Below are 57671 nucleotides of genomic sequence, written 5' to 3'. Positions count from 1 at the left end.
AGCCAGCCGCGCAGTGCCTCACCATAGGCTTTCAGCCCAGCCTTGCTGGCGCTGTAGGCGGGTGTCACCGGCAAGCCGAAGTAAGCTGCCAGCGAACTGATCAGGGCGATCTGGCCGCGACCGCGCGCACGCATGGCCGGATAGACGGCATGTACGGCGACCATGGCGGACTTCAGGTTCACATCCAGCAGGGCCTCGACTTCGTCCCAGGGCTCGGCCTGACCGTCGGGACCCGTGCTGGTGTTGATCCCGGCATTGAGGATCAGCAGGTCGATGACCGGCAACCGCGACAGCGCATCACGCAGCGTGGCGAAATCGCGCAGGTCGAAGCTGAGCAACTCGACTTGCGCGCCCAGTGCGCGGGCGCCCTCTGCAACCTCCTCCAGGCGCAGCGCATTTCGCCCGTGTAGTACCAGCTGCACGCCCGGTCGCGCATAGGCCACCGCCAGAGCAGCGCCGATGGCGCTGGTGGCGCCGGTGATGACGATAGTACTTTGTATTTCTTCAGCCATGATCACGGCTCAACCTTTCCTTCCAGGACCAGTACAGCACCATCGCGAAGCCGACGCAGACGGTCACGTTCAGTGGTACCAGGCAAAAATTGTCTTCGTCCAGCGCAACCAGCACGGCCGCCAGCGAATAGAAAAACGTAAATATCTCTCCCAACAGCATGGCGGTGTTGGCGCGAGGCATCTTCGTACGATGTTCGTCGCCGGCCTTGGGGGTACGGTGGAACTCGCCATAGACGCCGAACAGGGCGCGGCAACCGCCGAAGAAGTAGTACCAGGCCATCGGCAGGAACAGCGCGATGTAGAGATAGGAATCCCAGACCATGCGTCCCAGGGAGCGTTTATCGTTGATCCACGCGCCCTTGCTGGCGCCGATGGCATTGTCGATACCCCAGACGCCGGCCAGAACGAAGAACAGCAAGGCGCCCCACTGGACACTGGCCGCCTCGAAGTTCAGGAGATAGTTCAACGGCAGACTCAACAGGACCAGCACGTGGATGGAAGCCAGCAGCAGCGAAGAAAACATGGTCGAGATGGCATGCAGTCTTCGCATCAGCGGCATGCGCTGGTGGAACATGGCCCCGGCATGCTTGAAGGCGCTGTGGATCAAGCCGCGCCCCCAACGCTCACGCTGCATGCGAAAGGCGCTGATGGTCTCAGGCAGGATCGACATCGACATCACATCGCGCAGGTAGGCGTACTTCCAGTGGCTGAACTGGGCACGGTAACCCAGGTCGACATCTTCGGTCACGGTGGCATCGCTCCAGCCACCCACGGCCTCGATGCAGCGCTTGCGCCAGACGCAGGAACTTCCGCTGAGGGAAGCCATGTCGCCATCTTCACTCAGTCCCACGGTCACATATTGCTGGTGGCCCATCTCCATGGCCTGGAACCGCGTCAGGAAGGAGTGGTCGCGGTTTTCATAGCCGATGCCGGTCTGCAGGAAGCCCAGTTCCGGGTCGCTGAAACAAGGCATCGTACGCAGCAGGAAATCCGCCGGTGGCAAAAAATCGGCATCGAAGATGGCAAAGAACTCGCCACGCGACTGTTCGATGCCATGGATCAGGTTGCCCGCCTTGAAGCCATTCCTGTCGGGGCGCCGCAGCACGCGGATATCGATACCGGCAGCCTGGTAGCGGCTGGCCGCCTGCTGCGCCAGCGCCGAGGTCTGATCGGTCGAATCGTCCAGCACCAGAATCTCGAGCTGGCCTGCCGGGTACTGCATCTGGCAGACGGCGTGGATCAGGCGTTCGATCACGGCAGATTCGTTACAGACCGGCAGCAGCACGGTGACCGGCGGATAGCCGGCGGGTGGCTGCACAGGCAGCGCCGGTGTCGCCGTCAACTGCGCCAGCTTGCGCCGCTCGGTCTTGCGCGAGATCAGCAAGGCACGCAGCTCCAGCCCCACGTACAGGAAGAAATAGCAGACTACCAGCCAGAAAATGGCCTGGGCGAGGAAGGAAAAAATGGAGACCAGCACGCTGCGCCCTTCAGAGACCAAGCACGGCGCAGACTTCCTGCAGCCGATGTGACCAGGTGTGATGGGCACGTACGTAACGGGCGCCTGCTTCGGCACGCTCCAGATCCAGAGACGACGGGCCATGCTTGAGACGACCGAAGACTTCCTGCATCTCTTCCCGATTGCGCACAACATGGCAAAAATCGGCGAAGTGCCGTTCCACCGAACGGCTCGGATTGGTCACCGCAATGCCGCCACAGGCCAGGATTTCCAGCAGGCGCCGAGAAAACATGGTGTCGGATGCGGTGACCGAATTCACATTGAGCGAGAGGACATGCCGCTTGTAGATCTCCGCCGTCTGGCGATGCGCAACGCCACGCTGTACGTTCAGGTGGCTGCCGCGGGGATAGCGGAATTCGATGTACCGGGAAAGCCGGTCGTGATTGCGATCGAAGACGTTGAGCGTCAGCGCGGTATCGGCGCATGTCTGGAAAGCGCTGTCCAGGAATTCCCGGCGCGCGCCCAGGATGCGACGATAGTAGCTCCCGGTGAAACAGGCTTCCTTGTGCGTGAAGCGAAAGCCATCAAAACGATGGAAAGCCGGCTGGTAGGGCATGATCAGCGTGTTGACCGCGCGCGCACCGGGGGCGGCTGCACGGTACCGGGGCACGCAGGTCTCGTCGGTGGTGAAGATGTAATCGAAATGCCTGGCCACGTCGATGAAGGGCTCGAAATAGGCGCCGTCGTCCTTGTTCCAGAAGACCGTCGGAATACCCTGGGCCTTGGCGAAATCGATCAGCCTGAAGATGGCCGTCGGTCGTGTCAGGCGCAGCAACCGGGGCTGGCGGGCCAGCTCGTAGCGCCAGCTGCCCCGTATGCCGTGGAAAGCCGATTCGACGAACACCAGATCGGGCTTCCACTCACCGATGACGCTGCGGTAGTTGGCAGGCGTGAGCGCCCGCACGCGACATTCTCCGGAAAGGCAGTCGGCGGTGAAATGGTCGGTGACCAACGCGATCTTGAGCTGACCGAAGGGACCGGCTGCCGGTTGGTCTTCCTGCAATTCGGGGAAGCGGTATATCAGCGAACCGACGGCGCGAATGACTCTACCGACCATGCGGTGCTCCCATATTGCCGGCGCTCGCCCGAGGGGTAGCACTCGGCACTGCCGCACCGACGAAACCCTGCCAGCGGCGTTGCCCTATCGCATAGGTACGCGCACGCTGGCCAATCACAGCCAGTTGCGCATGATCTTCCAGCGCCACCCTGAGTGTGCGAGCAAGATCTGCGGAGTCGCCTGCCTTGAAGAACCAGCCGGCAGGATCACTGCCCATCTCGTCGACGAACACCGGCAGATCAGGGACCACGACCGGACGCGCCATGGCCAGGGCTTCCACCAGCTTCAGCGGCGGCACGATCTTGCAAACCTCGAAGGGACGACGTGGAATGCAGATCACCGCGCAGCGGCCGATGATGGCGCGCGCCTGCACGGCGCTGACGCGGCCATGGAAACACACCACATCGTCGATGCCCAGTTGGCGCGCCTGCTCTTGCAGTGCCTGGCCTGCTTCGCCGTGGCCTGCCACGTGCAAGCGCACCGCCAGGCCTTCACGCTTGAGCCGGGCGACGGCCTCCAGCAAGGTATCCAGACCTTCGTAGACGATCAGCGAGCCGGCGTAACCGATGGTCAGTGGCACTGCCTGGGCAGGATCGGCCGCCGGAATGCGATCCGCATCGATGCAATTGGGTAACAGCGTCATACGTTCGGCAGGAATGCCCCAATGCTGCTGGATGTACTTACCCAACTGTTCCGAGATGACGAACAGGCGATCCGCCTGGGACGCCACCAGACGTTCCAGTGCCAGCCCCTGGCGGAAGGCCCAACTGCCCTCGAAGTCGGGCGAACGGGAGATACGGCTCAGTTCCCACAGGCCGCGCATCTCGTAGTGAAAGGGAATTCCCAGTCGACGCGCCGCCAGCAGGGCCGGCAAGGCATTGGTGTGGTTGGAAGCGGCGTGGATGGCAGCCACTTTGCGGCTGGCCGCCAGTTGCGCAATGGCAGGCGCGGCCTGCAGTGCAAACTGCAGCACCGGACGATGGTTGGAGGGGCTCCGGCTGTGGTGATAGAGGATGCCGTCGACCAGGGTGGCGTCAGGACCGGCATCGACGACGCGGTCCTTGCGATCCCAGGGATAGCCAGGGCGGGTCATCACGCTCACATCCGCGCCGACCGAGCGCAGCGCGACAATGATCTCCTGGGTCCGGTTGGTATAGCCGGAGACGTGATAAGGCAGGGCGCTGGCAGCCACATACAGCAGGCTACCCGGACGCGGGGTGTACTCCGGCGCCCTGCGTGCCTTGCGCTTGACCAGCCAACGCAAGGCGCAAACCGTCAGATGGCGATTGATCGCCATCGTCAAGGTCATTGACCGGAGCCGTTTCAAGAACAAGATAGTTACCTTTCTGGAGGTGCCGGCGGGCGAACCTTGTCGCGTTCGCCGTCCGGCCTGGCTTCATGCCCTGGAGATACCGACCACGTCGACCAGACGCTGGTGGGGCTTGAGTCTGGAACGCAGGTCGCGGAATTCCTTGTGCGCCACCAGCACGGCAATCACATTGGCCTCGGCCAGCGCGGTATCGAGCGCGACCAGGCGGGCCTCGGCCAGCTGGGCTGGAAGCGCCTCGATATTGGGCTCCACCAGTGACACCTGGCCCGCATAGCGGGACGAGAGCTCATGAGCGATATCCACCGCCGGACTCTCGCGCAGGTCGTCGATGTCCGGCTTGAAAGCCAGGCCCAGGCAGGCGATACGCACGTCCGCGCCGGTCATCCTGGCCTGCGCCATGGCTTCTTCCACCTTGCCGATGACCCACTTCGGCTTGAAGTCATTGACTTCACGTGCGGTACGGATCAGCTTGGCCTGTTCCGGATTGCTGTGCACGATGAACCAGGGGTCCACCGCAATGCAGTGACCGCCCACGCCAGCACCCGGCTGCAGGATGTTCACGCGTGGGTGGCGATTGGCCAGTGCGATCAGCTCGCGCACATCGATATCGAGCTGGTCACAGATTAACGACAGTTCGTTGGCAAATGCGATGTTGGTATCACGGAAGGAGTTTTCGGTGAGCTTGCACATCTCCGCAGTGCGCGCCGTGGTGATGACACACTCGCCTTCGACAAAGATCTTGTACAGGGCTGCAGCGGCAGCCGAGCACGCCGGAGTCATACCGCCGATGACGCGATCATTGGACACCAGCTCGCGCAGCACATGGCCCGGCAACACACGCTCCGGGCAGTGCGCCACGCGGATATCGGAGGCCTCGCCGGCATTCTGCGGGAAGCTCAGGTCAGGACGGGCCTCGCCCAGCCACTCGGCCATGCGTTCGGTGGCGCCAACCGGCGAGGTCGATTCCAGGATCACCAGATCGCCCTTCTTGAGCACCGGGGCGATGCCACGGGCCGCCGATTCAATATAGGACAGGTCCGGTTCGAAGCCCTCCTTGAAGGGCGTTGGCACCGCCACCAGGAAAGCATCCGCCGGCTCGGCCACGGTGGTGGCGCGCAGGGCGCCATCGGTGACGACCGCGCGCACCACGATGTCCAGATCCGGCTCCACGATATGGATCTCGCCACGATTGATGGTGTCGACGGCACGAGCATTGACGTCCACCCCGATCACCTTCACCCCGCGCGAGGCAAAGACCGCGGCCGTGGGCAGACCGATGTAACCCAGCCCGATCACCGAGATGGTCTTGAATTGCTGACTTGCTTGCATGACTTTTACCTTCGTTGGAAATGGAACTCGCGGAACCCGCCGCACGCGGCGCTCAGTTCAAGCTGGCCTTCCTTGCCAGCAGTGCTTCGACGATCCGCTGGCAGGCACGACCGTCGCCGTAGGGGTTATGGGCACGCGACATGGCCTGGTAGGCTGCGGCGTCGTCCATGAGCATGCTCACGCCATTGACGATCTCTTCGCGGCTGGTGCCGACCAGTCTGACGGTGCCGGCCGTGACCGCCTCGGGTCGCTCGGTGGTGTCGCGCATGACCAGCACCGGCTTGCCCAGCGACGGAGCCTCTTCCTGGATGCCGCCGGAGTCGGTCAGAATCAGGTGCGAGCGCTGCATCAGGTAGACGAAGGGCAGGTAATCCAGGGGCTCGATCAGATGGACATTGGCCAGGCCCTGCAGGATGCGGTTGACCGGCTCGCGCACATTGGGATTGAGGTGCACCGGATAGACGAAATCCGCCTGCGGATAGCGGTCGGCCAGTTCGGCGATTGCGCCGCACATGCGTTCGAAACCGGCGCCGAAGTTCTCGCGCCGATGGCCGGTGATCAGGATCACGCGGGCGTCCTGGCGAATGAACCCGAAGCGCTGCGAAAATTCCTGCTGCAGCAAGGCGTCGCTGTCGATCTTGTCTTTCACTGCCAGCAGGGCATCGATGACGGTATTGCCGGTGACGACGATGTTGCCTTCATCCACGTTCTCGACCAGCAGGTTCTGGCGCGACATGTCGGTGGGAGAGAAATGCAGCTTCGCCAGCGCGCCGGTGAGCTTGCGATTGGCTTCCTCAGGCCAGGGCGAATACAGGTCGCCGGTGCGCAGACCCGCCTCCACGTGACCTACCGTGATCTTGCGGTAGTACGCGGCCAGTGTCGTGGCAAAGGTCGTGGAGGTATCACCGTGTACCAGCACCACGTCGGGCTGGAATTCCTGCAGCACCGATTCGATGCGCGCCAGGATTTCACGGGTGATATCGGACAGGGTCTGGCCCGGCTTCATGATGTCAAGATCGAAGTCTGGCGTGATCTCAAACAGTTCGAGCACCTGATCCAGCATCTGCCGGTGCTGCGCCGTCACGCACACCTTGGCATCGATGCTAGGTGTTTCTTCCAGCAGCTTGACCAGCGGCGCCATCTTGATGGCTTCCGGCCGTGTTCCAAAAACAGTCAGTACTTTCATCTGGTTCCCCCCATAGGTCAATCAACGTGATCGCGTACGATGCTTTCGAGAAGCTTCAGGATGCCGGCCAGCATGAGTGCCACCAGCAAGGTGAAGAAGGCGTTATAGAGACGGCGCGGCTCCAGCGGATACTCGGGCAGGTTCGGCGTCTGCAGCACGGAAACCTTGTCGATCATCCGGGTAGCCTCCGAGCGTCCCCGCTCCAGCCCGGCCAGGGCGGCCTTGTAGATATCCTGGGCAAACACCGTTTCCATCTGCAGCCGCTGGTACTCTTCCATGGTGTAGTTCAGGGTCTTGCCTTCGGGCTGCGCGAGCTTGGCGCGCTCGCGGGCGATCTGGCGGTCTACCGCTGCCAGCGAGTTCTGCAGCATCACCACATTGGGATGATCGGCATTGAGGTTGCGAGGCAAGGCGGCCAGATTGGTCTGGATCTGGGAGCGCTGATCTTCCAGTTTGGACACGATGGCGTTGATGCCCTCGGCCGTGGTCTGAGGCGAGATCAATCCCTTGCTGTTCTGGAAGCGCAGCAGTGCCTGGTTGGTCTGTTGTACCCGCAGGCGTGCGGTATCGACCTGCCCGACCAGGAAATCGACCTGCGCCTGAGCCAGTTCATGGCCCAGCTGGTTCATGTAGCGCTCGCCTTCCTGGACCAGCGCACGCGCCAGATCCTGGGAAAACTTGGCGTCGTACGCCTGTACTGCGATACGCAGTACCCCGGCGTAGTCGTCATATTCCACGCTGACCCGCGACAGGTAATAGGCATGGAAATGCTCGATCGAATCGCGGCCCAGCCACATCCGCGAGAAGGGGTCATGCTCGCTGTCACTGTAGTGCTCGCGCAGGTGCAGTTTCTGGTCGAGCTTTTTGAGCATGTCCACCGACAGCAGGTATTCCCGCAGCAGGAACTGATCGGCCCGATTGATGCCCAGCATGCCCTTGGTGACGGCGGAAAGGTCGGTGGCCGCAGAGGCTGCGGAGTCGGTCTTGCGCAGGATCACGGTCGCTTCCGAGACATATCGGTCCGAGGCCACAAAGAGCCAATAGAGGCTGATCAGCACGGCCAGCACGGCGATGACACGGATCAGCTTCCCGAAAATGCGGATGGACAACCAGTCCTGTTTCAGGCGCGCCCAGCGCGAGCCCTTGACGGAGATTGGGGAATTTTCTGCTTGCATGTTACTCATGGGTTCAACGTCTCTTTGTATGCCTTCAGTGCATCTTCAATGTCGTCGAACCAGTCGGCTCGACCATCGTGGATCCATATGCCGGACTGGCAAAAATCGCGCAGCGTGCGCTCGTCGTGCGCCACCATGATCAGACCGGCCCGATTGGTCATGGACTTGAATGCCGCTGCCGCCTTGCGCCGAAAGGCAGCATCGCCAGCCGCAGTCACTTCGTCGGAGATATAGACGTCGAAGTCGAAGGCCAGCGAGAGTCCGAATTGCAGCCGCGAGCGCATGCCTGACGAATAGGTCTTGACCGGCTCATCAAAAGCCGGCCCGAGTTCGGCGAAGTCCTGGATGAACTGCAGACGTTCGGCCAGATCGCTGCGATGGCCATGCACACGGCAGACAAACTTCGCGTTCTGGCGTCCGGTGAGCGTGCCTTCCAGGCCGCCCTGCCCCATCGGCCAAGACACACGGCATTGACGCTGGACCGATCCCTTGCTGGGCTGGTCAGCGCCGCAGATGATGCGCAACAAGGTCGATTTACCGGCCCCGTTGGCGCCGATCAATGCAACGTTGCTCGCCGTAGGGATGCGCAGATTGATGCCGCGCAGTACCCAGCGTCCCACGCCATGCTCCGTCATGTAGCGCTTGTGAACGTCGTCGACCAGGATCATTGCATCACCAGCTTTCGTTCAAAGCGGCGGTACAGAACCAGTCCCAGGAACAGGCTGGACAAGGCCCACATCAACAGGTAGTCGAGACTGGTCTCGGCGACTGCGTGGTAGTTCTCCATGTATCCCAGACGGATCAGCTCCAGGCCGTTGGCGACCGGGTTGTACATCAGCCAGCCGCGATAAGGCTCGGGCACGGCCGACATCGGCAAGATGACGCCCGAGAGCAGATAGAGCGGCATCATCAGCAGCTTGAGGACATGTTCGCTCTCCGGCACCAGCGCCATGAGCACCGAAGCCACCAGGCCATAGCCCAGCGCGAACAGCCACAAGGCCACTGCCGACAGCAGTACCAGCAAGGGATCATCGACGGCCAGCGTGTCGTGTCCCAGCAGCGCCGCCCCCAACAGCAGCACGGCGCTGATGACCGCCATCAGGAAGGCCTCCAGCAGCGCGCGCATGAGCGCCGTGTCGAAAGGCTTGACCTGGCGATAGGCAAACAGCGGCAGGTTGGACTCGACCGCATAACTCACCTGCAGGGCGGTGCGACGGTAGAGGAAGAAGCCCAGCATGCCGATCATCGTCCACACCGCGAGGTCGGCACCACCAATGGTCTGGATGCGCAGCGAGCGCCAGATCAGCGCAATGAAGCCGATATGCACCACCGGCTCGGCGATGAGCCACAGCCAGGCCGCGCGCATGTCGAACAGGCGATCCAGCGCCTCGCGCAGGAAGATCGCATGCCAGACCGACAGCGTTACCGACAGTGCGCTGCGCTGCCGGGGAGCCAGTGAATTGTCAGAAGATTCGATCACTTAGTCTTTGATCAGATTGTTCAGGGTGACACTGGGGGCTGCCACGGAGACCACCAGACTGAGGAACTTGCGGAATTCGGCGGCCGGCGAATTGGCGACGTAGATCACGTCATGGTCCTGCACCGGGAAGTTCTGGGTGACGAACAGCGAAGCCGGGTCGCGCAGGTCCACCTGGTAGACCACCGGCACCTTGCCGTCCACGCCCACGGCCAGCGGCTGGGCGCTGCGCACCAGGGCGGGATCTTCGAAGCGGAAGATGAACACGCCGCGGGCATCGGCACGGCTATCGTTGAGTCCACCGGAGCGTGCCAGCGCCTGGGCCAGGGAAATACCGGCCGCCTCGAACGGAATTTCCTCGTTCTTGCCGGTCGCCCCCAGCACCGAGAAGGATTGCGACTGGAACAACGCGGTCACCACATCGCCGGGTTGCAAGGCAATGTTCTGACGCGGGTCGCGGATGATTGCGTCCAGCGGCATGGAGGCGGTCAGGTCGGCACGCGAAAGCTGGATGGCCATGCGATTGACCGGTTGCTTGACACCGCCACTGGCGGCCAGTGCGTCCAGCAGTCGTTCGCGACGCGGCGTCAGTGGCAGGAGCACACTGTTGCTGACCTCGCCCACCACGGTCACGTTGGATGAATTGTTCTTCCCCACGCGCACCATCACCTGAGGCCTGTTGGCCTTGCCGTTGAGGCGACGCACAATCTCGCGCTCGATCTCTTCGGTGGTCTTGTCATTGGCCACGATGCGACCCGCAAAGGGAATACCGATGGTGCCGTCCGAGGACACCATCTGCGAAGGAAAGGCGACCGGCTGCACCGTGGTCGCGCTGACATGGGCGTCCGCGGAGACGGTTCCGAACAGCACCGCGGGCGGGGTCTCCCACAGGGTGACGTCGACCACATCGCCGGAACGCACCAGGTAACGATCATCGGCCTTGCCGTCGAACAGTCTGGCGAATTGCTCGTGCTTGCGGCTGGCAGCCAGCCTGCGTGCCAGTGCATCATCCACATCGACCAGCTGGATACCCTCGATGCGACCCGAGGCAGGCTCTTCGATCACCTGCGCACGGCTGGCGCCGGAGGTAGGAATCCAGCCTGGCATGGTGGCGCAACCGGCCAGCAGCGCGATCAGGCTAAAGGGAAGGGCAAGACGCGCCCGGAGGGTCATTGAATGCATGGCTTGGGTATCTTCTTGGGTATCGCTATGGGCGGCCTGTCAGCCGACCAGTTTTCTGAGCAGCTCACAGGTGGTGGTGATCTGCTCTTCGCTGTGCATGGCGGAGAAGAAGAAACGCAGGCGCGCGGCCTTCTCTTCCACGGCGGGATAAATGATCGGCTGAGCATTGACGCCGGCCTGGAACATCTGCTCCGACAGCTTGCCGGCCTTGATCGAACTGCCCGTGATCACAGGCACCACGGCATAGCCCTGGGCATAGCCGGTGTTGATGCCGTACTCCTGCATCCTTTGCAGGAACTGTCCGGTGCGCGCGCGCAGCTGGTGCACCCGTTGCGGCTCGGCCAGCATGATGCGCAACGCTTCCAGCGAGGCCGCCGCCAACGGGGGCGAGATACCGACGCTGTAGACGAAACCGGGGGCGGCGTACTTCAGGTGCTCCACCAGTGCCCGCTCACCGGCGATATAGCCGCCGCAACTGGCCAGGGTCTTGGAGAGCGTGCCCATCCAGATATCGACATCCTTGCCAGCCACGCCAAAGTGCTCGCGCAGACCGCGTCCGCTCTGGCCGAGCACGCCCAGCGAATGCGCCTCGTCGACCATCAGGAAGGCAGCATGGCGGCGCTTGATGTCGATGAAGGCCGGCAGGTCGGGAATGTCACCGTCCATGCTGTAGAGACCTTCGATGACGATCAGCACCCGCTCGAAACGCGGGCGCACCTCGGCCAGGATGGCGTCCAGTGCCGCCGCGTCGTTATGCGGGAAGGAGCGTCGCGTGGCACCGGATAGCCGGGCACCTTCCAGGACGCTGTTGTGGATCAGGCTATCGTGCAGGATCAGGTCCTTGGGGCCGAACAGATAACCGATGGTGGTGACATTGGTCGCATGGCCACTGACGAAGACCACACAGTCCTCGACCTCATAGAGCGCGGCCAGCGCCTGTTCCAGTTCCTGCTGGACCGGTCGTTCACCCGCGACCAGGCGGCTGGCCGACGGCGTGGTGCCATAGCGCAGGATGGCGTCGCTGGCGGCCTGGTTGACCGACGGATGACCGTTCAGACCGAGGTAGTTGTAATTGGCGAAGTTGATCAGCTCACGTCCGCCGACGCGGGTAGTCGCACCGGCGACGCCTTCATGGACCTTGAAAAAGGGATTGGGTACGCCAAAGCGATCGGCGGCGACCTTCGGTACGAGGATCTTCTGGTAACCCGGATGATGGTCGAAGCGGGTGAACGCCTGCGACACCCTGGTCTGCGCCGGCTGCGCAGCGGCGCCGGCAGCGCGGCCGCCTTCGCTGGCGGCGCCGTTCTTGCCCAGGAAACGTGCGATCAGGTCCGACTTGGACCTTCCTTCCAATTTGCTCATGTTGTCAACCTCGCGCCTTGCGCCTTCATGCGTTGGGTCTCGGCGCTCATGCGGGCCCGATCTTCGGCGCTGACCTCTTCGCCGTGCTTGCGGATGAAATCCTCGACCAGCGTGTCGCTACCGGGCGCCTCTTCGGGGTCGTCCTCGCCGCCGAGGCGTGCGGTGATCTTGGCGGCGACCTTGGCAATGGTGGGTGCATCATTGAGCATCATGACCGGCAACTGCACACCGACCCGGCGCTCCAGTCCCATGGCAAGCTCCACCGCCATCAGGGAATCAAGACCGAGATCGTGCAGTGCTTGTTCATGGCCGATGCGTTCTTCGCTCACGCCCAGGATGGCCGACACCTCGCGCGCCACCTGCTGGCTGACCAGCTGATGAATTTCGGCGCCGGACTTGCCGGCCACCATGCTGCGGAAATCACTGTCGTTCTGGTCATCGGTGCTCATCACGCGCGCCGCGTCCAGTGCCGCGAAACGGGTGGCCGGCGCCAGCAGGCGCGCCAGCGTAGGCCATTCGAAATTGGCAGCGGCCAGGGTGTCGCCGGGGCCGCCTGCGGCCAGAATCCGTCCCAGCGTATCCAGGGCCTGACGGGTCGTTAGCGGAGGACGTCCCAGGCGCTGCTCCAGCGCGTCGCGCACTGCGGTATTGCGGGTCAGGTAACCGCTATCGGCGATGGGCCCCCAACCGATGGAAATCGCTGGCAACCCCTGTCGGCGACGCAGGCCGGCCAGGCTTTCCAGGCCGGCATTGGCCGCCACATAGTTGGCCTGGCCAGGATTGCCGATCGATGTGGTAATGGAGGAATACAGCACGAAGTGCTCCAGCGGCAGAGCGGCGGTCGCTTCATGCAGATGCCATGCCCCCTGCAGCTTGGGCCGCAGGACTGCCTCGATGGCCTCAGGATCCAGCTGGGGGATAAGGCGATCGTCGATCACCATGGCCGCATGCAGAACACCTTTCAGCGGTGGCAGGGTGTGGCTGATCTCGTCGATCAATGCCGTCAGCGCGCTGCGGTCGCTGATGTCGCAGGCAGCGGCATGGACCCGCGTGCCCTGCGCCTGCAGCTCGGCGATGGCTTCAACTGCGCCAGGGGTCGCCGCACCGCGTCGACTCACCAGCACCAGGCTGCGCACGCCCTGTTGCGCCAGCCACCGGGCCGAAGCCAGGCCGAAACCGGACAGGCCGCCCGTGACCAGCCAGGTGGCATCGGCCTGCAGCAGAGGCTGCGCGGCACCGCTGGCTTCCACGCGCGCGGGCGTCTGGTCCAGCGTGACGACCACCTTGCCGATGTGGCGCGCCTGTTGCATGGTGCGGAAGGCATCGACGATATGCGGCACGGCAAAACTGCGATATGGCAGCGGCGCCAGCACGCCTTCGTCGAACAGTGCCATGAGTTCGATGAACAGGCGTGCGGCCAGCCGTGGGCGACCGGTCAGCAACTGGTCGGCATCAATGCCGAAATAGCTGATGTTGTCCTTGAAGGGTCGCAGGCCGATGGGCGTGTTCTCGAAGAAATCGCGCTTGCCAAGTTCCAGGAAGCGGCCGAAGGGCTTGAGCACCGAGAAGTTGCGACGTACGGCCTCGCCTGCCAGCGAATTGAGGACCACGTCCACACCCTCGCCGCCGGTCGCGGCCATGATGTCGTCGACGAAGTCCAGGCTACGCGAATCAAACACATGGTCGGCACCGAGCAGGCGCACGAAGTCACGCTTTTCCTCGCTACCGGCGGTGGCAAAGACTTCCGCGCCAAGGTGGCGGGCCAACTGGATGGCCGCGATGCCGACCCCACCGGCACCGCCGTGGATCAGCACGCGTTCGCCTTCGGCCAGGTCGGCCAGGTGACACAGCGCGTAATAGACGGTGAAGAAGACGGTCGGCACCGTGGCCGCGGATTCGAAACTCCAGTGGGCAGGCTTGCGCGCCACTGCGTCGCGTCGGGTGACGATATGGCTGGCAAAGCAGGCGCTGCCAAAGCCCATGACCTCCTCACCGACCCGCAGATCGGTGACGGCCGCCCCGACCCGGGTAACAACACCGGCGAATTCCAGCCCCAGGCTGGCACCGGCAAAACCGTTCTCGACCGCTTCGTCGGGCAGCAGACCCATCAGGTACATGACATCGCGGAAGTTCAGGCCGGCGGCCAGGGTACGTACTTCGATCTGGTCATCGGCCAGTGGCTGCGGCGCCATCGCGAACCATTGCAGGTTGCGCAACTGGCCTGGCACCTTGAAGTCCAGACGGAAACGCGTCGGCTCCGAGGCCTGGGACGCTGCCGTAGCAAGCTGTTCGCAGGCTTGCCAGCGCAGAGCCAGGCGCGCCTGGCCGCTGAGCAGGATTTCGTTGACGCCATCCGGTGCTAGCAGCTCCTGGCCCAGACGCGCTGCGTCCTCCTGCCGGCCGGCGCCGCCGTCCATGTCCACCAGCGTGATCTGCAGATCCGGGAATTCGTTCATCGCCACGCGCATGGCCCCCCACAGCGCCGCTTGCGCGGGCTTGTGCTGGTAGTGCGCGGGCAGGTCCTGTGCCAGTGCGCCACCCTGGGTCACTACCCACAGGCGGGGGACGCGTGTCGAGCGCATCAGCGAGGGCAGTACATCCAGCAGTTCGCTCACGTAGAAGCCTGCGGCATCGACGCTTGCTGACGAGCCGCGCAGATAGACCACATGATCGCTACCGTTGTGCAGGACCTGCTCCAGGTCGGTGGTGCAATCGACTTCCTGGCCTTGGGCGATCAGGCAGGCGCGCAGATGCTCGGTCATCAGTGCCGATGCGTCGTCGAACCAGAGCGACCAGCGGCGTGTCGGGCCGGTCGGCAGCGGCGAGTGCTGTGCCTCGGCGGCATGGCGCGCCAGCAGCAGGTAGGCACCGCGTCCTGCGGCATCTGGTTCACTGAAACTATCGATGTCGGCAAAGCCGGCGCGGGTCAGGAAGATTTCCCAGTCGGCCGGCGAGGTCAGCGAAGACAGCGGCACATCTGCGGCCTCGTCCTGCTGTACCGGTGCATGCCACCAGTGTGGACGCAGCCCTTCGATGAAATCGGCACTCAGGTCGGCGTGGCGCTCGGCCACGACCAGCAGTCCGCCCGGTACGATCTGGCGGCGCAGCTTTTCCAGTACCTGTTGCGGCTGTGCGGCCAGGTTCAGGCAGTGGCGCAGCACAACGACATCGTAGGACTGCGGCAGCTCTGCATCGCTGTGCACATTCCAGTCGGCATCCAGCCGGGCCAGTGCCAGGCCGGGCAGACCCGCCAGTTCGGCCTGGTGACGCTGGACCATGGTTTCATCGGACAGCGCCAGGGTGTAATGCAGACTGCCCTCGGATTGCGACTGTACGAAACGGCGTGCCACATCGCTGTAGCCAACAGATATCTCCAGAATGCGCAGGCGCGACTGGATGGGCCAGACCCGGGCGAGATCGGAGAGCAGTTGCTCGATGCCGCGCGTGCTGCCGGTATAGACGGGGTCGCTGTCAAGCTGGGTTTCCACCGCGGGCATACGCGCCAACTGCATCCAGAAGCTCTCATGCAGCGACGGATCTGCCAGTAGTGCCGGCAGGTGCAGGCCCACGCGACCGGCCAGCAATAGTTGCGGCAGGCTTTGGGGGGACTGCGTGAGCAGGAGTTTCCAGATCTCTGCAGCCGGCGGCAGTGCGGAATCCGCATGCAGTTGCCAGTGCTGACCTGCACGGCTCAACAGGCCTTCGGCATGCAGCACATGGCGCACCCAGCGGCCATAGGCGCTGTGTTCCAGCAAGGCCGGGTCCAGTCCATCGCGCAAGGCTTCGTGCAGGAAGGCCATCACCAGGGCTTCCTGCAGCGGCAGGTTCTCGTTGAACCAGGATTGGCGCTGTGCGGCCATCTGAGACAGGGTCTGGCGAATGCTATCGACCATTGGAGCCAGCGCCAGCGCCTCTTGGTTGTGCAGGTGGCCAGCGCCGTCAGCGCGAGGTGCCAGGCGCGCGCTGGTCTGCCACAGGCTGACCGCACCACCGGCGCCTTGAACCAACGGCGCGGCGCGGAACCGGCAATCGCTCAGGCGTGCCACCAGTTCGCCATCGGCATCATGCAATTCGATATCGGCCAGGGCGGCGCGCGTGCTGACGCGCTTGAGATGCAAGCGGGCGAACTGCGGACAAGCCGCGCCGAATACCTCCACGCGTGCGGTCTTGACAGGCAGGAAGGCGCGCCCCTGGCCAGCGCGGATTTCGTCTCCGAAAAAGCCGACCAGTGCCTGGTAGCAGACATCCAGCAGGGCTGGATGCAGCAGGTAGTCGGCCAGGCCGTTCTGCACCGCAGACGGCAGGGACAGATGCAATTCCATGCTGCGCCCGGCGACGCGGGCGTGGCTGAAGCCGCGGAACGCAGGGCCATACTCCAGCCCGACGGCAGCGGTAAAACCATAATGCTCGTTGGCGTCAATCACGCGGGCGTCGGCGGGCACACTGATGGTGCCGGCGCGACATCCCTTGCCCGGGGTCAGGATGCGACCACTGGCATGCAGCGTCCATTCGTCGGCCGACAGACGTGGCTTGCTCTTGATGAAGAAACTGCCATCGCGCTCATTCAAGCTCAGACGCAAGGTGCGGGCCTGGTCCTGATCGAAGAGCATCGGCGCCAGGATATCGACCTGATCCAGCAGATAGTGACCGCTGCCCTGTGTCCCCAGCCATTGCCGGGCCGCGGCCAGCGCCATCTCGGTATAGCCGGCACCGGGGAAGACCGTCGCACCGCCAACCTGATGGTCCTTCAGCCAAGGCAGGATGCTTGCGTCCAGTACGTTTTCCCAGGCATGGCCGTCGTAAAGGGACCAGCCGAGCAAGGGATGCTCGCGGCGGCTGGTATTGGCGCGCCGTCCTTCGCTGGTGCTGGGGTGCCAGTGCCGCACATGTTGCCAGGCGTAGGAGGGCAGGCGTACTGGACGTCCAGGCTGCGGGAAATGATGCTGCAGATTGGGTGCACGCGCCAGCAATTCGGCCCGCGCCAAGGTATCCATGAGACAGTCCACGCCATCATGCTGGCGACGCAGGAAGGGCAGTACCTTGCCCTTGACGCCTGCGCCTTGCAACGATTCACCGATGTAGCGCTGCAGGATCGCATGAGGTCCGATTTCGATGAAGACGCGGCAGTGGCGTTGCGCCAGCACACGAATAGCCTGATCGAACAGCACCGGTGCACGCACGTTACGCCACCAGTAGTCAGCATCAAGCTGGTTGCCTTGCAGCTCCCCACCGGTGACCGTAGAAACGAAGATGGCCAGATCCGCTGGGCCCGGTCGCAGTCCTTGCAGACTGTCCACGAGCAGTTGCTGCACCGGGTCCATGGCGTGGCTGTGGAAGGCGTAGTCGAGATCGAGCAGCCGGAAGAACACACCGCGCGGACGAAGCCACGCCTCGATGCGGGCCAGTTGCTCGGGCGCCCCCGAGAGAGTGACATTGCCAGGACTATTGATCCCGGCCACGACGACGTCGTCACTGCCGGTGGCGACGATGGCCTCCAGCACTTCCTGTTCGCCCAGGGCGACGGCGGCCATGCGGCCGGCACCCCGGGTCTTGCCTTGCGCGGCACTGCGCATGACTACCACCTGCAAGGCCTGATCCAGGCTGAGTGCGCCACAAGCCCAGGCGGCGGCCACTTCGCCCACGCTATGGCCGGTCACGGCCGCAGGCTGCACCCCCTGTTCACGCAGCAGCAAGGTCGCGCCGACCTGAACGGCGAACAGCAGCGGCTGTGCCACTTCGGTTTCGTCCAGACGGGCCTGTGCGCCGTCGGCGTAGAGTTCGGCCAGGATGGAATAGCCGAGCATGGGATGCATGCGCGCATCCAGATCGGTGATGATCTGCCTGAAGCGCGGGACTTCCTCGCACAGGCGACGTCCCATGCCGACCCATTGCGCGCCATTGCCGGAATAGACGAAGGCGATATCGCCAGACTCGGCGGGTTCGTCTTCGCACACGATCGTGGCCACGGCATGGCCGGCGGCATAGGCTTGCAGCGCGGCGACCAGTTCGGTACGCGAACCGGCCCGGCACACCAGCCGGCGAGCCAGGCGCTGGCGCCCGGTGGCACTGGCATAGGCGACGTCATAGCAACGCTCGTCGGCCACCTCATCGGCCAACCAGCTTGCATAGCGCCCGGCCAGCTCGCGCAGGGCGTCTTCGGTTCTGGCCGAAAGGTAGAGCGGTGGCAGGCCAGCGGCCGCAGGGGTGTTGCCGGCGACCTCGGCCACCGCCGGGGTGCCGGCTTCCAGCAGCACATGGGCATTGGCACCACCAAATCCAAAGGAATTCAGGCCAGCGATCAGCGTACGGCCATTACCGGGGGTCAGCTCGGTATAGTCAGTCAGCAGGGCCAGCTTCAGGGCGGCGAAATCGATGCGGGGATTGGGCGCGTTGAGATGTAGGCTGGCCGGCAAGGCGCGCTGACGCAGGGCGATCACCGTCTTGACCAGTCCGGCCATACCGGAGGCGGCCTCGAGATGGCCCAGGTTGGCTTTCACCGAGCCGATGGGAAGATCCCGTTCGCGTCCCGAACCGGCACCATAGACTGCGCCGATGGCGGCCGCCTCGATCGGATCGCCAACCGACGTACCGGTCCCGTGCGCCTCGACGAAATCAATTTCGGCTGCCGCCAGTCCGCTGCGGGCAAGAACGCTGCGCATCAGCTCCACCTGGCCGTCGCGGCTGGGGATGGTGATGCCGGTCTTGCGCGCGCCATCGGCGTTGACGCCGCTGGCTCGGATGACGGCCAATACATCGTCGCCGTCGGCCTGGGCCTGGGCCAGCGGCTTGAGCAACAGCACGGCCCCGCCTTCGGCGCGCACGTAGCCGTCGCCGGATTCGTCAAAGGCCTTGCTGCGCCCGTCCGCCGACAGCATGGAGGCCTTGGTGAAGCCCACGAACGGATAGGGATGCATGAGCATGTTGACGCCACCGACCAGCGCGGAGGAAGCCTGACCGGTCTGCAGCGCCACGCAGGCGTGATGCAGTGCGACCAGCGACGAGGAACATGCGGTATCGACGGCCAGCGAAGGGCCGTGCAGATCGAAGACGTAGGAGATGCGGTTGGCGGCCACACTCATGGTGTTGCCGGTCATCATGTGGCCGCCCAGGCTGGACAGATCGTCCAGCACGCGGGTGCCGTAATCGAGACTGGAAATGCCGACGTAGACGGCGCAATCGCTGCCGGCCAGCGAGGCAGGCGGTACGCCTGCATGCTCCAGGGCCTCCCAGGTCAGCTCCAGCAGCAGACGCTGCTGCGGATCCATCCAGGCCGCCTCGCGCGGCGATATGCCGAAGAATTCCGCATCGAACTGGTCCGCACGGGTCAGCACGCCGGCGGCGAAGGTGATGCTGCGCCCGGGTTCGGCGCGTGTTCCGTGCTGCAGTTCGTCGGTCGCCCAGCGATCGGCCGGCACCTCGGTCACCAGGTCACGACCCGCCTTCAGCGCCGTCCAGAAATCGGTTTCATTGCCAAGGTCGCCGGGCAATCGAAAGCCCATGCCAACGATGGCTACAGGCAGGCACGCAGGGGGACTTGACTGACTGCTGCCCAACGAGCTCTGGTCAATTCCGTGTGGCAACTTATCGCCATCGCTCGTTGTGCTTTGAGCCATGCTTCCCCCGAAGATGCTCTCCCCTGCCCCCTCGTAAGCTCAGACGCCTGCTTGACTTCCGAATCCAACACGCAGTGAAGATAGTTCACTTATTCACTTAATCAGGCGGCGAAGTATTCAGTAAATAATCGCAAACATCCCGATGAATCCCGATGTCACATTGTAAAAGCGGAGCATTGGAGAAGCAACGAACTGAGGAATTTTTAACCTAAATTCATCCCGGATGATGAGATCGAATTATCATAAGGCGGCCTCGAGCCCAAGATCATTCTGAGAGAAATCGAGAAATATAGGGTTATTTAGGAGTTTTTTAATCCATCTTATAGGATTTTTCTTATATTTCCAAAATAACATCATTCCTGGCGGAATGTTGTGTTTTATGACAAAAAGCTGGAAAGTACGACTAGATTCCGATTATCAGATAAGCGATTGCCGATGTATTCCTCACACCACAGCTCGGCGGTCGATTACGTAACTGCACCGGCATGAATGCATGGGTTTCAAACCGGGGGCAGGTACGCATTTAGGGCAGGACGGAACAGTCGCGGGTTAACCATCGACGATTGCTCCCAGGAAAAGATGGTCGCCGATACTTGCCAACCGCAGTACTAACGCAGTTCAAGCAGCGCCGTCATTTCGCCTCCCGCCACCTCGAACCGCTCGACCAGATAATCCAGCAAGGCCCGCACCCGGGGCGCCATGTAGCGCGTGCGTTGGTAAAGCGCATGCACCGGTGCTTCCGGGGCGCGCCACTGCGGCATCACCACCTGCAAGTTGCCCTCGCGCAGGTCCGCCGCCACGTCCCAGATCGACTTCATGACCAGTCCCTTGCCTTCGATGGCCCACTGACGGGCCAGCGCGCCGTCGTTGGTTTCGCGTGCGCTGGTGAGGGGAACGGTATGGGTCTGCACCACGCCGTCACGCTCAAAGCGCCACTCGTTGGCCGGACCGCTGGCCGTGAGCAGCACGATGCAGTCCTGATGCTGCAGATCGGCCGGCTGTTGCGGCGCTTGGCGACCGGCCAGATAGGACGGCGCCGCGCACAGCACGCGGCGGTTCGGGGCCAGCGGGCGGGCAACCATGGAACTGTTCTGCGGTACACCGAAGCGGATGGCCAGGTCCAGGTCGTCCTGCAGCAGATTGGCGACCGTGTCGCCCAGGATCAGGGCCAGCGTGATCTGGGGATGCAGCGCATTGAATTCTTCCAGCCAGCCCTGCAGGACATGGCGGCCGAAGTCGGAGGTGGCGGCGATGCGCAACTTGCCGCTGACCGCGCTGCGGCCTGCCTGCAGGGCCGCCTGGGCATCGTCCAGCGCGGCCAGGGCCTGCTGGCAGTGCGACAGATAGAGCGCCCCCTCGGCGGTCAGTCGCAGGCGGCGCGTGGTGCGCTCGAAGAGCCGGGTGTTGAGTTCCGCCTCCAGCTTGACCAGCCGCGCACTGGCGGCCGCCGGGGACAGGCCGATCTTGCGCCCCGCTGCTGACAGGCTGCCCAGGCCGGCGGCTTCCACGAAGAGTCGGATATCACCCAGGTTTTGCGCTGCCATTATTCCACTCTATTTGATAATTATTCAAATACTAGACCAATTATCAAATTCCAATGCGGTTCGCATAATGACCTCCATCAGCGCTTGAACCCTTTGATGAACCCTTTGATCGTCTTGCCCCTTTTTGGAGTCTTTCATGCAAACCCCGACCTCTCTGCTGGCACCGCTGACCGTGGGCCAGCTTTCGCTTCCCCACCGCATCGTGATGGCGCCCATGACCCGCGCACGCAGTTCGCAGCCGGGTGACATTCCCAATGCCATGAATGCCTTGCATTACGCTCAACGCGCTTCGGCTGCGCTGATCATCACCGAGGCATCGCAAATTTCGCCGCAGGGCAAGGGCTACTCCTTTACCCCCGGCATCTACAGCCCCGAGCAGGTCGCCGGCTGGCGCCTGGTCAGCGAGGCGGTGCATCGTTCCAATGGCCGTATCTTCCTGCAGCTGTGGCATGTGGGCCGCATGTCGCATCCCGACTTCCACGACGGCGCGCTGCCGGTGGCGCCCTCGGCAATGCCCTTCGAAGGCCAGATCTGGAAGGTGGACCCCGTCACCGGCCAGGGCGGCATGGTCGCCAGCCCGACCCCGCGTGCACTGGAACGCCAGGAGATCAAGGCCATCGTGGAGGACTTCCGCCGCGCTGCACGCAATGCCATCGACGCCGGTTTCGATGGTGTGGAAATCCACGGCGCCAATGGTTACCTGGTGGACCAGTTCCTGCGCACCACTTCCAATGTACGTACCGATGAATACGGCGGTTCACGCGAAAACCGGTTGCGCTTCCTGAAGGAGGTGGTCGATGCAGTGGCCGATGAAGTCGGTGCGCATCGCACCGCGATCCGCCTGGCGCCCTTCCTGACCGCTCGCGGCATGGATTGCCCGGACATCCTGCCCACCATCCTGGATGCGGCCGCCTGGCTGCAGCAGCGCGGCATTGCCTATCTGCACCTGGTGGAAGCGGACTGGGACGATGCGCCGGTCGTGACCGAAGCATTCCGCCAGCAACTGCGCGAGCGTTTCAGCCATCCCATCATCGTGGCTGGCAACTACAACAAGGCGCGTGCGCAATGGGTGCTGGAACACGGCTACGCCGACCTGGTGGCCTTCGGCCGCCCCTTTGTTGCCAATCCGGATTTCCCGCGCCGCCTGATCGAAGACCTGCCCCTGGCCGAATTCGATGGCGCCACGCTGTTCGGCGGTACCGAGCTCGGCTATACCGACTACCCGGCCCTGCCGGCTGCCACCGCGGCAGCCGCCTGAAGCTCATCCACCGGTTGATCCCTCAAGGAGTCTCATCATGAAAGACCAGAAAATCGTCGTCATCGGCGGCCTGACCGGCATCGGTCGCGCCGTCGCCGAACAGGCTGCCGCTGCCGGCGCGCAGGTGACCGTGGCCGGGCGCCGCAGTGCGCCGGCCGACTTTCCCACCCACATCACCACGGCCCAGGTCGACATCGGCGACGATGCGTCGGTGGCGCAATTGTTTGCCAGCATCGGCAGCTTCGATCATCTGGTGGTCACGGCCGGTCCCGTGATCGGGTCGGCGCGACTGGCCGACCTGAAGATCGCCGACGCCATGGCCGCCTTCAACGTCAAGTTCTTCGGCCAGATACGCGCCGCGCAACAGGCACTCCCCTATCTGCAGCCCAACGGTTCCATCACCTTCACTTCCGGCCTGCTGGCACGCAAGGCGGCGCCGGGTGCGCTGGTGAAGGCGACCATGAATGCCGCCACCGAAATCCTCGCCAAGACCCTGGCCAAGGAACTGGCGCCCCTGCGCGTGAATGTGGTCAGCCCAGGCATGGTCGAGAGTGGCATGTGGGGCGACATGAGCGAGGCCGACCGCAAGGCCATGGCCGCGCGTGCCGGAGGCAAGCTGCCGGTGGGACGCGTGGGTCAGGGCGCGGACCTGGCGCAGGCTTACCTGCTGCTGATGCAGAACGGTTTCATGACCGGCAGCGTGGTCGATGTCGACGGTGGCGGGCTGCTGTAGAGATCAGGTATCGCATGCATCTTGATCACATCACCATCGTGGCGGGTGACTGCAGCTTCCTGCGTCAGTTCTTCGTGGAAGTGGCCGGCCTGACGGAGGGGCCAAGGCCGCCCTTCGGCAGTGTCGGCCATTGGCTTTACCTCGGCCAGCAGCCGGTGCTGCATCTCATCGAACGCATCACCCTGCCAGCACGGCACGGCATCAGCAATGGGCCGCCAGCCACACGCATCGACCATCTGGCGCTGCGCATCGACAGTCATCCGGAATGGCAGGCGCTGCTGCAGCGTCTGCATGTGCAGCGCCTGCGCTATCGGATCGAGACGATCGATGCGCTGCAGGAACGGCAGCTCTTCGTGGCACCGGTTTCCGGGGTCAAGGTCGAGTTCGTGATTGCCGAACGGCATCTTGCGGCGACCTGATTGCGCCCCTTCTGCCGCAATCCTCACCAACCCTTCGCATCCATCCCCCTCCGCAAACTTCTCGGCCCCCCTGCGGGCGCAATTTAGCCAACATCATTGGCAGTTTCGCAAAACCTAACTGTTAAAATTTGCTCCACGCATTCAACGACCAGCACGTTGATCATTTTCATTCCAGCGGGAGGAAATTCCATGAGGCAGCAGCATGCCTTGCCAACGCACCCGATCCCGCCCGGCGGGACGCAGCGTCAACCTGCAGGGGAGGCCGCGGGCGCATGGCAGCGCCTTCCGCTCTGTCGATTCTCTCAATACTGAGCAGAGCTTCCCCATCACGCAAGAACATGAATTTGCTCTCCAAGAATTCCCTGGCGGTCCACCTGCTGCGCATCATTTTCGGGAGCTACTTCCTGGTGACGCTGATCGTCACCTGCCTGCAGCTGGGGGCCGAGTACGAGCACACCCAGTCCGGCGTGGATAACGAATTGCGGGCCATGGACCTGACCTTCGGCGCCAGCCTGGCCAGTTCGACCTGGCGTTTCCAGGGCGATGTGCAAAAGGCCACATTGCGCGGCATCAGCAACCTGCCGGTGGTGACCGGGGTGAAGATCGAAGATCCGCAGGGTCGGCTGGTGATGGCTCAGGGCAATATCGTCGATCACGACGGCCGCCAGATCCATGTCGATCCCGAGGGGCAGCGCAGCCCGGTGCGGACGGGGTTCCTCAACGCCGCCACCAGCCATCGCTTCCCCATCCTGTATCGCGATGAACATGGCGTGACGCACGACATCGGTGCCTGGACCGTGTACTCCAGCCGTCACGTGGTGATCCAGAAAGTGGCCTATGGTTTTACGCTGATCCTGATCAACTCGGTGATCAAGACGCTGGTGCTGTGGTTCATCTTCCTCTATGTCTTCAATCGCTGGCTGGGCCGGCCGATCACGCGCCTGTCAGGCTTCGTGCGTCGTCAGGACCTGAACCGCCCGGACCTGCCGGACTCGCCGCAGAGCATCGAGCTGCCGGGCAAGAAGCGGCATGAGCTGCATTTCCTGGCCGATGCCATCAATGCCATGCTGGCCAACCTGCGCAGCCATACCATCCAGAATCGCACCCTCTACGCCCAGCTGGAACAGGAAAAGGAATCCTTGCGCGCACTCAACAAATCGCTGGAGCTGCGCATTGCCGAACGTACCCGCGATCTGGCCCAGGCCAATGAACAGCTACGCTCGCTCAGTCTCACCGATGGCCTGACCGGCATTGCCAACCGGCGCAGCTTCGATGACACCCTGGACCAGGAATGGCGGCGCAGCGTGCGTCATGGCAAGCCGCTGACGGTGGCCTTCATCGACGTCGACTGGTTCAAGCCCTACAACGACCACTACGGCCACGTGGCGGGTGACGCCGTGCTGCGCCAGGTGGCGCAGACCATGCGCGATACCGTCTGCCGCGCTGGAGAGACCGTGGCGCGCTATGGCGGCGAAGAATTCGCGGTGATCGCGGCCGACACCGATGGCGAGCAAGGCGTGCAGATCGTGCAGCGCATGTGCGATGCCATCCATGCCCTGGCGTTGCCGCACGCCGGGTCGACACTGGGGCGCATCACCATCAGCGGCGGCGTGGCTTCCTGCATACCGGCCCATCCCGGGGCGCGACTGGAGTCCTTGCTCCAGGCTGCCGATGCGGCTCTCTACCAGGCCAAGACGCTGGGGCGCAATCGCGTCCTGCTGGCGCCGCCATTTGTGTCACCGCCCCCTTCTTCTTCCCCTTCCCCTGCCTGAAGAAAGTCGCGCATGCCCTCACGCATTTTCCGCCGCCTTGCCTGTTCCCTGGTTCTCGGCAGCACGCTGTTATCGGCGATGTCGGCAACGTTGGCACAGTCGACACAGCCGACCCAGCCGACCCAGCCGGCGGCGCAGGCGACCGACCAGATCGTCTGGGGCAAATACAATGTGCCGCCCTACATGATCCGCAGCGGTGAATTCGCGCATCAGGGTATCTTCGACCTGACCCTGGACGTCATCAAGAAGGGCTTGCCGCAATACCAGCACGTGGAACTGGAAGCGCCCTTCCCGCGCATCAACAATGAAATCCGCAAAGGCAGCCACTGGTGTTACAACGGCATGTTGAAGACCCCGGAACGCGAGAAGGTCGGCTACCTGTCGCTGCCGACCTCGATCTTCCTGCCGCTGCGCATCATCATGCGGCGCGACCGGGTAGACCAGTTCAAGGGCAAGCTATCGCTGCAGGCACTGCTGCAGAATCCGCAACTGACCACCTCGGTCATGCGCGACCGCTCCTACAGCCCGACCGTGGACAAGCTGCTGGCAGCCTATCCACCCAGGGAAAACTACTCGGAACAGGTGGAATCGATCGGGATGCTGCTGGCCGGGCGCATCGACTACATGATCGAATTGCCATTGCTGGCCTTCGAGCAGGCACGCGTGATGGGACAGCCCGGCGCGCTGGTGGCCCTGCCGATGCAGGAGGCCAGCGAGGTCGTGTTCAATCGCGTGATGTGCCCCAGGAATGAATGGGGGCGGCAGGTGGTGGAGCAGGTCAACAAGGTCTTGCTGGCCAAGCGCGCCCAGCCTGCCTACCGGGCGATCGTGGAAAAATGGCACGATCCGGAATCGGTGGCGGAAATCGACAGGATCTATGACAAGGTGTTCCTGAAGATCCCCTGACGTCCCCGACCGACCCGATCTTCCCGCCACGCTAGGGCCGCAGGCCACCCGTCTCCAGCACGTCCCAGCAGGCGCCCATGGTGTGGTAGTCGACCTTGCCGGCGGGGGACTTGGTGTCTTCCAGCTTTTTGCCGTCGGCGGCGAGAATGCGAAACCAGGCACCGTACTGGTGATCGACCAGGTGTTCCCAGCTCCAGGCCCAGATGGCGTGATATTGGCGGCGGAATGCCTCATCCCCGGTCACCCGCCACAGACGCCAGGCACTGGCGAAGGATTCGGCCTGGACCCAGAAATACTTGTCGCTGTCATAGGGCCGCATGTCCGGATCGAAACCGTAGATCAGGCCACCATGTTCGCCATCCCAGCCATGCGTCCAGGCGGCCTTCTGCAACTCGGCCGCGCGCGTGACGTAATCCGGGCTGGCCTCGATGGCGTGGGCGATCAGCAGCAGCTTGGCCCACTCGGTCTGGTGACCGGTCTGGAAGCCCCAGGGCTTGAAGATGTTGTCGCGATTGCCGCGGTTGTAGTCGTGGTCGGGCGTCCAGTCCTGGCGGTAGTGCTCCCAGACCAGCCCCTGCGACTGCTGCGCCAGTCCGAACACGAAACGGTCGATCAGCAGACGGGCGCGCTCCAGATAGCGCGCCAGGCCGGTGGCAGCATAGGCTGCCAGGCAGGCTTCGCACATATGCATGTTGGCGTTCTGGCCGCGATAGGCAATCAGCTCGCCAGACGGGGTGATCTCATCGGCATAGGCGCCATGGGCGGGTTCGAAGAAGGCGCTCTCCATGCGTTCGAAGGCCTGCGCCACCTGCTGCGCATCACACAGGCCAACGCGATGGGCGTGGGCATAGGCCAGCAGTACGAAAGCCTGGCCATAGGCCATCACGGTACCGTCCTCGATCTGCCCGTCGCGCAGGGTCCAGGCATACAGGCCTGCCAGGGGACCGTGCGGATGGCGGAAACGCTCCAGGTGCGAGAGCGCGTGCCGCGCCTGCTCCAGATAACGTTCCTGGCGGGTATGCGGGGTATGCTGGGTATGCGTATAGGCCATGGCCTGCGTGAAGACCAGGCGGGTGGCACTGACCAGATGGCGGTGCGAGCGGTCATAGACGCTGCCGTCATCCTTGAGGTAATGGAAGAAGCCGCCCTGCGGATCGATGGCATGGCGGTCGTAGAAGGCCAGGGTATCGGCCACATGCGACTGCAGGAAATGACGGCTTTCGAAATCGGGTTGCTGCATGCTGCGCTCCTTGTACGAGAGGCTGAGGTTCATTGGCTGGCATCCTTCTGGCGCCATTTGTCGAGGATCACCGCCAGCACGATCACCGCGCCCTTGGCCACGTATTGCCAGAACGAGGACAGGCCGAGAACGGTCAGCCCGTTGTTCATGACGCCGATGATCAGCGCCCCCACCACCGTTCCCCAGATCGTGCCCACGCCACCCATCAGGCTGGTGCCGCCCAGTACCACGGCCGCGATCGCATCGAGTTCATAGCCACTGCCCCAGTTGCCGTTGGCGCCATACAGGCGACTGGCCGACATGGCACCGGCCAATCCCGAGAACAGGCCGCTGATGGCATAGACGAACAACAGGACCAGCCCGACGCGGATGCCGGTCAGGCGCGCTGCCTGCAGGTTGCCGCCGATGGCATAGATGTGCATGCCCAGCACCGTCTTGCGCAGGATCACCCAGGACAGCAGCACCACCGCCAGCGCCACCCAGATCAGCCAGGGCACATGCAGGAAGTCGCCATTGCCGATCCACTCGAAGCTGGGGATGTCGTTGTTCAAGACCGTGGTGCCATCGGCCAGCAGGTAGGCCGCCCCGCGAAAGGCCGTCATGGTCCCCAGGGTGACCACGAAGGCATTGATGTTGAGGAACGCCACCATGGCGCCGTTGAGCAGGCCCATCAGCAAACCCGAGAAGACGAAGACCGGAATCGACCAGCCGGACGCCGCACCCAGAGACACCTGCATGCCCAGCACCGCCGAGACCGCCAGCACCGACCCCACGGACAGGTCGATGCCGGCAGTCAGGATGACGAAGGTCATGCCGGCGGCCAGCACCAGGTTGATGGCGACCTGGCGCAGGATGTTCATGGTGTTTTCGGCACTGGCGAAATTGGACGTGCCATCGCCGCTGAGATAGATCGTCAGCGCGTAGAAGAGGAGGTAGAGCACCACCAGCACCGGCAACATGCCCAGCCGGTGCAGCAGCCATTGCGAGGGGCCGGAAGGGGCGCGCGAAGGTGCGCGTGCAGTCTCATGCATGGGATCGATTTCAGCCATGGGTGGGATCAAGGGAAGGTTGAGGTGAATGGGGAGATGCGGGTGGCACGCCGGCAGTGTCGGTGGCCAGGCGCATGATGTTTTCCTGGGTGATGTCGGCACCGGCCAGTTCGCCGGTGATGGCGCCTTCGCGCATGACCAGTACACGGTCGCAGATGCCGATCACCTCCGGCAGTTCGCTGGAGATGACGACCACGGCCACGCCCTGCTCGGCCAGCCTGTGGACAAGTTGATAGATCTCGCTCTTGGCATAGATATCCACACCCCGCGTGGGCTCGTCCAGGATCAGCACGCGTGGCGCGATCTCCAGCCAGCGCGCCAGCAAGACCTTTTGCTGGTTGCCACCAGAGAGCTTGCCCACCGGCACGCCGGGATGGGCCACCTTGACGTTGAGGCGACGAATCGATGCCTGCGCCACCCCGTGCAGGGTGCGGCCGTTGACCAGTCCCAGCCGCGCATGGCGCGATGCCACATTCATGGTGGCGTTGGCCGCCACCGCCATCTGCAGGAACAGGCCCTGCCCCTTGCGGTCCTCAGGCACATAGGCGATGCCAGCCCGCATGGCCGCGCGCGGGCTATCGATCTGCAGCAACTGGCCATCCAGCAGGACCTGACCGCCGCTGCGGGCATCCGCACCGAACAGCAGGCGCGCCAATTCGGTACGGCCGGCACCCACCAGCCCGGCAAAGCCCAGCACTTCGCCTGCGCGCAGCCCGAAGGAAGCCGGTTTGACCTTGCCACCGGCGAGCGCCCGCACCTGCAATACGGTGGGCAAGGTCGCGGCTTGCTCGGGCGCCATGCGGCGATGCTGGTAGAACTCCCCCAGCGAGCGCCCGACCATCATCTGGACGATGCGCTCGGCGTCGATCTCCTGGCGTGTCAGCTCGCCGACGAAGCTGCCATCGCGCAGTACGGTGACGCGGTCGGCCAGGGCGTGGACTTCTGCCATGCGATGGCTGATGTAGATGATGGCCAGGCCTTCGTCGCGCAGACGACGCACGACCTTGAACAGGTTTTCGGTCTCGCGCTCGGACAGCGCTGCCGTCGGTTCATCCATGATGACGATGCGGCTGCGATGCACCAGGGCGCGGGCGATTTCCACCTGCTGCTGCTCGGCGATGGAAAGGCGTCCGGCGCGGTCGCTGGCGCGAAAGGCGGCACCCAGCTGAGCCAGCACGGCATCGGTACGCTGCCGCATCGCGACGTGGTCGATCAAGCCCAAGCGCGTGCGCAATTCGCTGCCCATGAAGACATTGGCAGCCACGCTGATATTGGGTGCCACGGCCAGCTCCTGGTAGATCAGGTTGATACCGGCCACGCGGCTGGCTCCGGGGTCACGCAGGGACAGCGGCTTGCCGTCCAGGAGAATCTCGCCGCTGTCCGGCGCATGCACGCCGGACAAGACTTTCATCAAGGTGCTCTTGCCGGCGCCGTTCTCGCCCATGAGGGCGTGGATTTCGCCGGGATAGATGCTCAGATGCATCGCCGACAGGGCGCGCGTGGCCCCGAAAGACTTGCTGATGCCGGTCATCCGCAGCAGGGGTGTGGAAGTCATGAGCTCGTAAAGGAAATGGTAACGTCAGCCGTACGCGGCAACGCTGCCCAAGGGCGCCGGACGGTGCCGCCATCGGACTCACCGGCCCGCCACGATGCAGGCAGGCCGGCGCTCCGGGCAGCGACAGATCAGTCGATCAGTTGGCCGGGACCCAGCCCCTGTAGTCGGCCACGTTGTCGCGGGTGATCAGCTTCACGGGCAGCAGCTTGACGTTCTTTTCCGGGGCGCGGCCATTCATCAACTGATAGCCGATGGCCACGCTCTCGGCGGCCATGCCATACGGGTCCTGGGCCGGCGAGGCGGCGAACAGCGACTTGCTGTCCTTGAGGGCGCGCTCGGCATCGGGTGCGCCATCCACGCCACTGATGACCTTGATGTCACTGCGTTTGGCCTGACGGATCGCCAGTTCGGCACCGATCGCGGTGGGGTCGTTGATGGCGAAGACGCCATCGATCCTGGCGTGCGCGGCCAGCAGGTTGGACATGGTGGTCATGCCGCCGTCGCGACTGCCACCGGCATTCTGGTTGTCGGAGAGGATCTTGATGCCGGGCGACTTCTTGAACTCGGCCTTGCAGCCGGAGACACGGTCCATCACCGCCGAAACCGGCGGGCCATTGACGATGACCACATTGCCCTTGCCCTGCAGCTTGTCGGCGATGAACTTGCAGGACTCGGCGCCGGCCATGGTGTTATCCGACATGACAGTGACATCGGCTCCCTCGGCCGCCACGTCCACGGCCACCACTACGATGCCAGCCTTCTTGGCCTTCTTCACCGCCGGGCCGATACCCTTGGAATCAGCCGCGTTGAGCACGATCATGTCGACCTTGTTGGCGATGAAATTCTCGATCTGGCCGACCTGGGTGTTGAGGTCGTACTTGGAGGACACCACAGTCACGCGGGCGTCGGGATTGATCTTGTGGGCGCCACTCTCGGCCCCCTTGGCGATGGCCACGAAGAAGGGATTGGCGAGGTCACCCAGGGTGACGCCGACCGACTTCAGCGGCTTGTCAGCGGCCTGGACCTCATGTGTGAAGGATGCCAGCGAGAGAGTGGCACAGGCGATGGCGAGGGATTTTCTGATCATGCTTGTCTCCGGTTTTTTTTAGAGGGGGGATGGCTTGTTCTACGTTTTGCGTGCTGCTGACTGCGTGCTGCTGACTGCGTGCTGCTGACTGCGTGCTGCTGACTGCGTGCTGCTAAATGCGTATTGCTGATTGCGTGCTGCCAACCAGGTACTGCTGACATTGACGCCGGGAGTTCAGTCCCAGCGAAAAATACGGTCGGCCCGATCCCGCGTCTTGGCGATCAGGGCGGCATTGATTTCATCGCTGTTCATCACCCAGGCCTCGGCATCGGCCCGGCTGCGTCCGAACTGCACATGGCGGGCAACCAGGCGTTCCAGCCGCAGCGCGGGATCGACCTCGACATACCAGACCTCGTCCAGCAGCGGACGCACGCGCGACCAATGGCCGCGGTCGAGCAGCAGATAGTTGCCTTCGGTGATGATGAGCGGGATATCGGCACTGATGGCGATGCTGCCGGCAATGGCTTCCTCGATCTCGCGCAGGAACTGCGGGGCGTAGACCATCTCGTCGGCGACCTGGCTGCGCAGACGCGACAGCAGGTGGACGAAACCGGCGCTGTCGAAAGTATCCTCGGCACCCTTGCGGGCAGCGCGACCCAGGCGTGCCAGCTCGGCATTGGCGAGGTGGTATCCATCCATGGGCAGCACCGCAGCGCGGGAACCGGCATGGTCGAGCAAGGCCTGTGCCAGCGTGGACTTGCCACAGCCGGGCGGCCCGGCCAGTCCAAGTATCGTGCGCTGGCCGCTGGCGAGCAGCGCATCAAGCCTGTCGCGAAAGACTGCCGGGATCATGTTCGACTCATCCTTTTTCCAGGGAGCGTGGCGGTGGCAACGGGCCGCCTTATGCAGCCAACTTATGCAGCCACCTTAGTGGAATGCGGCCGCGCGAAAACTGCAATGGTTCTGTTCGGCACGTCTGTCACGCTTGCTGCGCCTGGCCCAGCAGCCGGGCGTGGGGCGTGATCGACATTTTTTTGACAGCGGACAAACTAAGCGATTCTGTCACCTGAATTTCAGTGCTCCTGATTGTTCTCAGGGAAATTCCAATTATTGCTAGTTCCGCGTCGTCAACGTGATGAAATTTTCTTCAGAAAAATTCGATATCGATCAACTTATGGATAACAGGATGTAAAAAGTCTGCTGGGCGCAGCTTCGTCTCCCCCGGTTATCCAGCGCCATTCGTTCGCGGTCGCTTTACTTACCGATCAAGATTGCTCCGGCCATATTCCATACCTGATCACTCAGCAGTGTCCTGACGACATCACTTCATTCGCGCATAAGAAAAAGATACGCACCAACACATTTCAGCGAACGTGAAGACCCTAGGACAGGTTCGATGTGTCCCGTGAAAAGCTGGTTTTCACGAGAAAAAACTTCACGATCACGCCCGCGTTGATTGCCACGCTCAACATAAGTTTTGCTTCCTTGAAAAATTTGGGGCAAGCAAGACAAATAGGCTTGCGCCTATCGATACCCCTGCCACTATGGCGATAGGAGAGCACCGTGGTGTCCTCCTTGTTGAATTGCAGCGCACGTCGTTTTTATTCCATTTGAATGTTCACATCAGGAAGGAAATCGATATGAAAAATTTACTTGATAAGGAGAAGTACCAGTGAACACAATCCACAACGCGTACATCGGTGCCTTGCTTGCCGATGCAGCGCACATAGATCTAGACAAGGATATGGATGTCGGAAAATTGGCCGCCACCCTCAAGAAGAGAATGGAAAAAGATCAAGCGAAATTCATCGCCGCCAACTTCGAGGTCATCGCATCAGAAAACAAACGCGACATCCCGCTGCCAGGATCCGGCTTTGACGCCACTGTATGGCGCGGCAGGGTTGGAAGAGTCTACGCCGGCGAGATTTACGTCTCCTTTCGCGGAACGCAAGCACAAGACGGCGGAGCCGGCATCGAGGCCGATGTCGATCTTGCCTCACGCGGCGTGGGCCACAACCAGGTGCGTGACATGGTCAACTGGTGGATGCGGATCGGCTTCTATGACGGGGCGGTCTACAGCAAGGCCATGCAAATCCGCTTTGCGGATCGGGCTGAGGGCGGTTTGACGGCTACCGTACTCAATGCAAAATACACATACGGCAACGTGCTCGATACGAACTTCAACTGGAACACCAACGGCAAACTGACCAATGTGGCGACCAGCCACACCGCCGGTGGCTACGGCCTGGCCAGCATGAGCTTGTACGGCCTGCCAGCCTTTGATGACGACAAGGTGCTGGTGGGTGATGCCGGCAACGACACGGTCGATTACCGGGCCAGTTATCTGGCCGGTGCCGGGATTGGCATCGACGCCTCGCTGGCAAGGGGCACGGTCATTCTCGGAGATGGAGCAGATACGCTGATCGGCATTGAAAACCTGGGCGGTACCGATGCAGCCGACCGCCTCGTCGGCGACGCCAATGACAACCGGATCGAAGGCTATGGAGGCAATGACATCCTGTCCGGCGGGCGAGGAAACGATATCTTGATCGGAGGGAGCGGCAACGATACCTACCTGTACAGCGCGGGCGATGGGAAGGACATCCTTGTAGACCACGACAAGACTGGCCGCACCGATATGCTGATGTTGACGGACATTGACCGGACCCAGCTGTGGTTCCGTCATGTGGGCAATGATCTGCAGATCGATGTGCTGGGTACGGCGGATCAGATCAGGGTGAAGGACTGGTACGTCGGCGGTGCCAGCGGGGCGGACAATCACATTGAGCGTATCCGTACGGCTGACGGCAGCACTCTCTACGACAGCGATGTGGACAAACTGGTGCAAGCGATGGCAGCCTTTGCGCCACCTGAGGCCAGTCAGACACGCTGGACCACCGGCCAGGTGATCCTGGCGTGACGCACTGCAGGTCGTTTCCGCAGCTGGATTAGAGACCGGCTGCTCCCAAAAAAGCGCTACCGCATGGGTAGCGCTTGAGCGTGATTTTTAGAAGCAGCGCACTTCTCCGGACATTGTCAGCCGGTCGCCAGCGCGTTCGCATCCGGCACCACGGTGGCGAAACGATCCGCCAGCTCGACCAGGGCCACGCGCTGGATGTCGGCGGCGCTGATGGGCTGGCCGCCCAGCGGATCAGGCAGGTCGCGCGTGGCGCAGGCGGCAGCGACCACGGTACTGGCGTAGCCGTGATCCAGCGCAGAACGCACGGTGGCGCTGACGCACATGTGGGTGGCGAAGCCGGCCACGATCAGGGCGCGGCGACCGGTCTTCTGCAGGGCCTCATCCAGGGTGGTGCCGGCAAAGGCGTTGGGCAGGCTCTTGTGCACGATCAGCTCGCCGGGCTCGGCCTGCAGGCCGTCGATGATGGCCACATGCGGCCCTTGTGGATCGAACATGGCAGCACCCGGCTTGCTGTGGTGGACCACGTGGATCACCGGTGCGCCAGCAGCGCGCGCCTGTGCCAGCAGGGTGGCGATCTGGCCGACGGCAGCATCGATGCCGGCCAGCGGTGCGCGGCCGGTGGTGTATTCGGTCTGATGGTCGATGATGAGCAGGACGGCTTCCTGCCAGGTGGCGGCGCGGGAAGTGCCGCCGGCGATCTGGATCAGGGTCTGTGGCGTGGACATCGGTGACTCCTTGTCTGAAGAAGGGAAGATGGAAATTCGAAAAGACGCTGCAGAACGTTGATGACAGGCCATCTTAGTCCGATAAAATTCGCACTACCATTCCTCGTAATCGACAGCCACCTGTGAAAAAATTGACAGCTCTTCCCACCGCCACCCAATCCGCACAGGCAACCTTGCAAGCCGACTGGGAGAGCCTGCGCAGCTTTGCCGCCTTCATCGACGCAGGCAGCTTTTCCGGCGCGGCGCGCTCGCTGGGGGTGACGCACGCCACCATCGGCCGCCGCCTGCAGCAGCTGGAGGCGGCGATGCGGGCACCGCTGTTCATCCGGCGCGCCGACGATGTCGAACTCACCCGCCTGGGCGAAAGTGTGCTGACGGCCGCCCGCGCCATGCAGGAACAGACCCGGCAACTGGCCCGCACCCTGGCCGGTGAAGACCTGCGGCTGGAAGGCAAGCTGCGCCTGGCCTGCACCGATGCCATCGGTACCCTGTTCCTGGCGCCGCGCCTGCCGGCGCTGTTGCAGCAATGGCCGGCGCTGGACGTAGAACTGGCACTGGGCCACCAGACGCTCAGCCTGGCCCGGCGCGAGGCCGACCTGGCGCTGCGTTTCGCCCGGCCGCAGGATGGCGAACTGATCGCGCGCCGGCTGGGGACGGTGCGCTTCTACCTGTGCGGCACGCCGACCAATGTCGCCCTGTGGCGTGGCGCCCGCAAGACGGCGCCCTTCGTCGGCTATGACGATGGCGTGCCCGATATTCCCGAGACGCAGTGGATTGCCACCCATGCGGCCGGCAATCCGGTGCGCTTTCGCAGCACCAGCCTGGTGGCGCAGTGCATGGCGGCGCGCGCCGGGGTCGGACTGGCGCTGCTGCCCAGCTACCTGCTGGCGCCGGAATTGCAGACTGTGGACGCCGCGCCACAGCTGGAGCGCGAGCTGTGGGCGGTCTTTCACCGCGACCTCAAGGCCCTGCCGCGCCTGCGTGCGGTACTGGACTGGCTGCTGGACTGCTGCGGCGAACTCTGAGCCGATTCCCGGCGCTGCGCCGCCCGCAGGCCACGCCCGGCCTGGCGCGGCCTGCGGTGATATAATCGCGAACCTTCGAGGATGGGCTCCTCCACCGCTGTAGCAGCAGATTCCAGCGGCCCGCCGCCCTCCTCCTTGCCGGCGCCCGCATGGGTCCATGCGGCCTCTCCAGCGCTCTACGCCTGAAACAGATCTATGCAGAAAAAAGTATTCATCAAAACCTTCGGCTGCCAGATGAACGAGTACGACTCGGACAAGATGGCCGACGTGCTCAATGCCTCCGACGGTCTCATCAAGACCGACCGTCCGGAAGAGGCGGACGTGATCTTGCTCAACACCTGTTCCATCCGCGAAAAGGCGCAGGAAAAGGTGTTTTCCGACCTGGGCCGGCTGCGCGCGCTGAAGAAGGACAATCCCGACCTGCTCATCGGCGTGGGCGGTTGCGTGGCCTCGCAGGAGGGGGATGCCATCATCAAGCGCGCACCCTTCGTGGACATGGTGTTCGGCCCGCAGACCCTGCACCGGCTGCCGCAGATGATCAGCGAGCGACGCTACAGCGGGCGCCCGCAGGTGGACATCAGCTTCCCGGAGATCGAGAAGTTCGACCACCTGCCCCCGGCGCGGGTGGAAGGCGCCAGCGCCTACGTGTCGATCATGGAAGGCTGCAGCAAGTATTGCAGCTACTGCGTGGTGCCCTATACCCGTGGCGAGGAAGTCTCGCGCCGCTTCGAGGACGTCTTGACCGAGGTGGCCGGCCTGGCTGACCAGGGTGTGAAGGAAATCATGCTGCTGGGACAGAACGTGAATGCCTATCGCGGCGTGATGGAAGATGGCGAAATCGCCGACTTCGCGCTGTTGATCGAGTACATCGCCGAACTGCCCGGCATCGAGCGCATCCGCTTCGTGACCAGCCATCCCAAGGAATTCTCGCAGCGCCTGATCGATACCTATGCCAAGGTCCCCAAGCTGTGCAATCACCTCTACCTGCCGGCCCAGCATGGTTCGGACCGTACCCTGGCGGCCATGAAGCGCGGCTACACGGCGCTGGAATACAAGTCGGTGATCCGCCGCATGCGCAAGGTGCGCCCCGATATCACGGTGCAGTCCGACTTCATCGTCGGTTTCCCCGGTGAGACCGAGGAAGATTTCGAGGCCTTGATGAAACTGGTGGCCGATGTCGGCTTCGACAACAGTTTCTCGTTTATCTTCAGCGCCCGCCCCGGCACGCCGGCAGCCAACCTGCCCGACGATACGCCGGCCGAGGTCAAGCTGGCGCGTCTGCAGCGTCTGCAGGCCGCACTCAACGACAACGCCGCCAAGATCAGCGCAGCCCAGGTCGGCTCGGTGCAGCGCATCCTGGTCGAAGGCATTTCCAAACGCCGCGAAGATGAACTGCAGGGTCGCAACGAGAGCAACCGCGTGGTCAACTTCGATGGTGGACCGAATGGCCAGCGCCTGATCGGCCAGATCGTCGAGGTCCGCGTCACCGAGGCCTTCCCGTTCTCGCTGCGCGGCGAGCTCCTTACCCAGCATTGATGGTCCAATCCCTCCCAACCGGAATCGAGCATTGAAAAAAATCCCCAACCAGCCTCACCACTTCACCCCCCAGCCGCTGGACAACCGGCGCCTGGCCAACCTGTGCGGCGCACTCGATGAAAACCTGCGTCAGATTTCTGCCGCACTGGACGTGACCATCTTCCGCCGTGGCGACCGCTTCGTGGTCACCGGCACCAATGCCGAACGCGCGGTGGAAGTGCTGGAACGCTTCTATGAAAAGGCGGACCGCCCGGTCGCCGTGGATGACATCCAGCTGGCGCTGGTCGAGCAGCGTGCCAATGCCGCCGCCGACGAAGAGGCCGGCCTGCCACCGCTGCCGGCACGGCGTGGCAAGACTGCTGCTGCAGCTGCAGCCGCTGCCGCCGACGACGACAAGACGGACCAGGACCCGCTGCCCGAGAGCCCGGTATTGAAGACCCGCAAGCACGACCTGCGCGGCCGCACCCCCCACCAGAGCCAGTTTCTCAACGCCATCCTGGAGCACGACATCACCTTCGGCGTGGGCCCGGCCGGCACCGGCAAGACCTACCTGGCAGTGGCCTGCGCGGTCGATGCGCTGGAGCGCGATGCCGTGCAGCGCATCGTACTCACGCGCCCGGCAGTGGAAGCGGGTGAGCGCCTGGGCTTCCTGCCGGGAGACCTGGCGCAGAAGGTCGATCCCTACCTGCGCCCGCTCTATGACGCGCTGTATGACCTGCTGGGCTTTGACCGCACACAGAAGCTGTTCGAGAAGCAGGCCATCGAAATCGCGCCACTGGCCTACATGCGCGGGCGCACGCTGAACCACGCCTTCATCATCCTCGACGAGGCCCAGAACACCACGCCGGAACAGATGAAGATGTTCCTCACCCGCATCGGCTTCGGCAGCAAGGCCGTCATCACCGGTGACGTCACCCAGGTGGACCTGCATCATGGCCAGAAAAGCGGCCTGGTCGACGCCATCTCGGTACTGCACGATGTACGCGGCATCGCCTTCTCGCGCTTTACCAGCGCCGACGTGGTGCGTCACCCGCTGGTGGCACGCATCGTCGATGCCTATGACGCCGCCGGCAACAGCCGCCCCGATACCGCGCGCGCCACTGCCCGCACCGCCACCAATCTCTTGACCAAGTCCGCCAGGCCCCGCAATGCCAAAACCTAAACTTACGCTGTCGGTGCAATACGCCGACGACCGCCTCAAAGAGGCCATCACCCGTCCCCTGCTGCGCCGCTGGGTGCAGGCCGCGCTGTTCGCGCCGGCCGAACTGACGCTGCGCTTCGTGGGCAGCGAGGAAGGCCGCGACCTGAACCGCGACTATCGCGGCAAGGACTACGCCACCAACGTGTTGACCTTCGCCTATACCGAAGACGAAGACAGTGAAGTCACCCAGGCCGACATCATCTTCTGTACTGACGTACTGGAAAAGGAAGCGGCCGAGCAGAAGAAGAGCGTGGAAGAACACACCGCCCACCTGGTGGTGCACGGCGTATTGCATGCGCAGGGCTACGACCATGAGGACGACGAAGAAGCCAACGAGATGGAGGCGCTGGAAACCGAGATCCTGGCCGGGTTGGGCTATGGCAATCCTTATGCCGCGCGCTGACGCGATGCGCTGAGGGCGCCGCCCTTGCCTTGATGGATGAACGGTTTGCTGCGGCAGGCCGTTTTTTTTCGTCTGCGTGCCGGACATCAAGCAGTTGCCAACCTGGCTACGACAAATCTGATCGATGGGAGCATATCGATATTCAAACCCGCGATGGTGATGACGGTACAGCAACGAAGCGCGTCTTTTACGTCGGTTTTTTTGCAAACTTTAAGGAAAAACCTGATGGGAATTTGCCTCCTGCTGGACAAGAATGGAGGCACACAATTATTCATCGGGGAGAAGGTCATGAAGAACTGGAAGATCGGCCACCGTCTTGGCCTGGGTTTCGCAGCAGTCCTGGTATTGCTGGTGGCAGTGGCCGCTTTCGGCCTGCAGCAGGTGTCGCGCCTGAACGATCGCATCGTCTTCCTGACCTCCATCGACGAGGGCAAGCTGGAAGCCTTGTCCAAAGTGCAATTCGCCATCGGCCTGCGCGCCATCGCAGCTCGCAACCTGACCCTGGTGACCGATGCCGCCGAGCAAAAGAATGATCTGGCGCTGGTGGGCTCTTCGCAGCAGGACATCGACGCCGGCATGGCCGCACTGACCAAGCTGATGCAGGACCCGGCCACCACCCAGCAGGAACGCGACATGCTGGAGCAGTTGCGCAAGCTGGAAGCGCAGTATCTGCCGGTGGCCGTCAACATCGTCAAGCTGGCCACTTCGCAGCAGACCGATGCCGCGCGTGCTTCGCTGGTCAAGGATTGCATGCCTATCCTGAACCGCGTCATCACCCATGTTGCACAATTCAACAAGATGCTGCGCAGCAATTCGGAAGCCAACGTTGAACAGGCCGAAGCCGCTTATGACCTCGCCAAATGGACCATGCTGGGCGCCAGCCTGGCCGCCCTGATGCTGGGAGGACTGATCGCCTGGCTGCTGACCCGCTCCATCTCCCGTCCGCTGGCCCAGGCCGTGAGCGTGGCGCAAAGCGTGCAGGCCGGTGACCTGGGCAGCCATATCGAAGTGAACAGCAAGGATGAGCTGGGTCAGTTGATGGCCGCACTCAAGGGCATGAACGAGAGCCTGGTGGCCATCGTGGGCGAAGTGCGCCATGGCACCGACACCATCGCCGTGGCTTCCGACGAAATCAAGCGCGGCAACATGGACCTGTCCAACCGCACCGAACAGCAGGCCAGCTCGCTCCAGGAGACCGCCTCGGCCATGGAACAGCTGACCGCCACCGTCAAGCAGACCGCCGACAATGCCCGTGAAGCCCGTCGCCTGGCCGACAATGCCTCGCAAGTCGCTGCCAAGGGTGGCGCCGCAGTGGGCCGGGTGGTAGAGACCATGCATTCGATCAGCGCGTCCTCGCACAAGATCGTGGACATCATCAGCGTCATCGATGGCATCGCTTTCCAGACCAACATCCTGGCCCTGAATGCGGCCGTCGAAGCGGCCCGTGCCGGCGAACAAGGCCGCGGCTTTGCGGTGGTGGCCTCCGAAGTGCGCACCCTGGCGCAACGCTCGGCGGTCGCCGCCAAGGAAATCGAAGCACTGATCAACGAGTCGGTGGCCAAGGTGGCTGCCGGCGAACAGCAGGTCGGCGAAGCCGGATCGACCATGCAGGAAGTGGTCAAGAGCATCGGCAGCGTGACCCAGATCGTGCAGGACATCAGCGCCGCCAGCAGCGAGCAGACCACCGGCCTGGAACAGATCAACAGCGCCGTCGCCCTGATCGACGAAGCCACCCAGCAGAACGCCGCACTGGTGGAAGAAGCAGCCGCTGCCGCCGCGTCGATGCAGCAGCAGACCGAAGCCCTGACCGATGTGGTGAGCGTGTTCAAGCTCTCCCCCACCCAGGGCCAGGCAGCACCGGTTGCCGTCTCCGCCAACCCGCAGCGCAGCCAGCAGCAGCGCGCCGAGGTGCAGGGCGGCGGGCAGATGGAAGCGCTCAGCTATGCCTAAGCCGCCATAAGCGGGCACAAACGGGCATAAATGGGCATAAACGGACAACAGCGAGCGCCCAGCGATATGATTTCCCTGAAGTAGTTCTTGCCGGCATCAGTGATGCCGGCTTTTTTCGTCCATGCGCAACGTCACTGCCGGCTTGCATTTCCGGGCGGCAAGCGCGGCGCCAAGGATGAGCTGGAGAGCGCTGTTGCCAGGTCCCTTTAGTGGACTTGTCACATAATTGTTGTATCCTATGGCTCTTCGAAACTACGTCGGGCTCGCGCCTAACGCCATGCAAGATCACCCTAGTAGCGTCAAATCTGACGCTAAACCCCATCGTTCTCTCTTTGAACGACTCACCGCACTGATTTCCCCCGAGCCCGAGAACCGGGCAGAACTGCTCGAAGTGTTGCATGACGCCCACGAGCGCAACCTGATCGATGCCGATGCGCTGTCGATGATCGAAGGCGTGTTCCAGGTGTCCGACCTGGCCGTGCGCGACATCATGGTCCCGCGCTCGCAGATGGACACCATCGATATCTCCAAACCCATCGAGACCTGGATGCCGGAAGTGCTGGCGACCTCGCACTCGCGCTTCCCCGCCGTGGATGGCGAGCGCGACAAGGTCATCGGCATCCTGCTGGCCAAGGACCTGCTGCGCTACTACGCGGAGGAATCCTTCGACGTGCGCGACATGCTGCGCCCGGCCATCTTCATCCCTGAATCCAAGCGCCTCAACGTACTGCTGCGCGACTTCCGCGCCAACCGCAATCACATGGCCGTGGTGGTCGACGAATATGGTGGCGTGGCCGGCCTGATCACCATCGAGGACGTGCTGGAACAGATCGTCGGCGACATCGAGGACGAATACGATTTCGACGAAGCCGAAGACAATGTGCTGGCCCTGAAGGACGGTCCGCACGGTCCGCGCTGGCGCGTCAAGGCGCTCACCGAACTGGCCCAGTTCAACGAGGAAGTGGGCAGCCGCTTCTCCGAGGACGAGGCCGATACCATCGGCGGGCTGGTCGCCAACCATGTGGGCCGCGTGCCGCGCAAGGGCGACGAGTTCGATATCGATGGCCTGCATTTCGAAGTGCTGCGCGCCGATGCGCGCCAGGTGCATGTACTGCTGGTGTCCAAGCTCCCCCCGGCACCGGTGGACGAAGAGTGATGTTCTGATCTGCCAGCCTTTCCAGCGTGAATTCCCCTGCCTCCCCTGAATTGCACTCCCCGCCCGGGGAGGTCGCCGCTCGCGGTCGCCTTGCCATGACCGTCGGCCTGTTGCTGCCGGTGGCGGCAGGTGCGCTGAACGTCTTCGCCTTTGCCCCGTTCAAGTGGTGGCCGCTGCAGATCGTCGCGCTGGCCTGGCTGTTCCACGGTGTACTGGCACGGCCGCAGGCCAGTGTGCGCGGCCACTTCCTGCGTGGCTGGCTGTATGGTTTCGGCTGGTCGGCGGCAGGCGTGCACTGGCTCTACATCAGCATGCACGACTACGGTGGCATGCCGGGCTGGATGGCGGCGCTGGCAGTAGGCCTGCTGGCGCTGTACCTGGGTCTCTATGCTGGCGCGGCCACGGCCCTGGCGGGCTGGCTACGCAATCGCTGGTCGTCCTCGCCCCTGCTGCTGGCGCTGTTCATGCTGCCGGCCCTGTGGACCTTGTCGGAATGGCTGCGCGGTTGGGTATTCACCGGTTTCCCCTGGCTGATCTCGGGCTATGCGCACACGGTGGGGCCGTTGGCCGGCTTCGCCCCGGTCGGCGGGGTCTATCTGGTGGGCTGGGTCGCGGCGCTCATTGCCGGCAGCCTGGCCCTGCTGTGGATGGGGCTGTGCCGCAAGGGTGTGGCCGGTACCGGCCAGCGCATCGTGCTGCCGCTGTGCGCGGCCGCCCTGCTCTGTGCAGGCGGCGTGGCACTGCGGCTGGTGAAGTGGACTGCGCCACAGGGCCAGCCGATCACGGTGCGGCTGCTGCAAGGCAATATCCCGCAGGAAATGAAGTTCTCCAACGATGCCCTGGTTGCCACGCTGGGCATGTATGAACAGATGATCAGCGGGGCTCCGGCGGACCTGATCGCCACGCCGGAAACCGCCATCCCGCTGCTGCCCCAGCAATTGCCGCCGGATTACCTGGAACGTATCGCCCGCTTTGCGCAACTCAGCGGTAGTCACCTGGCGCTGGGCATCCCGCTGTCCGATGGTCCGCAGCAGTATGCCAATTCGGTGCTCGGCTTCGGCCCGGGCGTCGGGTCGGCACTGATGCCTTACCGCTATGACAAGCACCACCTGGTCCCCTTCGGCGAGTTCATCCCGCCCGGTTTCCGCTGGTTCGTCGACCTGATGCATATCCCGCTGGGCGACATGACGCGCGGCGCACCGGTGCAATCGCCCATGGGCGTGAAGGATCAGTGGATCCTGCCCAACATCTGCTACGAAGACCTGTTCGGCGAGGAGATCGCCGGCCAGCTGCGCGATGCCTACCGCGCCGGCCAGCCGCAGGCCAGCGTGCTGCTGAACCTGTCCAACATCGCCTGGTTCGGCAACTCCATCGCCCTGCCCCAGCACCTGCAGATTTCGCAGATGCGTACCCTGGAAACCGGCCGCCCGATGCTGCGGGCCACCAATACCGGCGCCACCGCCGTGATCCTGCCGGGCGGTGCCACCAGCGAGCTGCCGCCCTATACCCGCGGCGTACTGGCCGGCCAGGTGCAGGGCTATGGCGGCCAGACACCCTACATTCTGCTGGGCAACAAGCTCATCGTCGGCATTGCGCTGTTGATGCTGCTGCTGGCCTGGGGCCGCAACAAGGCTGCCCGTATCCGGCACTGAACCCGGCGATGATGCCCGCGCTGGCCCCCAGCGCGCCGCCGGTCCCGTCCAAAACCGGGTCAAACGCCCCAAAAGACGCTAAAATCCAAGGTTTTCGCAATTCCTCCGCCGGTTCGCCAGGCAACCACACACGATGCTGACATTTCAACAAATCATCCTCAAGTTGCAAGAATATTGGGACGCCCAGGGCTGCGCGCTGCTGCAACCCTATGACATGGAAGTCGGCGCAGGTACCTCGCACACCGCGACCTTCCTGCGCGCGATCGGCCCCGAGCCGTGGCGCGCCGCCTATGTCCAGCCGTCGCGCCGTCCCAAGGATGGCCGCTATGGCGAAAACCCCAACCGCATGCAGCATTACTACCAGTACCAGGTAGTGTTGAAGCCAGCTCCGGAAAACATCCTGGACCTGTACCTGGGTTCGCTGGAAGCCCTGGGCCTGGACCTGCAGCAGAACGATGTGCGCTTCGTCGAGGATGACTGGGAAAACCCCACCCTGGGCGCCTGGGGCCTGGGCTGGGAAGTCTGGCTCAACGGCATGGAAGTGACACAGTTCACCTATTTCCAGCAGGTCGGCGGTCTGGACTGCAAGCCGGTGCTGGGCGAGATCACCTATGGCATCGAACGCCTGGCGATGTACCTGCAGGGCGTGGAAAACGTCTATGACCTGGTCTGGACCGAATGGACCGAGAACGGCGTCAAGAAACACCTGACCTATGGCGATGTGTTCCACCAGAATGAGGTGGAGCAATCGACCTTCAACTTCGAGTATTCCAACACCGAGTTCCTGTTCTCGCTGTTCTCCAACTACGAAGCCGAAGCCAAGCGCCTGATGGAGGTGCCGCTGGCACTGCCGGCCTACGAGCAGGTCCTCAAGGCGGCACACACCTTCAACATGCTCGACGCCCGTGGCGCCATCTCGGTAACCGAGCGTGCCGCCTACATCGGTCGCATCCGCAACCTCTCGCGTTCGGTGGCGCAGGCCTACTTCGAATCGCGCGAACGCCTGGGCTTCCCGATGCTGGGCGAGGCCAAGGTTGCAGCCTGAAGAGCGGGCTGAACACGGCCAATGACATCATGCGGCGTCGGCCCAGGGCCGGCGTCCCGAGCAAGACAGCAAGACAGACAACATGAACCAGACACTCCTCGTAGAACTCGTCACCGAAGAACTGCCACCCAAGGCCTTGGCCAAGCTGGGCGATGCCTTTGCATCCGGCATTTTCAACGGCCTGCAAAGCCGCGGCTATCTCGAATCCGATGCCGCCGCCACCGCCTATGCGACTCCGCGCCGGCTGGCCGTGTCCATCACCGGCGTGCGCGCCGCCTCGCCCGACAAATCCATCCGTGAAAAGGTCTTGCCGGTCACCGTGGCGCTGGACGCCGAAGGCCGTCCGGCCGCACCGCTGGTGAAAAAGCTGGCCGCCCTGGCCGCCGCCACCGGTGCCACCGTGATCACCCCGGACCAGCTCGAACGCGCGCAGGACGGCAAGGCCGAGAGTTTCTTCTACACCTACACCGCCAAGGGCTCGGCCCTCGCCGTGGGCCTGCAGGCGGCGCTGGAAGAGAGCCTGTCCAAGCTGCCCATCCCCAAGCTGATGAGCTATCAGCGCCAGTTCGGCCGTGCTGCCGGCGAGACGGTGCACTTCGTCCGCCCGGCGCACTACCTGGTGGCACTGCTGGGCAACGACGTGGTGCCGATCAACATCCTGGGCCTGGATGCCGGCCGTACCACGCTGGGCCATCGCTTCCTGTCCTCCGGTGCGCTGCAGATCAGCGCGCCGCAAACCTACGTGGAAACGCTGGCTGCGCAAGGCAAGGTCATCGCCAGCTTCGGCGAGCGCCGCGAAAAGATCCGCTCCGCGCTGCTGGCCAAGGCGGGTGCCGACCAGGTGCTGATGCCCGATTCGCTGCTGGACGAAGTGACGGCCCTGGTCGAATGGCCGGTGGTCTATGAATGCAAGTTCGAGGATGAATTCCTGGCCGTACCGCAGGAATGCCTGATCCTGACCATGCAGACCAACCAGAAGTATTTCGCGCTGACCGACAACGCCGGCAAGCTGCGTTCGCGCTTCCTGATCGTCTCCAACCTGGAGACCGCCCATCCGGAACACATCATCGGCGGCAACGAGCGCGTGGTGCGCCCGCGCCTGTCGGATGCCAAGTTCTTCTTCGAGCAGGACAAGAAGAAGACCCTGGCCGAGCGTGTCCCGCAACTGGCCAACGTGGTCTACCACAACAAGCTGGGCAACCAGCTGCAGCGTACCGAACGCGTGCAGGCGCTGGCTGGCAAGATTGCCGCGCTGATGGGCGGCGATGTGGCCCTGGCCGAACGCGGCGCATTGCTGGCCAAGGCTGACCTGTTGACCGACATGGTGGGTGAATTCCCCGAACTGCAGGGCATCATGGGTACTTACTATGCGCGCCATGACGGCGAGCCCGACGAAGTCGCCCTGGCCGCCTCCGAACACTACCAGCCGCGCTTTGCCGGCGATGCGCTGCCCGCCAGCGCGACCGGTACCGCCGTGGCCCTGGCCGACAAGCTGGAAACCCTGGTCGGCATCTGGGGCATCGGCCTGCAGCCGACCGGCGACAAGGACCCGTTCGCCCTGCGTCGTCACGCCCTGGGCGTGCTGCGCATGCTGGTGGAAAAACGCCTGCCGCTGTCGTTGACCGCGCTGCTGGACGCCGCTGCGGCACTGTTCGCCGGCAATGCCAATTTCAAGGACCCGCGCGCCGACGTGCGTGCCTTCATCTACGACCGCCTGCGTGGCCTGCTGCGCGAGCGCGGCTTTGCGCAGAACGAAGTCGAAGCGGTAGTGGCGCAGCAACCCGAGGTGCTGGACAACGTGGTCGAACGCCTGCAAGCGGTACAGGCCTTCGCCGCCCTGCCGGAGGCTGAAGCCCTGGCTGCAGCCAACAAGCGCATCACCAACATCCTGAAGAAGATCGAAGGCGTGGCCATCGATGCCCACGGCGCGGTGCAGGAAAGCCTGCTGCAGGAAGCGGCCGAACAGGGCCTGTTCGCGGCCATGCAGACCACCCGTCCGCAGGTGGAGGCGGCCTACGCCAAGGGCGACTTTGCCGGCGCCCTGAAGGCGCTGGCGCAGTTGCGCCAGAACGTCGATGCCTTCTTCAACGACGTCATGGTCAACGCCGAGGACGAGCAACTGCGCAAGAATCGCCAGGCCCTGCTGGCGGCGCTGCACGGCATGTTGAACCAGGTGGCCGATATTTCCAAGCTGGCGGCGTAAGCAACGCGCCACGCCCGACCGTCGTACCGATCCGCCGCGCATGGGCCTGTTCCTGCGCGGCGGTGTTCATGAAGGGAAGCAGCAGGCATGAAACTGATCATCCTCGATCGCGATGGCGTCATCAATCATGATTCCGACGCCTACATCAAGTCCCCCGACGAGTGGATCCCCATCAAGGGTTCACTGGAGGCGATCGCGCGCCTGAACCAGGCCGGCTATCGCGTCGTGGTGGCGACCAACCAGTCCGGCGTGGCGCGCGGCCTGTACGACATCAAGACCCTCAACGCCATCCACCAGAAGATGCACACGGCGGCCCAGCAGGTCGGTGCCGATATCGATGCAGTGTTCTTCTGCCCGCACTCGGACGCCGACAACTGCGATTGCCGCAAGCCCAAGCCGGGCATGTTCCACGAGATCGCCAAGCGCTTCAACATCAGCCTGCGCGGTGGCGTGACCACCGTCGGCGATTCGCTGCGCGACCTGCAGGCCGGCTATGTGGCCGGCTGCGCACCCTTCCTGGTGCTCACCGGCAAGGGCGAGAAGACCCAGGCCAAGGGCGGTCTGCCGCCTGGCACGCTGGTTTTCCCGGATTTATCGGCTGTGGTTGATTTCATCCTGAAGTCGCCGGTCGGGGTTTCGGTATAGTGCCGGCAGCCCGTCGCAAGGCGGGCAGCATCCCCTCACAACAACAACATGCCTTGGCATGGGAGAAACGATTTTGCGCCTAGTACTGATCCTGCGTTCGGTGGTCTTCATGGTCCTGATGGCCGTGGCCACCATCATCTGGTCCTTCGCCTGCCTGCTGTCGGCCCCCTTCCCTTACGCCCAGCGATACTGGTGGACATCGCGCTGGAACGTCTTCGTGATCTGGACCGCGCGCGTGATCTGCGGCATCCGCTACGAGATACGCGGCAAGGAGAACCTGCCCGATGCGCCGGCAATCCTGCTGTCCAAGCACCAGTCGGCCTGGGAAACCATCTTCTACGTCATCAACAGCCCGCGTCCGCTGGTGTTCGTGTTCAAGAAGGAACTGACCTATGTGCCCTTCTTCGGCTGGGGCATCGCCCTGCTGCGCATGATCCCGATCGACCGCAAGAAAGGCCGTGACGCCTTTGCCCAGGTACTGGAACATGGCCGCCGCCGCCTGCAGGATGGCCAGTGGATCATGATGTTCCCCGAAGGCACGCGCACCGCAGTCGGCTCGCAAGGCAAGTACAAGGCCGGCGGTTCGCGCCTGGCGGTGGAAACCAATACCCTGGTGGTACCGGTGGCGATGAACTCCGGCGAGTGCTGGCCCAAGGGCAGCTTCATCAAGAAACCGGGGTTGATCACGGTGTCCATCGGCAAGCCGATCTCGCCTGAAGGCCTCAATCCCCAAGAGTTGAACGAGCGCGTCGAAAATTGGATAGAATCGGAGATGCGCGTGATTTCGCCGGACGTCTACAAAAACAGCGCGCCCCGGCCGGCCGCCCAAGCTGCTTCAAATTAATGCTGCGCGGCCTCCATCCTTAGCCCATTGCCCCAGGACGCCGCGACCGCCTTGATACACCTGCGCAAACCCAAGCCCAATCCCGACCAGCTCTCGCTGCAACTGGACTTGTTTGCGGCGCCCGCAACTACGACTGCGCCACCGGCCGAACTCGGCCCGGCGCTGCCTTCGCCGACGGTACAGCCACCGCTGATCGTCACGCCCAATCCGGTGGTGCATGCCGCGCCGCTGCCCACGCCCCTGATCGCACCGCCAGCGACACCGGCCAACCCGTTGCCGGCCCCGCCCAGCGGGCGACCGGCCGATGGCAAGCGGCGCATCCACCTGGGTGAACACACCATCGATTTCGCCTTGTTGCGTTCCAAGCGCCGAACCATCGGCTTCCTGGTCAGCGATGAAGGTCTGCGCGTGACCGCGCCCAAGTGGGTGACCCTGGCCGAAATCGACAATGCCATCCGCGAAAAGCAACGCTGGATCCTCACCAAGCTCAACGAGCGCCGCGAGCGCTCGGCACGACGCCTGCAACCGCAGATGCAATGGCGTGACGGCGCCACCCTGCCCTACCTGGGCCAGGACATCACCCTGCGCATCCGTACCGGCCAGCGCCAGGCGGTGTTCCTCGATGAGGTGACGCGCGAACTGAACATCAGCCTGCCGGCCGATGCCGGCGAGCAGCAATTGAAGGATCGCGTGCAGGGCTGGCTGCAGGCGCGCGCTGAAGAGCTGTTCGGCAAGCGCTTGATGATCTACGCCGAAAAGCTGGGCGTGACCTACCGCTCCTATGCGCTGTCGTCGGCCACCACGCAGTGGGGCTCCTGCACCTCGGATGCGCGCATCCGCCTGAACTGGCGGCTGATGCATTTTGCCCTGCCGCTGATCGACTACGTGATCGCCCACGAACTGGCGCACCTGCGCGAGATGAACCACAGCCCGCGCTTCTGGGCCACGGTGCAATCGATCTTCCCCGAGTTCGAATCGGCCAAGAAGGCCTTGCGCGACAGCGCGCCGGAAACCCTGCCGATCTTCTGACCGGCGCGCCCTGGCGTGCTCAGAAACTCACATTCACGCCCACATCCAGCGAACGTCCATAGCCGGGCAAGGCTTGCAGGCTGCCGCTCTTGGCATTGGCCAGTCCCGACAGATAGACCCCGCCCAGCGGGTCGGCGTAATTGCGGTTGAACAGATTGCTGATGCCCGCATTGACGCTGATGGCCTGGTTGAAGCGATAAGCGGTCCTGAGATTGACGACGGTGTAGCTGGCGGTGACCGGTTCCAGTCGATTGCTGTCCACCAGTGTCTTACGGGCCACGTAGTTCAATTCGGCGCGGTGGGTCCAGGCACCGCGTTTCTGTTCCAGCGCAGCCAGCACGTTGAAAGGCATCATGTGATAGAGGTTGCCGCCATCGACTCGCTTGCCGCGCGTGAGACCGGCCTTGCCGGTAAAGGCAATATCACCCAGGCCAGCGGTGCGCCACAGCGGCCATTTCCACGAGGCATTGATACCGTACAGACGGGCGTCATGGTTGGCGAACTGCAGTAGCTTGCCGGAGACGCTGCTCACGCTGTAGGGATTGAAGCTGCCGATCACATCCGCATCAATGTAGTTCTCGACATAGCTGAAGTAGGGTGTGAGCCTGAAGAACCAGCGCGGCCCGGCACCATCGCTACCCTCACTGTCCTCGCTGTGCCAGTCCGCCGTGGCCGACAGCGTATGCGCCACCTCCGGCTTGAGGTCGATATTGCCGACATAACCGTTGCCATCGCCGAACCAGTTCGTCATGGTCATGGCCATGGTGCCGCGGCCCCAGGTGTAGCGCTCGTACAGGTTGGGAGAGCGGGTCTTGCGGGCATAGCCGAACTCGTAGGTGTGACCGGCATCGGCCTCCAGGCGCGCCAGGGCCGTGACATCGATGTTGTTGTCGCGTCGTGCGTGATCCCGTGCATTGAAGGCGTTGGCCGCCATCAGGTCGGTCATATTCATCATGCCGGTACCGTAAGGCTGCACGTTGCCGGCATCGGTCCTGACCAGTTCGTCGCGTACGCCGACCAGGGTGGTCCAGCGCGCATCGAGCTTGTGCTCCCATTCGGCGAACAGTGCCATGCGCTCGCGGCTGCCATCGTTGATGTTCACATAGGTGCTCGGCCCCATCATCATCGAGCCCGGTACCGGCGGCCAGAAATCATCGAGGTGGAAGCTGTGGAATTCGTTGCCCAGACGAAGCACGCTGGCACCGTCCTGGCCCAGATCGATGTCCGCGCGCACGCTGTAGCCCATGTCGCGGCCTCGGGTATCCATGGGCATGGTGCCGCTGCGCTCTGCGCTGAAGAAGCCCATCTCGTGTTCGGTACGCTGCCAATACAATTTGGTCAACAGCTTGCCCCAGCCAAAGCGACGGTCGTAGCCCAGGTTGGCGAAGGTGGAACGATTTCCCGTCATGTCCATGTACTGGTTCGGGAAGCCTTGATAGGGAATGTATTGCTGGCCGACCTTGAGCACCAGCTGCTGGTCGTCTCCCCGCGCCGCCAGGGTCAATGCGTGGTTGTTGCTCTCGAACTGGCTGCCGAGGACCTTGTCGCCGTTGCCGTTGACATAGCTCTCGGCACGCGACTGACTCCCCACGTAGCTGACGGACAGACTATCGCTGGCCACCGTGGCATTGACCGATGCCGATACTTCGGAGTTGACGCTGCGTGCCGAGACCGAGAAGCCGCCCTTGCTCAACAACTGCCCCGCCTGTTGTGAAAACTGTGGTGCCGGCGAAGACAGTTCGATGCTGCCACCAATACTGTCGCCGCCAATGCTGACCGGCGTGATGCCGGCCACTACCCGCGTCATGCCGACCTGCGAAGGTGGCATGTAGGACATGGGCGCGTTCATCTGGTTACCGCAGGCGGCGGTGACCTCCATCCCATCCAGGCGGATCTTGAGGCGGTCGGCAGCAAAGCCGTTGAGCACCGGCAGTGCTGAGACGCCACCGGCGGCAGCGGCATAGAAGCCTGGTTGGTCGCGCAGCAGCGCGGTGCTGTCAGCGCTGGCCGCAGTGGCTGCGATGCTCGGAGCCGACGGCTCGCCATGGACTGTGACGGTGGGTAGACGGGTGTCGTCGGTGCTTTGTGCCAGCGCATGGCCGCACGCAGCGAAGGCCAGCGCAATGGCGCAGGCGCAAGGTGTCAATTGCATGGAACTCCCCTGTGATTGTCGTTATCGGTAGGCTGACAATTATCAGGAAGAGCGGCGCTGCAGGGCTGCGACATATTGTCGCGACCCGCCGCTTGAAGCGACGACGATGACGGGGAGGCAGAGAGGACAAGGGAAAGGCAGCTGCGTCAAATTGACGCAGCTGCCGGACGATTCATCAGAATCAATGCTTCAGGTAACGCTCTGCCAGGGTTTCATACAGCGGCGGCGCAAAGACCTTGGAGACGGCTGACGCGATCAAGGCAGTCGCCATCAGCGAAATCACCAGTGCGTGGCCGTCGACCATTTCCATCACGATCACGAAGGCGGTGATCGGTGACTGCGTCACTGCCGCCAGGTAGCCGACCATGGCCAGCGCCACCAGCATGGGCAGCGAAGTCCCGCCGAAGAGCAGGTGCAGCAGGTTGCCGAAACCGGCGCCGATGGACAGCGAGGGCGCGAAAATCCCGCCCGGCAGGCCCGGCAGGTAAGAACCGATCATCGAGGCGAACTTCAGGAAGGGATAGAACACCGACAATCCCTGGCCATCATTGAGCAAGCCGTGCGCCTGCTCGTAGCCGCTTCCGAAGGTGGCGCCACCGGCCGCTACGCCGATGACGGCGACGACGAAACCGCAACCGGCGGCAAAGGCCACCGGACGTTCGGCACGCAGGGTCACGACGGGAGCAGGAATCCAGCGGGTGGGATTGAGGATCAGCCAGCAGAACAGGCCACCGGCCACGCCGGTCAGCACGGCCGTGACCACCACCGCCAGGATCAGCCGGCCACTGGTCTCGCCGGGAAAGGCGATCGAACCGAAATAGGTGTAGTTGCCATTGATGGACAAGGCCACCAGGCCGGCGAAGATGATGGTGGTGATGACCACCCCGCTGGCGCGTTGCTCGAAGCTGCGCGAGAGTTCTTCGATGGCAAAGACGATCCCGGCCAGCGGGGTATTGAACGCGGCAGCCAGACCGGCTGCCGCGCCGGCCAGGATCAGGCGGCGCTCCATGTGTTCGTATCCGGCCGGATACAGGCGGCGCAGGTTGTACATGATGGCCGCACCGATCTGCACCGTCGGCCCTTCCCGGCCGATGGTCATGCCACCGGCAATGGCCACCACCGAGAGCACGATCTTGCCGACCATGACACGAATGGAAAGCAGCGCATTGCCACGCTCGGCGGTATCCCCGTGCAAGGTAGCGATGGCCTGGGGAATGCCGCTGCCTTCAGACCCGGGGAAGTAGCGCCGCGTGATCCAGACGCAGGCGGCACAGACGGCCGGCGTCAACAGCAACGGCAGCCAGGGCGAGCGGTGTTCGATGCTGCGAAAGACACCGAAACCGATCTCGATGGCCTGCGCATACAGGACCGCCACCAGGCCGACGATGATGGCACCGCTCCAGAGAATGCCGTATTCGACCCACAGGCGACGCATGTGGCTTTTGGAAAGTTGGTAGAGGCTCAATTGGCGTTCCTGTTGTCGTTGTGGGTGGAGTGATGTGGCTTCCACGTGAGTACCGGAGTAGCGACCAGCCCGTCCTCGCAATGAAAAAAGCCCGCATGAGCGGGCTGGCAGGCTGGCAGTCGCTCGCCTCAGTCGGCGGCGTTGTACTGCTCTTTCTTCTGGATGAACTCGATCTTGTAGCCATCCGGGTCGGTGACGAATGCGATCACGGTCTTGCCGTGCTTCATCGGGCCGGCTTCGCGGGTGACCGCGCCGCCCTTGGCCTTGACCGCGTCGCAGGCGGCATAGGCGTCATCGACCTCGATGGCGATATGACCGTAGGCGTTGCCCAGGTCGTAGGATTCGGTGTCCCAGTTATGGGTCAGTTCGAGCACGGTGTGATCACGTTCTTCGCCGTAACCGACGAAAGCCAGCGTGAACTTGCCGTCAGGGTAGTCATTCCTGCGCAGCAGCTTCATGCCCAGCACCTGGGTATAGAAATCGATGGAACGATCCAGATTTCCCACGCGCAGCATCGTATGCAACATTCTCACTTGGCGACTCCTTTTAATTCATGGCTAATGTGACGCAAGCCGACATTATCCCCGATTTGGGGGACTCGCGCCCAGGGCGGGCAGATGCGGGGCGGTCAGGCAGTCGGTGGCCAGCAGAGGGAGACGCAAAAAAACGGGCAATCCGTGGATTGCCCGTTTTTCCTCAAGATGGCTAGCGCCGTGGATGTCCTGGACCGTTAGCGGGTGACCAGTCCCGTGTCCTGCCTCAACGGCCGTAGTAGTAAGCGGAACGGTCGTCGTAGCGATAACGGTCGTCGTAACGATAGGTGCGCACTTCGGTACGCTCAACGTAACGCACCGGGCGCGGCGGCGGAGGTGCGTAATAACGCGGTTGCTCGTACACCACCTGCTGCGGCGGCTGGTAGTACACCGGCTGGGGGGCCTGGTAATAGACCTGCTGAGGCGGGGCCTGATAGACCGGTGCGGAATTGGCGTTGGCGATCAGCGATCCGATGGCGACGGCGCCGATGATACCGGCAGCGATGGCCGCTCCGTTGCCGCCCCGGTCATGCGCCATGGCGGGCGCGCTGACGACTGCAGCAGAAGCAAGAAGAGTGGTGGCGATCAATACCGATGCGATTTTTTTGCTGGCCATGATTGGCTCCTGTCAAAGAAGTCCGCGATCTGTCGCGGCACGATTCCAATATAAGACAGCTTCAGCTCAAATCCACCAAATATGAAACTTCGTTACAGTTCTTACGGATGGGCCAAGCGTCTGTAATAAAGTGCAACGCGGCGCCATCCAGTGGCGCGAACCAGGGTGAATCAGGCCTGGCGGGCCGCCAGCAGGTTGGCCAATGCCACGAACTGTTCCACCGGCACGGCTTCCGGGCGGTCCTGGGGATCGACGCCGGCCTGGCGCAGTTCATCTTCGCTGAACAGGCCCGCCACGCAGTTGCGGATGACCTTGCGACGTTGCGAGAAGGCCTTGGTCACCACCTGCTCCAGCAGGGCCTGCTGGCAGGGCATGGGCTGGGCCAGCGGGATCATGCGCACGATGGCGGAATCGACCTTGGGCGGCGGGTCGAAGGCGGTAGGAGGCACCACGAACAGCAGCTCCATGTGATACCGCCATTGCAGCATCACCGACAGGCGCCCGTAGGCCTTGCCACCCGGTTCGGCCACCATACGCTCGACCACTTCCTTTTGCAGCATGAAGTGCTGGTCCTGCACCTGCGGGGCGATCTCGGCCAGGTGGAACAGCAGCGGGCTGGAGATGTTGTAGGGCAGGTTGCCGACCACGCGCAGCTTGCGCCCTTCCGGTACCGGGATGCTGGCGAAATCGAACTTGAGCGCGTCGGCCGAATGCACAGTCAGGCGGGCGGCATCGAAGCGCTTCTTGAGGCGCTCCACCAGATCACGATCCAGTTCCACCACGTGCAGGTGACGCAGTTCCTCCAGCAGCAAGGCCGTCATCGCCGCCAGGCCGGGACCGATTTCAACCATGGCGTCATCGGCGGCGGGAGCGATGGAGCGGATGATGTCGTGCAGCACCAGGTCGTCGGTGAGGAAGTTCTGGCCGAAGCGCTTGCGCGGGATATGTTTCATGGTCTGCTCTTGTGTTTTGTTGCGGCGGGCCTCAGCGGCCCATGTTCTGTTGCCGGTGCGCCATGTCGGCGGCGGCGCGGATGGCCACCAGCATGCTGCCGTGGTCGGCGTGTCCCAGGCCGGCGGCGGCCAGGTCCAGGGCGGTGCCGTGATCGACCGAGGTGCGGATCAGGGGCAGTCCGAGCGTGATGTTGATGCCATGTCCGAAACTGGCGAACTTGAGCACTGGCAGGCCCTGGTCATGGTACATGGCCAGCACGCAATCGGCTTGCTCCAGGTACTTGGGCTGGAACAGGGTGTCGGCCGGATACGGGCCTCGGGCATCGATGCCACGGGCACGGGCGGACTCCAGCGCGGGCGTGATGACCTCGATTTCCTCTCGGCCCAGATAACCGTTTTCACCGGCATGCGGGTTGAGTCCGGTGACCAGGATGCGCGGGCTGGCGATGCCGAACTTGCCACGCAGGTCGGCCTGCAGGATATCCAGCGTACGCGCCAGGCTGGCGGCAGTAATGGCGGCCGGCACATCCTTCAAGGCCAGGTGCGTGGTGGCCAGGGCCACACGCAGATGGGGAGCATCGCCACCGGCCAGCATCATCACGACCTGCGGGGTGTGGGTGACGTCGGCCAGGTATTCGGTATGGCCGGTAAAGGCGACGCCGGCATCGTTGATGCTGCTTTTTTGCAGCGGGGCGGTGACGATGGCGGCGAAAGCGCCAGCCAGTGCCCCCTGCACGGCCAGGTCCAGGGTCTGCAGCACGGCGCGGCCATTGCGCGCATCCAGTACGCCCGGGCGCACCGGTTCGGCCACGGGGCAGTCAATGACGGTGAGGCAGTCCTGCGGGAAGTGCGGCAGGCCGCTGTTGCGCCAGGCCTGGATGGAGATGGCGGCCACGCGCATGGCCGGATCGATGTCATGGGCGGTCTGGGCCAGCAGCGCGGCATCCCCCAACAGGATGCAGCGCACCTGCGCGCGCAGCTCCCAGGCGGCACGCAGGGAAATCTCCGGACCGATGCCGGCCGGTTCGCCGCAGGTCAGGGCAAGAATGGGGCGGTTCATGGCGTCTTCAGGACTCACGATAGCGGGCTTCAAAAAGCGGGCTTCAAAAATGCAAGAGCCGGCAACGGGGCCGGCCTCTTGCGCGGGTGGGAGGGCACAGAGGCGCCCTCTTATCCTCCTGTCACTGCACTTCACTGCACTTACTCGTCGTTGCGGTACTCGACGTAGGCGCGGTCGCGGATCTGGCGCATCCAGTCCTCGGTGGCTTCCTCGATCTTGCGATCGCGGATGGCCTGGCGCGCAGCCTGGCGGGTGCGTTCCTTGGAAGCGTCGTCGGTCTTGCGCTCGACCACCTGGATCAGGTGGTAACCGAACGGGGTCTCGATGGGCTGGCTGACTTCGCCCGGCTTCAACTGGTCCATGGCGCGTTCGAACTCGGGGACGGTGTCACCGGGGTAGATCCAGCCCAGGTCACCGCCCTTGGAGGCGGACAGATCATTGGAGTACAGCTTGGCCAGTTCCTCGAAAGAGGCGCCGTGGTCCAGGCGTTCCTTGAGTTCGGTCAGCTTGCGCTTGGCTTCGGCGGCAGTGACCACCTGGTTGACCTTGATCAGGATGTGGCGCACATGGGTCTGCTGCACAGCCGGGGCAGCGGCCTGGGTACCACCGGCGTCGCGGCGGCCGACCAGCTTGAGGATGTGGAAGCCATTACCGCTCTTGAGCAGGCCGCTGACCTGGCCATCCTGCAGCTTGGCCACGCCGTCGAGGAACAGCTGCGGCAGGCGATCGGTAGGACGCCAGCCGAGATCGCCACCGGTGAGGGCGTCGGCAGAGTCGGAATACGCGGCCGCGGTCTTGGCGAAATCAGCACCGGTCTTCAGTTGACGCAGGACATCCTCGGCGCGTTCACGACGGGCGGCCAGTTGTTCGGGGGATGCGTTTTCGGGCACGCGGATCAGGATCTGGGCGATGTCGAGTTCCTGGCGCTGGCCACCGGCATTGGCTTCGGCGGCGAGGTAGTTGTCGATCTCGGATTCTGTGACCACCACCTTGTTGTCGACCTCGCGCTCGCGCAGGCGCTGGCTGAGGATTTCACGGCGGATCTCTTCGCGGAAGCTGGCGTAGTTCATGCCCTCGGATTCCAGGCGGGCGCGGAATTCCGGCATCGACAGCTTGTTCTGTTCGGCAATGCGCTGCATGGCACGATCCAGCATGCTGTCGTCGACCACGATGCCGTTTTCCTTGGCCATCTGGGCCTGGGCCCGTTCGACGATCATGCGTTCGACCAGTTGACGCACCAGTTGCGCACGCGGCGGCAGCTGCACGTTCTGCGCAGCCATGCGCTTTTCCACGCTGGCCAGGCGTTCGGCCACTTC

General features: G+C 63.4%; 44 protein-coding genes (1 of these 44 running past the window's edge). 18 read left to right on the top strand and 26 right to left on the bottom strand.

The window, feature by feature from the left end; translation table 11 throughout:
* The 13 genes from HFRIS_RS08545 to HFRIS_RS08485 form a co-directional block, all read right to left on the bottom strand.
* Nucleotides 1-512, bottom strand: the 5' portion of a protein-coding gene (locus HFRIS_RS08545) for an SDR family NAD(P)-dependent oxidoreductase (protein ID WP_006462899.1). Its footprint begins 253 nt before the window's first position; 512 of the gene's 765 nt are visible here — the first part of the coding sequence; the start codon lies at nt 510-512; its stop codon lies off the left edge, out of view.
* On the bottom strand, nt 505-1989 hold the full coding sequence (locus HFRIS_RS08540; RefSeq protein WP_209443005.1) for a glycosyltransferase: 1485 nt from the start codon (nt 1987-1989) through the stop codon (nt 505-507). Before HFRIS_RS08540 ends, HFRIS_RS08545 begins: the two co-directional genes overlap by 8 nt.
* Before the next feature lie 10 nt (nt 1990-1999).
* Nucleotides 2000-3085: a CgeB family protein gene (locus tag HFRIS_RS08535; protein WP_006462897.1), complete on the bottom strand. Its 1086-nt coding sequence runs from the start codon at nt 3083-3085 to the stop codon at nt 2000-2002.
* On the bottom strand, nt 3075-4382 hold the full coding sequence (locus tag HFRIS_RS08530) for a glycosyltransferase family 4 protein (RefSeq protein WP_006462896.1): 1308 nt from the start codon (nt 4380-4382) through the stop codon (nt 3075-3077). The genes HFRIS_RS08535 and HFRIS_RS08530 overlap by 11 nt, the downstream gene beginning before the upstream one ends.
* Nucleotides 4383-4481: 99 nt before the next feature.
* The gene (gene wecC / locus HFRIS_RS08525) at nt 4482-5744 is read right to left on the bottom strand and encodes a UDP-N-acetyl-D-mannosamine dehydrogenase (RefSeq protein WP_006462895.1); all 1263 of its coding nucleotides are present in this window, start codon (nt 5742-5744) and stop codon (nt 4482-4484) included.
* Between the two features lie 52 nt (nt 5745-5796).
* A complete protein-coding gene (gene wecB / locus HFRIS_RS08520) occupies nt 5797-6930 on the bottom strand; it encodes a non-hydrolyzing UDP-N-acetylglucosamine 2-epimerase (RefSeq protein WP_006462894.1) in 1134 nt (377 codons plus the stop codon).
* A 17-nt stretch (nt 6931-6947) separates the two neighbouring features.
* Nucleotides 6948-8105 (bottom strand): KpsE/RkpR family capsule polysaccharide export protein, encoded by a 1158-nt coding sequence (locus HFRIS_RS08515; RefSeq protein WP_244436275.1) that lies wholly within the window; start codon nt 8103-8105, stop codon nt 6948-6950.
* Nucleotides 8106-8110: 5 nt separating this feature from the next.
* The gene (locus tag HFRIS_RS08510; protein WP_006462892.1) at nt 8111-8773 is read right to left on the bottom strand and encodes an ABC transporter ATP-binding protein; all 663 of its coding nucleotides are present in this window, start codon (nt 8771-8773) and stop codon (nt 8111-8113) included.
* Nucleotides 8770-9585, bottom strand: a complete 816-nt coding sequence (locus HFRIS_RS08505; protein ID WP_006462891.1) for an ABC transporter permease — start codon at nt 9583-9585, stop codon at nt 8770-8772. The genes HFRIS_RS08510 and HFRIS_RS08505 overlap by 4 nt, the downstream gene beginning before the upstream one ends.
* Complete coding sequence (locus tag HFRIS_RS08500; RefSeq protein ID WP_006462890.1) at nt 9586-10755, bottom strand: polysaccharide biosynthesis/export family protein; 1170 nt, start codon at nt 10753-10755, stop codon at nt 9586-9588.
* A 48-nt stretch (nt 10756-10803) separates the two neighbouring features.
* Nucleotides 10804-12126, bottom strand: coding sequence for an aminotransferase class I/II-fold pyridoxal phosphate-dependent enzyme (locus HFRIS_RS08495; RefSeq protein WP_006462889.1), 1323 nt, complete (start codon nt 12124-12126; stop codon nt 10804-10806).
* Nucleotides 12123-19739 carry a type I polyketide synthase gene (locus HFRIS_RS08490; RefSeq protein WP_081626833.1) on the bottom strand — a complete coding sequence of 2539 codons (7617 nt, stop codon included), beginning with the start codon at nt 19737-19739 and terminating at the stop codon, nt 12123-12125. The genes HFRIS_RS08495 and HFRIS_RS08490 overlap by 4 nt, the downstream gene beginning before the upstream one ends.
* Before the next feature lie 608 nt (nt 19740-20347).
* Nucleotides 20348-21283 carry a LysR family transcriptional regulator gene (locus tag HFRIS_RS08485; RefSeq protein WP_006462887.1) on the bottom strand — a complete coding sequence of 312 codons (936 nt, stop codon included), beginning with the start codon at nt 21281-21283 and terminating at the stop codon, nt 20348-20350.
* Nucleotides 21284-21419: 136 nt separating this feature from the next.
* Between HFRIS_RS08485 and HFRIS_RS08480 the strand changes: the two genes are divergently transcribed.
* The 5 genes from HFRIS_RS08480 (at nt 21420) to HFRIS_RS08460 (ending at nt 26371) form a co-directional block, all read left to right on the top strand.
* Nucleotides 21420-22541, top strand: coding sequence for an alkene reductase (locus HFRIS_RS08480; protein ID WP_006462886.1), 1122 nt, complete (start codon nt 21420-21422; stop codon nt 22539-22541).
* 37 nt (nt 22542-22578) lie between these two features.
* The gene (locus HFRIS_RS08475; RefSeq protein WP_006462885.1) at nt 22579-23274 is read left to right on the top strand and encodes an SDR family oxidoreductase; all 696 of its coding nucleotides are present in this window, start codon (nt 22579-22581) and stop codon (nt 23272-23274) included.
* Nucleotides 23275-23288: 14 nt separating this feature from the next.
* Nucleotides 23289-23693 (top strand): VOC family protein, encoded by a 405-nt coding sequence (locus HFRIS_RS08470; protein ID WP_006462884.1) that lies wholly within the window; start codon nt 23289-23291, stop codon nt 23691-23693.
* Between the two features lie 338 nt (nt 23694-24031).
* The gene (locus tag HFRIS_RS08465) at nt 24032-25465 is read left to right on the top strand and encodes a GGDEF domain-containing protein (protein ID WP_006462883.1); all 1434 of its coding nucleotides are present in this window, start codon (nt 24032-24034) and stop codon (nt 25463-25465) included.
* A 78-nt stretch (nt 25466-25543) separates the two neighbouring features.
* Nucleotides 25544-26371 (top strand): TIGR02285 family protein, encoded by an 828-nt coding sequence (locus HFRIS_RS08460; RefSeq protein ID WP_152486668.1) that lies wholly within the window; start codon nt 25544-25546, stop codon nt 26369-26371.
* 31 nt (nt 26372-26402) lie between these two features.
* Here the strand turns inward: HFRIS_RS08460 and HFRIS_RS08455 are convergent, their stop codons facing one another.
* The 5 genes from HFRIS_RS08455 to HFRIS_RS08435 form a co-directional block, all read right to left on the bottom strand.
* A complete protein-coding gene (locus HFRIS_RS08455) occupies nt 26403-27611 on the bottom strand; it encodes an AGE family epimerase/isomerase (protein ID WP_039875056.1) in 1209 nt (402 codons plus the stop codon).
* Between the two features lie 29 nt (nt 27612-27640).
* The gene (locus HFRIS_RS08450) at nt 27641-28660 is read right to left on the bottom strand and encodes an ABC transporter permease subunit (protein WP_006462880.1); all 1020 of its coding nucleotides are present in this window, start codon (nt 28658-28660) and stop codon (nt 27641-27643) included.
* Nucleotides 28653-30215 (bottom strand): sugar ABC transporter ATP-binding protein, encoded by a 1563-nt coding sequence (locus tag HFRIS_RS08445; RefSeq protein WP_039875014.1) that lies wholly within the window; start codon nt 30213-30215, stop codon nt 28653-28655. The genes HFRIS_RS08450 and HFRIS_RS08445 overlap by 8 nt, the downstream gene beginning before the upstream one ends.
* Nucleotides 30216-30351: 136 nt before the next feature.
* A complete protein-coding gene (locus HFRIS_RS08440; protein ID WP_006462878.1) occupies nt 30352-31302 on the bottom strand; it encodes an ABC transporter substrate-binding protein in 951 nt (316 codons plus the stop codon).
* Nucleotides 31303-31476: 174 nt separating this feature from the next.
* Entirely contained in the window at nt 31477-32094 is a 618-nt protein-coding gene (locus HFRIS_RS08435; protein WP_006462877.1) for a nucleoside/nucleotide kinase family protein, read from the bottom strand.
* An 820-nt stretch (nt 32095-32914) separates the two neighbouring features.
* On the opposite strand from HFRIS_RS08435, the gene HFRIS_RS24510 reads away from it, so the two are divergent.
* Entirely contained in the window at nt 32915-34162 is a 1248-nt protein-coding gene (locus tag HFRIS_RS24510) for a calcium-binding protein (RefSeq protein ID WP_244436273.1), read from the top strand.
* A 116-nt stretch (nt 34163-34278) separates the two neighbouring features.
* On the opposite strand, the gene HFRIS_RS08425 is transcribed toward HFRIS_RS24510, so the two are convergent.
* The gene (locus HFRIS_RS08425; RefSeq protein WP_006462875.1) at nt 34279-34887 is read right to left on the bottom strand and encodes a cysteine hydrolase family protein; all 609 of its coding nucleotides are present in this window, start codon (nt 34885-34887) and stop codon (nt 34279-34281) included.
* Nucleotides 34888-35009: 122 nt separating this feature from the next.
* Here HFRIS_RS08425 and HFRIS_RS08420 point away from each other — a divergent pair, with 122 nt between their 5' ends.
* The 12 genes from HFRIS_RS08420 to HFRIS_RS08365 all read left to right on the top strand — a co-directional run bounded on the left by HFRIS_RS08420 (nt 35010) and on the right by HFRIS_RS08365 (nt 49576).
* Nucleotides 35010-35912, top strand: a complete 903-nt coding sequence (locus tag HFRIS_RS08420) for a LysR family transcriptional regulator (protein WP_244436272.1) — start codon at nt 35010-35012, stop codon at nt 35910-35912.
* Nucleotides 35913-36107: 195 nt separating this feature from the next.
* Nucleotides 36108-37448: a tRNA (N6-isopentenyl adenosine(37)-C2)-methylthiotransferase MiaB gene (miaB, locus tag HFRIS_RS08415; RefSeq protein WP_006462873.1), complete on the top strand. Its 1341-nt coding sequence runs from the start codon at nt 36108-36110 to the stop codon at nt 37446-37448.
* Between the two features lie 31 nt (nt 37449-37479).
* Complete coding sequence (locus HFRIS_RS08410; RefSeq protein WP_006462872.1) at nt 37480-38610, top strand: PhoH family protein; 1131 nt, start codon at nt 37480-37482, stop codon at nt 38608-38610.
* On the top strand, nt 38597-39052 hold the full coding sequence (ybeY, locus tag HFRIS_RS08405) for an rRNA maturation RNase YbeY (RefSeq protein WP_039875009.1): 456 nt from the start codon (nt 38597-38599) through the stop codon (nt 39050-39052). The genes HFRIS_RS08410 and ybeY overlap by 14 nt, the downstream gene beginning before the upstream one ends.
* Before the next feature lie 225 nt (nt 39053-39277).
* Nucleotides 39278-41002: a methyl-accepting chemotaxis protein gene (locus HFRIS_RS08400; protein WP_006462870.1), complete on the top strand. Its 1725-nt coding sequence runs from the start codon at nt 39278-39280 to the stop codon at nt 41000-41002.
* 277 nt (nt 41003-41279) lie between these two features.
* A complete protein-coding gene (locus HFRIS_RS08395; protein ID WP_039875006.1) occupies nt 41280-42158 on the top strand; it encodes an HlyC/CorC family transporter in 879 nt (292 codons plus the stop codon).
* A gap of 95 nt (nt 42159-42253) precedes the next feature.
* Nucleotides 42254-43810, top strand: a complete 1557-nt coding sequence (gene lnt / locus HFRIS_RS08390; RefSeq protein WP_006462868.1) for an apolipoprotein N-acyltransferase — start codon at nt 42254-42256, stop codon at nt 43808-43810.
* 133 nt (nt 43811-43943) lie between these two features.
* Nucleotides 43944-44855, top strand: a complete 912-nt coding sequence (gene glyQ / locus HFRIS_RS08385) for a glycine--tRNA ligase subunit alpha (RefSeq protein ID WP_006462867.1) — start codon at nt 43944-43946, stop codon at nt 44853-44855.
* Between the two features lie 82 nt (nt 44856-44937).
* On the top strand, nt 44938-47058 hold the full coding sequence (gene glyS / locus HFRIS_RS08380; RefSeq protein ID WP_006462866.1) for a glycine--tRNA ligase subunit beta: 2121 nt from the start codon (nt 44938-44940) through the stop codon (nt 47056-47058).
* Nucleotides 47059-47145: 87 nt separating this feature from the next.
* Nucleotides 47146-47703 (top strand): D-glycero-beta-D-manno-heptose 1,7-bisphosphate 7-phosphatase, encoded by a 558-nt coding sequence (gene gmhB, locus HFRIS_RS08375; protein ID WP_006462865.1) that lies wholly within the window; start codon nt 47146-47148, stop codon nt 47701-47703.
* Between the two features lie 58 nt (nt 47704-47761).
* Complete coding sequence (locus HFRIS_RS08370; protein ID WP_039875003.1) at nt 47762-48547, top strand: lysophospholipid acyltransferase family protein; 786 nt, start codon at nt 47762-47764, stop codon at nt 48545-48547.
* Between the two features lie 51 nt (nt 48548-48598).
* Nucleotides 48599-49576 (top strand): M48 family metallopeptidase, encoded by a 978-nt coding sequence (locus HFRIS_RS08365; protein ID WP_006462863.1) that lies wholly within the window; start codon nt 48599-48601, stop codon nt 49574-49576.
* A gap of 19 nt (nt 49577-49595) precedes the next feature.
* On the opposite strand, the gene HFRIS_RS08360 is transcribed toward HFRIS_RS08365, so the two are convergent.
* From HFRIS_RS08360 to HFRIS_RS08330, 7 genes are all read right to left on the bottom strand, one after another.
* Nucleotides 49596-51728 carry a TonB-dependent receptor gene (locus tag HFRIS_RS08360; RefSeq protein ID WP_006462862.1) on the bottom strand — a complete coding sequence of 711 codons (2133 nt, stop codon included), beginning with the start codon at nt 51726-51728 and terminating at the stop codon, nt 49596-49598.
* Between the two features lie 181 nt (nt 51729-51909).
* Entirely contained in the window at nt 51910-53163 is a 1254-nt protein-coding gene (locus tag HFRIS_RS08355) for a chloride channel protein (RefSeq protein WP_244436278.1), read from the bottom strand.
* A 158-nt stretch (nt 53164-53321) separates the two neighbouring features.
* Complete coding sequence (gene gloA / locus HFRIS_RS08350) at nt 53322-53726, bottom strand: lactoylglutathione lyase (RefSeq protein WP_006462860.1); 405 nt, start codon at nt 53724-53726, stop codon at nt 53322-53324.
* A gap of 226 nt (nt 53727-53952) precedes the next feature.
* Nucleotides 53953-54342 (bottom strand): hypothetical protein, encoded by a 390-nt coding sequence (locus HFRIS_RS08345; RefSeq protein ID WP_006462859.1) that lies wholly within the window; start codon nt 54340-54342, stop codon nt 53953-53955.
* A 170-nt stretch (nt 54343-54512) separates the two neighbouring features.
* A complete protein-coding gene (gene rsmA / locus HFRIS_RS08340) occupies nt 54513-55295 on the bottom strand; it encodes a 16S rRNA (adenine(1518)-N(6)/adenine(1519)-N(6))-dimethyltransferase RsmA (protein ID WP_006462858.1) in 783 nt (260 codons plus the stop codon).
* A gap of 31 nt (nt 55296-55326) precedes the next feature.
* Entirely contained in the window at nt 55327-56355 is a 1029-nt protein-coding gene (gene pdxA, locus HFRIS_RS08335) for a 4-hydroxythreonine-4-phosphate dehydrogenase PdxA (RefSeq protein WP_006462857.1), read from the bottom strand.
* 140 nt (nt 56356-56495) lie between these two features.
* Nucleotides 56496-57671 (bottom strand): peptidylprolyl isomerase (locus tag HFRIS_RS08330; RefSeq protein ID WP_006462856.1); only part of this gene is annotated, 1176 nt, incomplete at its 5' end.

The sequence above is a fragment of the Herbaspirillum frisingense GSF30 genome, assembly GCF_000300975.2.
In the GTDB taxonomy this organism is placed as follows: Bacteria; Pseudomonadota; Gammaproteobacteria; order Burkholderiales; family Burkholderiaceae_D; genus Herbaspirillum; species Herbaspirillum frisingense.
This window is presented reverse-complemented; position numbering and strand designations above follow the sequence as displayed.

Bases quoted from the DNA above. Each gene is read 5' to 3' on its own strand.
- HFRIS_RS08535 (WP_006462897.1), bottom strand. From the start codon at position 3,085: ATGGTCGGTAGAGTCATTCGCGCCGTCGGTTCGCTGATATACCGCTTC.
- HFRIS_RS08530 (WP_006462896.1), bottom strand. From the start codon at position 4,382: ATGGCGATCAATCGCCATCTGACGGTTTGCGCCTTGCGTTGGCTGGTC.
- wecC (WP_006462895.1), bottom strand. From the start codon at position 5,744: ATGCAAGCAAGTCAGCAATTCAAGACCATCTCGGTGATCGGGCTGGGT.
- wecB (WP_006462894.1), bottom strand. From the start codon at position 6,930: ATGAAAGTACTGACTGTTTTTGGAACACGGCCGGAAGCCATCAAGATG.
- HFRIS_RS08515 (WP_244436275.1), bottom strand. From the start codon at position 8,105: ATGCAAGCAGAAAATTCCCCAATCTCCGTCAAGGGCTCGCGCTGGGCG.
- HFRIS_RS08510 (WP_006462892.1), bottom strand. From the start codon at position 8,773: ATGATCCTGGTCGACGACGTTCACAAGCGCTACATGACGGAGCATGGC.
- HFRIS_RS08500 (WP_006462890.1), bottom strand. From the start codon at position 10,755: ATGACCCTCCGGGCGCGTCTTGCCCTTCCCTTTAGCCTGATCGCGCTG.
- HFRIS_RS08495 (WP_006462889.1), bottom strand. From the start codon at position 12,126: ATGAGCAAATTGGAAGGAAGGTCCAAGTCGGACCTGATCGCACGTTTC.
- HFRIS_RS08490 (WP_081626833.1), bottom strand. From the start codon at position 19,739: ATGGCTCAAAGCACAACGAGCGATGGCGATAAGTTGCCACACGGAATT.
- HFRIS_RS08485 (WP_006462887.1), bottom strand. From the start codon at position 21,283: ATGGCAGCGCAAAACCTGGGTGATATCCGACTCTTCGTGGAAGCCGCC.
- HFRIS_RS08480 (WP_006462886.1), top strand. From the start codon at position 21,420: ATGCAAACCCCGACCTCTCTGCTGGCACCGCTGACCGTGGGCCAGCTT.
- HFRIS_RS08475 (WP_006462885.1), top strand. From the start codon at position 22,579: ATGAAAGACCAGAAAATCGTCGTCATCGGCGGCCTGACCGGCATCGGT.
- HFRIS_RS08470 (WP_006462884.1), top strand. From the start codon at position 23,289: ATGCATCTTGATCACATCACCATCGTGGCGGGTGACTGCAGCTTCCTG.
- HFRIS_RS08465 (WP_006462883.1), top strand. From the start codon at position 24,032: ATGAATTTGCTCTCCAAGAATTCCCTGGCGGTCCACCTGCTGCGCATC.
- HFRIS_RS08460 (WP_152486668.1), top strand. From the start codon at position 25,544: ATGTCGGCAACGTTGGCACAGTCGACACAGCCGACCCAGCCGACCCAG.
- HFRIS_RS08455 (WP_039875056.1), bottom strand. From the start codon at position 27,611: ATGCAGCAACCCGATTTCGAAAGCCGTCATTTCCTGCAGTCGCATGTG.
- HFRIS_RS08450 (WP_006462880.1), bottom strand. From the start codon at position 28,660: ATGGCTGAAATCGATCCCATGCATGAGACTGCACGCGCACCTTCGCGC.
- HFRIS_RS08445 (WP_039875014.1), bottom strand. From the start codon at position 30,215: ATGACTTCCACACCCCTGCTGCGGATGACCGGCATCAGCAAGTCTTTC.
- HFRIS_RS08440 (WP_006462878.1), bottom strand. From the start codon at position 31,302: ATGATCAGAAAATCCCTCGCCATCGCCTGTGCCACTCTCTCGCTGGCA.
- HFRIS_RS08435 (WP_006462877.1), bottom strand. From the start codon at position 32,094: ATGATCCCGGCAGTCTTTCGCGACAGGCTTGATGCGCTGCTCGCCAGC.
- HFRIS_RS08425 (WP_006462875.1), bottom strand. From the start codon at position 34,887: ATGTCCACGCCACAGACCCTGATCCAGATCGCCGGCGGCACTTCCCGC.
- miaB (WP_006462873.1), top strand. From the start codon at position 36,108: ATGCAGAAAAAAGTATTCATCAAAACCTTCGGCTGCCAGATGAACGAG.
- ybeY (WP_039875009.1), top strand. From the start codon at position 38,597: ATGCCAAAACCTAAACTTACGCTGTCGGTGCAATACGCCGACGACCGC.
- HFRIS_RS08400 (WP_006462870.1), top strand. From the start codon at position 39,278: ATGGGAATTTGCCTCCTGCTGGACAAGAATGGAGGCACACAATTATTC.
- HFRIS_RS08395 (WP_039875006.1), top strand. From the start codon at position 41,280: ATGCAAGATCACCCTAGTAGCGTCAAATCTGACGCTAAACCCCATCGT.
- lnt (WP_006462868.1), top strand. From the start codon at position 42,254: ATGACCGTCGGCCTGTTGCTGCCGGTGGCGGCAGGTGCGCTGAACGTC.
- glyQ (WP_006462867.1), top strand. From the start codon at position 43,944: ATGCTGACATTTCAACAAATCATCCTCAAGTTGCAAGAATATTGGGAC.
- glyS (WP_006462866.1), top strand. From the start codon at position 44,938: ATGAACCAGACACTCCTCGTAGAACTCGTCACCGAAGAACTGCCACCC.
- gmhB (WP_006462865.1), top strand. From the start codon at position 47,146: ATGAAACTGATCATCCTCGATCGCGATGGCGTCATCAATCATGATTCC.
- HFRIS_RS08370 (WP_039875003.1), top strand. From the start codon at position 47,762: ATGGGAGAAACGATTTTGCGCCTAGTACTGATCCTGCGTTCGGTGGTC.
- HFRIS_RS08360 (WP_006462862.1), bottom strand. From the start codon at position 51,728: ATGCAATTGACACCTTGCGCCTGCGCCATTGCGCTGGCCTTCGCTGCG.
- HFRIS_RS08355 (WP_244436278.1), bottom strand. From the start codon at position 53,163: ATGCGTCGCCTGTGGGTCGAATACGGCATTCTCTGGAGCGGTGCCATC.
- HFRIS_RS08345 (WP_006462859.1), bottom strand. From the start codon at position 54,342: ATGGCCAGCAAAAAAATCGCATCGGTATTGATCGCCACCACTCTTCTT.
- rsmA (WP_006462858.1), bottom strand. From the start codon at position 55,295: ATGAAACATATCCCGCGCAAGCGCTTCGGCCAGAACTTCCTCACCGAC.
- pdxA (WP_006462857.1), bottom strand. From the start codon at position 56,355: ATGAACCGCCCCATTCTTGCCCTGACCTGCGGCGAACCGGCCGGCATC.